This window comes from Kitasatospora sp. NBC_01539 (assembly GCF_045040525.1).
Lineage (GTDB): Bacteria > Actinomycetota > Actinomycetes > Streptomycetales > Streptomycetaceae > Kitasatospora.
The window spans coordinates 8,412,324-8,467,842 of the sequence record NZ_CP109390.1 but is presented as its reverse complement, the minus strand read 5'-3'; the positions used below and the strand labels follow the sequence as shown (position 1 = coordinate 8,467,842).

Below are 55,519 nucleotides of genomic sequence, written 5' to 3'. Positions count from 1 at the left end.
GCGCGGTACCCCGGTCAGCGCGGCATGCGGTCCGACCGCGGCTCCGGCAGCCGGAGTTCGGCGACCGCCCCGCCGTCGGGATGGTTGCGCAGCACCAGGTCGATGCCGAGGGACTCCGCGTGGCCCTGGGCGATGGTCAGGCCCAGCCCGTGCCCGCGGCCGCGTTCCCGCGCACCGGTACGGAAGCGCTGCGGGCCGTCCTGCAGGATCCCCTCCGGGTACCCCGGCCCGTGGTCGCGGACGGTGACGACCGGCCCGTCCACCCGCACCGCGACCGGCGGCAGGCCGTGCCGGTGGGCGTTGGCCACGAGGTTGGCCAGCACCCGGTCGAGGCGGCGCGGGTCGGTGGTCACCACCGCGTCCACCGTGACGTCGACCGCGACCGGCCGCGCGGCGGCCGCCGCCGTCCGGGCCACCAGCGGGGCCAGCGGAAGGTCGGCGAGGTCGGGCGGGTCCGCGCGCGCGTCCAGGCGGGAGACCTCCAGCAGGTCCTCGGTGAGGTCGCGCAGCGCGCGGACCCGGTCGCGCACCAGCTCGGTGGGACGGCCGTCCGGCAGGAGTTCGGAGGCGGTGAGGAGACCGGTCAGCGGGGTGCGCAGCTCATGGGCGACGTCCGCGGTGAAGCGCTGCTCGCCCTCCAGTCTGCGCCGTAGCGCGGCGGCCATGGAGTCGACGGCGGCGGCCAGTTCGGCGACCTCGTCGCGGGGGCGGCCGAGCGGGCCGATCCGGGCGTCGAGGTCGCCGCCCGCGATGGTGCGGGCGGTGCGGGCCGCGGTGCGCAGCCGTGCGCTGATCCGGTCGGCGGCGAGGACGCCGGCGAGCACGGTGACGGCGACGGACAGCGCGGCGGCGATCTGCACGGCGCGGTCGAGTTCGGCGACGGCCCGCTCGTCCCCGGCGAAGTCGATCCGGACGGAGACGGTGTGGCCGTCCGCGCGGGCCGCGGCCCACAGGGCGGTGCCGTCCGGGCCGGGGCCGAGGGTGGATCCCTGTCGGCCGCGCTCCGCGAGGGCGCGCAGGTCGGCGGGGACGGCCGGGTCGTCCAGCGCCGCGTGCCAGCCTCCGACGAGTTCGCCGGTGCGGTCGTAGCCGGTGAGGGCCGCGTCGAGGGCGGCCTCGGCGGAGGTGCGGGCCTGGTCGGTGTGCTGGCGCACGGAGGCCCGGTGGACCAGGAGGGCGACGGTGAGGGCGACGAGGCACGACACGAGGGCGATGACGGCCGCGATCTGGCGGCGGAGCGTCACGGGACGCGCCGCAGGCGGTAGCCGAATCCCCGGACGGTCTCGATCCGGCCGGTGCCGATCTTGGCGCGGAGGCGCTGCACGTGGACGTCCACGACGCGGCTGTCCGCGTCCCAGGCGTAGTCCCACACGCGGGAGAGCAGGGTCTGACGCTCCATCAGGACGCCGGGTGCGGCGGTGAACTCCAGCAGGAGCCGGAGCTCCGTCGGGGTGAGCGGCACCGGCAGGCCGGCCACCCGGACCTCCATGGCGTCGGTGTCGACCTCCAGGTCGTCGATCACCCGCACCGCGGACCGGTGGGGCTGCCCGGCGGCGGACGCGGTGTCCGGGGCGGGCCCGGCGGCGGGCCCGGTGCGGCGCAGGACGGTGCGGATCCTGGCCACCAGCACGGCGATCTCGAACGGCTTGACCACGTAGTCGTCCGCGCCGGCCTCCAGCCCGGAGACGACGTCGACGGGTTCGGTGCGCGCCGACATCATGAGGACCGGCAGCGGGCTCTCCTCCCGGACGCGGCGGCACAGGCCGACCCCGTCGAGGAGGGGGAGCATGACGTCGATCAGCATCAGGTCGGGCTGCCGGGTGCGGAAGGCCTCCAGGCCCTCCAGTCCGTCGGCGGCGGTGTCGACGGGGAAGCCGTAGCGTTCGAGGGCCATCTGGGTGGCTTCGCGGATCACCTCGTCGTCCTCGACGAGCAGGATGCGCGGCATCGGCGGGGGCGCGGCGGTCATCGGCGCCCCGTCGCGGTCGGCACGACGAGGACGGAGGACTCCGCGCGGCCGGGCGGCTCCGTCGCGCCGGGGCCGGCGGCGGGCCGGGCGCTGGGTGCGGCGGTCTTCCCGGCCGGGGCGGCCGGCCGCGGCTCCGGAACGGCGGTGGGGCAGGCGGGTGCGCCGTCGTCGGGGCCGGTGGAGGTGATCCGGCGGTCGGCGAACGCCATCCGGACCGCGTTCCAGCGGTAGGTGCTGCTGGTCCGGGCGAGCGGCCCGGTCGGCTCGTGGACGACGAGGTCGCGGCCGACGGTGTCGGCGGTGAAGCCGGCGAGGGCCGTGACCGACAGCACGGGCACGATGCCGCCGCCGCGTTCGGTGTAGACGTGGAGGACGGCCTGGCCCTCGCCGGAGTCGCGGTCGGGCATGACCACGGCGGTGATGAGTTCGGGGCGGCCGTCGCCGCTGAGGTCGCGGTACTGGGCGGGCTGGACCGTGCAGCCGGTGCAACTGCCGCTCAGCGCACGGTGTTCGAGGTCGGTGAGCCCGGGGTCGTGCGCGAGGACGGCGGGCGCGCCGAGCGCGCCGAGGCCCCCGGCCGGGGCGGTGAGGGAGGGCAGCGGCTCCGGCGGCGGCCGGTCCGCCGTGGGCTGCGGGGTGGCCTGGGCGGACGTGGCGGCGGCCGGCCACAGCGCCAGCGGGCTCGGGTGCGCGGCGATCGGCCGGGCGGGGCCGGCGTCGTGCAGCGGGCCGGGGGTGCCGCAGCCGGTGAGCAGCACGGCGGTGGCGAGGGCGGCGGCGACGGCCGCGGCGGTGCGGGCCGTGTACCGCGCGAGGGCGGTGGGGCGGGTCCGTGTCCTCACGCGGAGCGGGGCCTTTCGGTCGGCCGCACCGGAGGGGCGGCAGGGGTGGCGGGTCGGCAGGGCGGCGGGGTCGGCGGTCTGGCGGGGTCGGCGGTCTGGCGGGTCGGCAGGGTGGTGGGTCAGCGGCTTGGCGGGGTCGGCTGTCAGTCTGCACCACGGGCGGCGGGCGCTCGCCCGCCGCCCGCTCACACCGTCCCGGCCAGGTCCGCCAGCACGACGATGTTGTCGCTGTAGTGCCCGTCGCCGCCCAGCGTGCCCCCGCAGGTGATCAGCCTGAGCTGCGGGTCGGGGGTGTCCCCGTACACCAGCTCGGTGGGGAACGCCGTCTTCCTGAACTGCCCGCTCGACCGCACCCGGTAGGAGACGGTGCGGCCGTCCCGGCGGACGACGTCGATGCGGTCGCCGGGGTGCAGCTCCGGGATGCGGTGGAACACCGCGGGGCCCTTGCGGGTGTCGTAGTGGCCGAGCAGGACGGCCGGGCCGCGGCTGCCCGGCGCGGCACCGTCGCGGTACCAGCCGACCAGGGCGGGCCGGTCCAGCGGTGGCACCTCGACGGTGCCGTCGGTGTTCAGGCCGACGGAGCCGACTTCCGCGTCCACGCCGATCCGGGGGATCAGCAGGCGCACCGGCGGCGAGGCCGGGAGTCCGGGCCGGGGGGTGGCGGCCGGGTCCGGCGGGGCCGCGGCGCGGGCCGGGTCCGCGCCGTTGCCGGTGCCGTTGTCGGTGCCGGTGATCCGGACCGGGGTGCGGTCCGGGGCCTCGCCGAGCGCGACCGTCCCGAGGCCGAGGACGAGGGCCAGCGCGCCGACCGACGCGGCCGGCACCCACGAGGGGCGCCGGCCGCGCCGGTTCCGGCTAGCCGCGGGCGCCGGCACGGCGGCGGACGACGGCGGTGCCGACGCCGGCCACCCCGGCCAGGGCCACCGCCCCGCCGAGCAGCACGGCCGTCGGCGACCCGCCGCGCTCCGCCTCGCCGGTCTGGGCGCCGCCGCGGGGCACGGGCCGCGCAGGCGCGGCGCCGGGCGCCGTGACGGACGGGACGGGGCTGGCCGGGATCTTCGTGGCGGGCGGGGCGCTGGTCGGGGCGGTGGGCGCGGCACTGGCCGCGGGGGTGCGGGTCACGGGGGCCGGGGAGGCCGACGGGCCGTCGGCCATCGCCGCCCCGCCGGACAGCACGACGGCTCCGGCCACTCCGGCGACGACCAGTGCGTACCGTGCGGAACGGCGCACGGACGAGGTGCGTGACATGGGACTTCCTCCGAACTGCTCACCACCCCCGTTCCGGTGAACGGGGGCTGGTGGCACCACGCTAGGAAGCCCTCCTCACGGTCCACCGCCGTCCGTGTAACGGCCGCCGCGCGGTCCTGTAACAGACCTGCGGCCGCAGGCGTTCAGTCCAGGACGGGGAGCAGTTCCGGCAGGTGGCCGTCCGACGCCAGGGCGGCGGCGCGGCGTTCGGCCGGCACCTCGCCGTAGGTCGTGGTGCGCTGCCGGGCCGGCCGCCCGGCGGCCTCCGCGATCGCCTCCAGGTCGCGGACGGACTTGTAACTTCCGTACGAGGAGCCGGCCATGCGGGAGATGGTCTCCTCCATCAGGGTGCCGCCGAGGTCGTTGGCGCCCGAGCGGAGCATGTCCGCGGCGCCGTCGGCGCCGAGCTTGACCCACGAGGTCTGGATGTTGGGGATGTGCGGGTGCAGCAGCAGCCTCGCCATCGCGACCACCGCCCGGTTGTCGCGGGCCGTGGGCCCGGGCCGGGCGACGCCCGCGAGGTAGACCGGGGCGTTGGTGTGCACGAAGGGCAGGGTCACGAACTCCGTGAAGCCGCCGGTCCGCTGCTGGATCTCCGCGAGCAGCCGCAGGTGTCCGAGCCAGTGGCGGGGGGTGTCGACGTGGCCGTACATCATGGTCGAGGAGGAGCGGATGCCCAGCTCGTGCGCGGTGGTCACGACGTCGACCCAGGCGGAGGCGGGGAGTTTGCCCTTGGTGAGCACCCAGCGGACGTCGTCGTCGAGGATCTCCGCGGCCGTGCCGGGGATGCTGTCGAGGCCGGACTCCTTGGCCCGCTGCAGCCAGTCGCGGATCGACAGGCCGGTGCGGGTGGCGCCGTTGACGACCTCCATCGGCGAGAAGGCGTGCACGTGGATCCCGGGGACCCGTTCCTTCACCGCCCGCGCGATGTCGAAGTAGGCGGTGCCGGGGAGGTCGGGGTGGATGCCGCCCTGCATGCAGACCTCGGTCGCGCCCACCTCCCAGGCCTGCGCGGCGCGTTCGGCGACCTGCTCCAGCGAGAGCGTGTAGGCGTCGGCGTCGGTGCGGCGCTGCGCGAACGCGCAGAACCGGCAGCCGGTGTAGCAGACGTTGGTGAAGTTGATGTTCCGGGTGACGCAGTAGGTCACGGTGTCGCCGACGGTGTCGCGGCGCACCGCGTCGGCGATCGCGCACAGCGCGTCGAGCGCCGGGCCCTCCGCGCCGAACAGCGCGAGTGCCTGATCGTCCGTCAGTTTCTCCGGGGCGTCCGCCGCGACGGCGAGCGCGGCCCGCACGCCCGTCGGCAGCCGTTCCGGCACCGCGTTCCCCACGCGCTCGCGGAGCACCTCCCAGTCGCCGTACACCTCCTCGAAGTCGGCCCGGCGGTCGCCGGTGCGGCCGTCGGTGTCGATGGTGCGGAAGAGCTCGGTGCGGCCCGAACCGGTCTGCGGCTCCTCGGGCTCCTGCCACGGCAGCCCGACCGGCAGCACCCCCTCGCGGGCCAGCCCGGTCTCCGGGTCGGCGAGCGCCGCGACGTGCGGCAGCAGCCGGGGGTCGAGCCACGGTTCGCCGCGGCGCACGTACTCCGGGTAGATGGTGAGGCGTTCGCGCAGCGTGAAGCCTGCGGCGGCCGTCCGGGCGGCCAGGTCGTCGATGTGCGGCCAGGGGCGTTCCGGGTTGACGTGGTCCGGCGTCAGGGGCGAGACCCCACCCCAGTCGTCGATGCCCGCGCCGATCATCAGCGCGTACTCGCCGTCCACGAGGTTGGGCGGCGCCTGGAGCCGTACCGACGGGCCGAGCACGAGCCGGGCGACCGCGATGGCCGCCGCGAGCTCCTCCAGTTCGGCGTCGGGCATGCCGCGCATCGCGGTGTCGGGCTTGGCACGGAAGTTCTGCACGATGACCTCCTGCACGCCCCTGAACTCCCGTGCCACCCGCCGGATCTCGAACAGCGCGTCGGCCCGCTCCCCGAAGGACTCGCCGATGCCGATCAGCACACCGGTGGTGAACGGCACCGACGAACGGCCCGCGTCCTCCAGCACCCGCAGCCGGACGGCGGGTTCCTTGTCGGGCGAGCCGTGGTGCGGCCCGGACGGGTCGGACCAGAGCCGCTCCGCGGTGGTCTCCAGCATCATCCCCATCGACGGCGCGACGGGCTTCAGCCGCTGCAGGTCCGTCCACGACAGCACGCCCGGGTTGAGGTGCGGCAGCAGGCCGGTCTCCTCCAACACCCGCACGGCCATGGCCCGTACGTACGAGAGGGTGTCGTCGTAGCCGTGCGCGTCCAGCCACTCGCGGGCCTCCGGCCAGCGGTCCTCGGGCCGGTCGCCGAGCGTGAACAACGCCTCCTTGCAGCCCTGCGCCGCACCGGCGCGGGCGATGTCCAGCACCTCGTCCGGCGACAGGAACATGCCCTCCCCGGCCCGCCGCAGCTTGCCCGGCACGGTGACGAACGTGCAGTAGTGGCAGCGGTCCCGGCACAGACGTGTCAGCGGGATGAACACCTTGCGGGAGTACGTGACCACACCCGGCCGTCCGGCCTCGGCCAGTCCCGCGTCCCGTACCCGCGCCGCCGAGCCGCACAGGTCGCTCAGATCGTCACCGCGCGCCTGCAGCAGCACCGCCGCCTCGGCGCGGTCGAGCGCGACCCCGTCACGGGCCCGGCGCAACGCGCGACGCATGGAAGAGGTGGTGGGGACGGGCGCGTTCGCGAATGGTTCGACGGCATTCATGTCCAGACGATATCCGCCGCCGTCCGCGGCCCGGCGCGCGGCGTGCGTCACGTCCGCGGTAGTCCTACGAGCGTGTTTCGGGGGTGCTGCGGGCGTACTGCGGCAGATGGCGGGCGTGTTGCGGCAGCGGGGGCGGACCGGGCCGGTGCGGCGGCCGCGCCGGGCACGGGGACGAACGCGGGGACGAACGCGGGGTGCGGGTCACGGGGGCGGACACGGACGCGGGGACGAACGCGGGGTGCGGGTCACGGGGGCGGACACGGACGCGGGTACGGACGCGGGGTGCGGGTCACGGGGGCCGGTGAGGTCCTGCCCTAGCATCCTGGACATGGCAGGAGCATGGAGGGGACGTCGCACCGGTCCGGTGCCCGGCCGGGCGTGCACCGGTGCGTACGGCGGCACCACCGCCGGGGCCCGGCAGCCGACCGGGACGCGGCGGCCCGCGCGGCCCGGGCGGGCCGGGATGCCGACGCCGTGAGCGGGATGCTGATCCGCGGGGCGGAGGTCGACGGCCTGCCCGTGGACGTGCGGATCCGGCACGGGCTGGTCACCGCGATCGCACCGGCGCTGCCGCGGGAGGGGACCGAGGCGGTCGTCGCCGCCGGGGGCGGCGCGCTGCTGCCGGGCCTGACCGACCATCACCTGCACCTGTTCGCGACCGCGGCCGAGTCGGGTGCGGTGCTGTGCGCGCCGTCCGCCGTACCCGACGCGGCCGCGCTGTCCGCGGCTCTGCACCGGGCGGCGCCCGACGCGCACGGCTGGGTGCGGGGCGTGCGCTACGACGTGTCGGTGGCGGGCGACCTCGACGCGGCCGGGCTGGACCGGCTGCGCGGCGACGTTCCGGTGCGGGTCCGGCACCGCAGCGGCGCCCTGTGGGTGCTGAACGGCCCGGCCGTGGCGGCCGTCGGCCTCGACACGGCGGACCGCCCCGGGGTCGAGCGCGACGCGGCGGGCCGCCCGACCGGCCGGCTGCGGCAGGCCGACGCCTGGCTGGCCGACCGGCTGCCCGCCGCCGGGCCGCTCCTGCCGGCGGCCCTGGGACGGCAGCTCGCCGACCACGGCATCACCGCCGTCACCGACGCCGGTCCGGCGCTCGACCCCGCGGCGGTGGACGCCGTCGCCGCGGCGACGGCCCGGGGCGACCTGCCGCAGCGGGTGCTGCTGCTCGGCGCCCCGCTCGGGGTGCCGCTGCCGGACCCGGGCCCGGTGGCGGGCCCGTGGCGCATCGGGCTCCCCGGCGGCGGACTGCCGGGGCACGCCGCGCTGACCGCGCGGATCGCGGCGGCGCACCGGGTGGGACGGCCGGTGGCGGCGCACTGCGCGACCGGGGAGGCCGTGCTGTCGTTCCTCGCGGCGGTCGAGGAGGCCGGGGTGCTGCCCGGCGACCGGATCGACCACCCCCTGCTGGTGCCCGCGGCGGCGGTGCCGGAGATCGGCAGGCTCGGCCTCCGGGTCGTCGGCCGGCCCGGGCTGATCGCCGACCTCGGTGACGACTACCTGCGGTCGGTCCCCCCGGCCCGGCTGCCGGACGTGCACCGCGGCGCCTCGCTCGTCGCGGCGGGGGTGTCGCTCGGTCTCTCCAGCGACGCCCCGTACGGTCCGCTCGACCCGTGGGCGGTGATGCGGGCGGCGGTGCTGCGGCGCACCCGCTCGGGCGGGACGGTCGCGGCCGGGGAGCGCCTGGCGGTCGGACGGGCCCTGGCGGGCTACCTCTCCCCCGCCGCGTTCCCGGGCGGGCCGGTGCGGCGGGTGCGGGTGGGGGTCGCCGCCGACCTCGTCCTGCTGGGCGCGCCGCTCGGCGAGGTGCTGCGGCGGCTGGACACGGCGCTCGTACGCCTGACCCTGATCGGGGGACGGCCGGTCGGCGGCTCCCTGCTCACCCGGGAGGCGGCACCCGGCTGACGCCACCCGGCCGGCGGATCCCGGGTCCGGCCCGGTTGTCGGCCCGGTTGTCGGCGCCCCGGTCTATCGTGCGGGGGGACACGGAGATCCACCACGGGCAGGGGAAGACCATGACCACACTCGGCAACAGGCCGCGCACCGCCCTGCTCGTCGTCGACGTGCAGAACGGCGTGGTCGAGGGCGCCCACGCGCGCGACGCGGTCGTCGCGAACGTCGGCAGCCTGGTCGCCCGGGCCCGGCGTGAACACGTGCCGGTCGTGTGGGTGCAGCACTCCGACGAGGGGCTCGTGCGGGGCAGCGAGGAGTGGCGGATCGTGCCCGAACTCGTGCCGGGCGACACCGAACCCCTCGTCGAGAAGAACTACGGCGACTCCTTCGAGGCCACCTCGCTGGAGCAGGTGCTCGCGGACCTGGAGGTCGGGCGGCTCGTCGTCGTCGGCGCGCAGACCGACGTGTGCATCCGCTCGACGCTGCACGGCGCACTCGTCCGGGGGTACGACGCGACGCTCGTCCGCGACGCGCACACCACCGAGGACCAGACGGCCTGGGGCGCACCGCCGCCGGAGCAGGTCGTCGCGCACACGAACCTGTACTGGTCCTACCAGACGGCCCCGGGACGGACGGCCGGGACGGTCGCCACCGCGGACGTCGACTTCGCAGGGCCGTCCTGAACCCGGCGCCGGCGGCCGGGCGCCTCCCCGCCCGCCCGTGCCCCGGCACGGACGTGCCGCGCACCCCGGCGCCGCCCTCGCCCTCGCCCTGCATCGGTTTCGGGGCCGCCCCGCTGGACGGCCTGCCCACCCGGTCACCGGGCGGCACCGGTCCTGGCACCAGCACCAGCACCGGGACGACCGGACGGAACGACGGCCCACGACCCGCACGCCTGCCCCGCGGACGGCTGATCGGGCGCGTGGTGTTCCTCCTCGCAACCACCCGATACGGAACACAGCGGTAGATTCTGGACATCGACCCGTTCTCCCGGGAGGTCCGAATGGCTGGTGGGTGCACACGCACGACCGGGCCCGGCCTCGCCGTGGCGGCCACGCGCGGGGCCGCGGCCACGCGCCGCGCCGGGAGCCGGCCGCGTTGAGCCGGGACACGGCTCCCCCGGGCGGCGCCGCCGCCCGGGTCGAGCAGGCCGAGGCCCTGGCGGCCAACGGCATCGGCTGCTTCGAGTGGGAGCCCGCCAGCGGCCGCTTCACCCTCGACGACAACGGCCTGGCCGTCTTCGACCTGCTGCCGGAGGAGTACAACGGCCAGGCGGACGACCTCGGCCAGCGCATCCCGGAGGACGAGTCGGCGCGCCTGACCGCGCTGGTCGCGGACATCGTGGCCGGCCGCGCCGACTCCTACAGCACGTACTTCCGCATCAGGCTGCGCGGCGGCGGCACCCGCTGGACCCACACCCAGGGGCAGGTCGTGCGGCACCCCGCGTACGGGGCGGTCCGGGTGGTCGGAGTGCTCCGGGACGCCACCCAGGAGCTCTCCCACTCGGCGCTGCGGCTGCTCGCGGAGAGCGACCGGCGCCGCCAGGAGGACGCCATGCGCGAGGTCGCGCACGCGCTCGCGGAGGCGATGAGCGTCGCCGACGTCGTCGACGTCCTCACCGGCGACCAGAGCATGCGCCGCCTCGGCACGCAGGGCGTCTCGCTCGGCGTCGTCGAGCAGGGCCGCATCCGCCTGGTCGCGGCGGTCGGCACCACCAACGCCCAGGTCAAGGAGCTCCAGCGGGCCCGCCTCGCCGAGCCGTGGCCCCTGAACGACGCCGTGCGGTCCGGCGAGCCGCTGTTCTTCACCTCCCTGGAGACGTTCATCGACCGCTACCCGCGGCTGGCCCGGTACGTCGCGGGCACCCGCGCGACCGCCGCCGCGTTCCTGCCGCTGATCGCGCAGGGCCGGGCGATCGGCGCCATGTCGATGGTCTACGAGGGCAAGCGCTCGTTCTCCGCTGAGGACCGCACCCTGCTGACCGCCTGGTCGAGCGCCATCGCGCAGTCCCTGCAGCGGGCCATGCTGCTGGACAGGTCCCGGGAGATCGCCACGGGGCTGCAGAACGTGATGCTGCCGCGCCGCATCCCGGACGTCCCCGGCGGACGGATCGCCGTGCGCTACCGCACCGCCCGCGAGGGCATCTGGATCGGCGGGGACTGGTACGACGCCGTCCTGCTCGCCGACCGCAGCGTGGGCCTGGCCATCGGCGACGTCCAGGGCCACGACACCGAGGCCGCCGCCATCATGGGCCAGCTGCGCATCGCGATGACGGCGTACGCCCGCGAGGGCCATCCCTGCGAGAGCGTGCTCGCGAAGGCCTCCGCCTTCCTCGCCGAGATGGACGCCGAACGCTTCGCGACCTGCCTGTACGTGCACGTCGCGCCCGCCACCGGTACGGTCCGGGCCGCGAACGCGGGCCATCTGCCGCCGCTGGTCCGGCACGCCGACGGCACGGTCACCTGGTGGGAGGTCGCCGGGGGCCCGCCGCTCGGCCTGCCCGTCGAGTGGGGCGCCGCGGTCTACCCGCACAGCCGCTTCCGCCTCCGGCCCGGCGACACACTCGTCCTCTACAGCGACGGTCTCGTGGAACGCCCCGGCGAGGACCTCGACCAGGGACTCGCCCGGCTCGCGGCGGTCCTCTCGGCCGGCCCCGCCGACCTGGACGCCCTGGCCGACCACCTCCGTGACAGCCTCACCGAACGGATCGACGCCGAGGACGACGCGGCCCTGCTGATGCTCCAGCTCGACGGTTCCCCGGACGCCTGAGCGGCTCCCGGCGCCCCTTCCCCGGCCCGCCGGGCACGGCCGCGCCCGGAGCCGCCGGGGGCCGTCCGGAGGGCCGCGGGGCCCGTCCGAACGGCGGCGGGCCCGTCCGGGTCACGATCCCGGCACGAACCGTCCGGCCTCGGTGATCCGCCGCAGGAACCGGCGGGTGCGGTCGTGCCGGGGGTCGCCGAAGACCTGCTCGGGGGTGCCCCGTTCGACGATCGCACCGGCGTCGAGGAAGCACACCTGGTCGGCGACCTCGCGGGCGAAGCCCATCTCGTGGGTCGAGACCACCATGGTCAGGCCCTGCTCCTTGAGGTCGCGGACGACCGCGAGCACCTCGCCGACGAGTTCCGGGTCGAGGGCCGCGGTGATCTCGTCGAGCAGCAGCAGCCTCGGCCCGGTGGCCAGCGCGCGGACGATCGCGACCCGCTGCTGCTGGCCGCCGGACAGCCGGTCGGGGTACTCACGGGCCTTGTCCGCGAGCCCGAGCCGGCCGAGCAGGTCCAGCGCACGCGTCTCCGCCTCGGCCCGGGCGACCCGGTGCACCCGGCGGGGGGCAAGGGTGACGTTCTCCAGGACCGTCATGTGGGGGAAGAGGTTGTACTGCTGGAACACCACGCCGATGCGCCGCCGGACGGCGTCCTGGTCGGCCGCCGGGTCGGTGATCTCCTCGCCGTCCAGCAGGACGGCGCCGTCGTCGATCTCCTCCAGCAGGTTGACGCAGCGCATCAGCGTCGACTTGCCGGAGCCGGAGGCGCCGATGAGCACGGTCACGGAGTGCGCGGGCACGGCCAGGTCGACGCTCCGCAGCACGACGTGGTCGCCGAAGGCCTTGCGGACCTCCTGCAGGGCCAGCACGGGCACGGTCGGATCCACCGCCGTCACACCGCACCTCCTTGGTGGCGCCGCCCGTCGGCGCGGGCCGTCACCCAGTCCGTGAAGCGCGTGAGCGGCACGGTCAGCAGGATGAAGACGAGCGCCGAGACGAGGTAGGGCGTGTAGTTGAAGGTCTGGGCCGTGATGATCTTCGCCGCGAAGACGGCGTCGATGACGCCGCCGATCGACACCAGGCCGGTGTCCTTCTGCAGCGAGACCAGGTTGTTGAGCAGCGGTGGCACGACCCGCCGCACCGCCTGCGGCAGGACGACGTACCGCATGGCCTGGGCGTTGGTCAGGCCCAGGGACCGGGCGGCGGCCCGCTGGCTCGGGTGGACGGACTGGATGCCGGCCCGGAACACCTCGGACACGTACGCCGAGTACGTCAGGACGAGCGCGGCACCGCCGAGCAGCAGCGGGTCGGTGGTGACGCCGGTCAGCCGCAGCGCGGGCACACCGGTGATCATGACGAGCAGGCAGATGATCATCGGCAGGCCGAGGAAGAAGTCCACGTACGCCGTCACCAGGAGCCGCACCGGCAGGAACACCGGCCCCCGCAGGGTGCGCAGCAGGGCCAGCACCAGGCCGAGCACCAGGATCAGCACGCCGCAGACGGCCATCAGCTCCAGGTTGACCCGCAGGCCGCGGAGCACCTCCGGCAGGGCCTGCCGCGCGTAGGAGGCGTCGAAGAACGTCTCCCGGGTGCGCTGCCAGCCGGGCGAGCCGACGACGACGAGGTACAGCACGACCGCCGTCACCGCCGTGCTGACGGCGGCGATCAGCGCCGAGCGGCGGGCCTGCCGCCGGCGGTACGCCTCACGGGCGAGCCGCCGGGCGGACGGCCGGTACGGGGCCTCCGCACCGGCCGCCGGCGGCACGCCCCCGGCCGTGGCGGCGCTCACCCGAGGACCGGCGCGGAGACCGCGTCGGACAGCCACTGCTTCTCCAGGCGGGCCAGGGTGCCGTCGGCGCGCAACGCGTCCACCGCGGCGGTGACGCAGCCGGTCAGCGCACTGCCCTTGTCCAGCACGAGGCCGAACTGCTCGGTGCCGCCGCCGGCGTTCGGCAACTGGCCGACCACCCGGGCGTCGGTGACCTCCGCGCCGGTGACGTAGAAGGCGGTCGGCAGGTCGAGCACCAGCGCGTCGATCTGACCGTTCTTCAGCGCGGTCTTGGCGAGGTCGTTGCTGTCGAAGACGGCCGGCTGCGTGGTGGGGGCGATCTGGCCGGTGACGGCGGTCAGGCTGGTGGAGCCCACCTGCGCGCCCAGCTTGACGCCCTTGAGGTCGGCGAGGCTCTTCGCCGAGGCGGCCTTGGTGCCCTTGAGCGCGACGACGGCCTGGCGGACGTCGTAGTAGCCGGAGGAGAAGTCGACCGACTTCTTGCGGTCGTCGTTGATCGACACCTGGTTGATGTCGAAGTCGAAGTCCTTGGCACCGGGGGCGAACGCCTTGTCGAACGGGCTGACCGTCCAGGTGACCTTGTCCTGCGGGTAGCCGAGCCGGTCGGCGACCGCGTACGCGACGGCGGACTCGAAGCCCTTGCCGTTCGCCGGGGCGTCGTCGGCGAACCAGGGTGCGTAGGCGGGCTTGTCGGTGCCGACCGTCAGGGTGCCGGCCTTGTGGGTGGCCAGCGCGCCCTTCGCGCAGGTGGCGGCCGACCCCTGACCGGCCCCGCTCGCGGCGGCCGGGCCGGAGGTGGCCGCGTCCTGCGGCGCGCAGGCGGCGAGCACCGAGGCGGCGAGCAGGAGAGCGGCCAGCGACGCGGGGCCGGTCGGGCGGCTCGTGGGGCCGGTCGGGCGGCTCGCGAAAGCGGAAGTCATGTCGGGACTCCAGAGGGAGGGGAGGGAGGGCCGCGCGCACCGGTCCGCAGGTCGGGACACTGGTGGGCGCGGTGAGGGCGGCGCGCGGGGCCGGCCCGGCGGCCGGATGCCGCCGCCGGGGGCGGGGCGGGGCGGGGGCAGCGCGTCCGCGGTGCCCCCGATGCAGCGTCAGAAGCCCGGACAGCGGCCGGTGCGACGACAGGAGGGCACCCGGATCGGTTCGGCGCGGCGGATCGCCGCCCGCTGAAGGGCCGGGAGCATGGCGGGAGGTTCGCACCCCGAGCGCACGCCTGTCCAGAAGCGTCCGGATTCTGTCCACATTCCGGACAGCCTGTCGCAGCCGCCGCAGCGTTCCCCCCGCCGTCGGGCCGGGCGCCCTCGGACCCTCGGACCTCACCGGGGCGGCATCGGCACGGTGTCGACGATCTGCACGTTCGCATCGGCGGTCTGCACGTTGCCGCAGAGCACCGTGGCGGTGCCGTTGACGATGAGGCCCTCATCGGAGCCGGTCACCGTGCCCCTGCCGCCCTCCAGGCCGGCGTGGTCCCCGGGCAGGGCGGCGGGGGCGAGTCGCTCCGGCACCACGCGGCACGTCAGCACCTCGGTGGGCTCGGCCGCGTCGGCGAGCAGGGCGTCCGGGTCGACCTTCGGGATCTTCGCGAAGGCCGCGTCGGTCGGCGCGAACACGGTGACGTCCCCCGCCGAGTTCAGGGTGTCGGGCCGGGATGTCGTCGGCGCTCCAGCGGCCGGCCACGGACGGGTCCGGGGACCACCGTCACCAGCGGCGGGTGCGGCCGGGGAGCGGCGGGGCCGCGGGCCGGGCGGGGGCCGCGGGTACGAGGTGGGCGGTCACGGTCTTGCCGGTGCCGGTGTCGAGGGTGATGGTCACCGTGTCGCAGAGGGCGGCGACCAGCGTCAGGCCCCGGCCGTCCGTGGCGGTGCGGGCGTCGGCGTGGCGGCGCACCGGCAGCTCGCGGCCGCCGTCGCTGACGGACACGTCGAGGCCGTGGGGGCCGCCGGCCAGCCGGAGGCTGCCCGGACCGTGGGTGTGGCGGATCGAGTTGGTGACGAGTTCGCTGATGACGAGCAGGGCGTCGTCGCGCAGCGGGCGGGGCAGGTGGGCCCGGGTGAGGTAGGCGCGGGCATGGTCCCGCAGACCGCGCACGCACTGGGGCCGGTCGGTGAAGTGCTCGCTCCAGCCGGTGGTCTCGGGGTCGGCCGTCGGCCGCGCCGGTGCAGGTGCAGGTGCCGGTGCCGCAGCGAGGGCGGGGGCGGGCGAGCGGGCTGGTGGTCGGGGCTGTGCGGTGGTCATGGCCGGACGCCTCCGTGACGTCGGGGCGGGGTCATCCGCCCCGGTGCGGCGCCGGACGGGTCGGGCGCCCGTCCGGCGGGGGAGGGCCCGGCGCCTCGGGGCGCCGGGCCGTCGTGCTTCCGTCGGTGACGGTGGTCAGCGGCAGTACCAGCCGGCCGCGACCCACGTCTTCTCCCAGTGCGCCGGGATCCACTTGTGCTCCCACCCGGCCTTGTGCCACACCTTGTGCCAGTACCCGTGGTGGAAGTGGTGGTGGGAGTCCCACCAGCCCGGGTGCCACTGGTTCTGCCAGTAGCCCGCGTGCCAGACCTTCTGCCAGTGGCCGGCCACGTGCTGGTTCTCCCAGTGGGCCGGGTACCAGCGGCACTCCTTGTCGTGCGAGACCGCGGACACGGTCGGCGCCGACGCCGTGGTCGTCGCCGAGGCCGACGCCGCGGACGTCGCCACTGCGGCACCGCCTCCGAGCATCACGCAGGTCGCCGCGACCGCCAACGACCGCTTCGTTCGCATGGCATGCATCGTCCTGCCCATCCTTCCTGACCGTCCGTCACCCGACCCGGTGGGTCCGGCGCGGAGTGCGCCGGTCGTCACGCTGTGGGCCGAGGTGCGTTCCATGACCTTGATTCGCACGCGGGCCCGGCGCGGACGGGGCGATCGGCGGGAAAGTACGGTCAATTCTTCAACCGTCGGACGTCCTACGGTCACCGCTCACGATCCTGCTCACGGGCGCAGTTCCAGGACCGGCCGCGCGGCTTCGGCCGCGCCTGCGGCGCGAGCGGGACCGGCGGTACCGCTCCGCGCGCCGGGGCCCCGGCCTGCGGCGACCAGGGCCGTGGCGGTCGCACGGTAGAGGTCGGCGGCCCGGCGCCGGTCCGGGGCGGCGGCGAACCGGCGGGCCGCCGCGCGGCGCAGCCCGTCGAGGATCGCGCCGATGCTGCTGCCGTCCTGCGGGATGTCCACCAGGTGCTCGCCGAGCGCCGTCATGGCGAACACCGAGGGGCTCGCGAACCGGCGGTCGCGCCGGCAGGCCGTGGTGATGACGAACCAGTCGTCCCAGCCGCACACGAGACCGCATTCGCCCAGCGCCGCGGCGGCCGCGGTCAGCGCGTGGTGCCGGCGGGTCCGGGCGTCCGCCCGGCGGGCGGCGGGACCGTGGCGGGGCCGCCGTACCCGCCGGGCCGTCAGGCCGCGTCCGTGCCAGGCGCGGAACCATCGCCGGACACCCGGCGGCAGGAGGCTGCCGCGGCCCTGCGGTACGGCGAGGCTCACAGCGTCTCCTTCTCCTGCCGGTGGGGCCCGCGGGGCGGCTCGCGGGCCCCACCGGGCCGTCCGGTCGTCAGCCGAGGTTGGCGCAGGCGTTGCCGAAGGCCGGGCTGAGCAGGCCGACGACGCCGACGGTGTTGCCGCAGGCGTTCACGGGCACGTGGACGGGCACCTGGACCAGGTTGCCCGACAGCACGCCGGGCGAGCCCGCGGCGAGCCCGGAGGCTCCCGCGCTCGCCGACGCGGCGCCCGCGGCGAGCAGGACGGCACCGGCGGCGAACCCGGCGACGGCACACGAGGTACGGACGAAGGCCATGGTGGAACTCCCTTGTGCGAGACGGATCGGACGGATCGTCAGCCGTTCCGCTGACACGGGTGGTTCGCGGCCTGCCGGTCCGCGGTTCGGTGCCCGCCCCCGGATCCACCCGATCGGCCCAGGCGGGGAGCCCGCCGGCCGGGGGTGGAGCCGTGAGCGCGGCCCCCGCGGCCCCCGCGGCCCGCGCGCCGCGGGGGTCGGTGCGGGCCGCCGCGGCCGGGTCAGCTCTCGGTGGACCTCGCCCAGAGGTTGAGGCCGGCGTCGGTGGCGTAGCGGTCGATCTCCGTGAGTTCCTCCGTGGTGAGCGGTTCGGCGCGGACCGCCGCGACGTTGTTCTCCAGCTGGCCCACCGACGAGGCGCCGATCAGGGCGGACGTCATCCGCGGGTCGCGCAGCAGCCAGGTCAGGGCGAGCTGGGCGAGGGACTGGCCGCGGCCGGACGCGATCCCGTTCAGCCCGCGGAGTTTGCCCAGGGTCTCCTCCGTGATGCTCGACGGGTCGAGCGAGGTGCCGCGGGAGGCGCGTGATCCGGCCGGGACGCCGTCCAGGTAGCGGTCCGTCAGGATGCCCTGCGCCAGCGGGGCGAAGCCGATGCAGCCGGCCCCCTCGGCCGCCAGCACGTCGAGCAGCCCGTCGTCCTCGATCCAGCGGTTGAGCATCGAGTACGACGGCTGGTGGATGAGCAGCGGCACCCCGAGGCCGCGGAGGACCTCCGCCGCCCGGCGCGTCCGGTCGGCGCTGTACGAGGAGATGCCCGCGTAGAGGGCCTTGCCCTGCTGCACCGCCGCGGCGAGGGCGCCCATCGTCTCCTCGACGGGGGTGTCGGGGTCGAAGCGGTGGGAGTAGAAGATGTCCACGTACTCCAGGCCCATCCGCCGGAGCGACTGGTCGAGGCTGGCGGTGAGGTACTTGCGCGAGCCCCACTCGCCGTACGGGCCGGGCCACATGTCGTAGCCGGCCTTGGTCGAGATGACGAGCTCGTCGCGGTACGGGCGGAAGTCCGCCGCGAGGTGGCGGCCGAAGTTGGCCTCGGCTGCGCCGTACGGCGGGCCGTAGTTGTTGGCGAGGTCGAAGTGGGTCACGCCGAGGTCGAAGGCGCGGCGCAGGATGGCGCGCTGCGACGCGAAGCTGCGGTCGTCACCGAAGTTGTGCCACAGACCGAGCGAGATCTCCGGGAGGCGGAGTCCGCTCCGGCCGGTGCGGCGGTAGCGCATGGAGCCGTCGTAGCGGCTCTCGGCGGCCCGGTACGGCGAGCTGGTCATCTGGTGACCTCCTGGGAGGGTCCGCGGCCGGGTGCGCCCGGACGCGTGGGATCTGCGGCGCGGGGGCCATGCCACCGGGGCGGACCCACCGTGCCGTGCGCCCCCTCGACCGGGCGGGTGCCCCCGAGGCAGTCATCCGAAGGGGTGAGGCGGCGCCGAACGGGAATACCTTCCTACCGTCCGGCACTGTGGCGGGTATGGCTACTCTCGGATTGATCGGAAGCGGCAACATCGGCGGCACCCTGGCCCGGCTCGCCGTCGCGGCCGGGCTCGACGTCGTCCTCAGCAACTCACGCGGTCCGGAGACCCTCGCCGGCCTGGTCGCGGAGCTCGGCCCGCGGGCCCGCGCCGCGACACCGGCCGAGGCGGCCGCCGCCGGTGACTGGGTGGTGGTGACGGTGCCGCTGAAGAACTACCTCCAGGTGCCGGTCGAACCGCTGGCCGGCCGCACCGTGCTCGACACCAACAACTACTACCCGCAGCGTGACGGCCGGATCGCACGGCTCGACGCGGGCGAGACCACCAGCAGCGGGCTCCTGCAGGAGCACCTGGTCGGCGCGCACGTGGTCAAGGCGTTCAACAACATCTACTTCGGGCACCTGGCCTCGCTCGCACGGCCGGCCGGCGCGCCGGACCGTACCGCGCTGCCCGTCGCCGGCGACGACGCCGGGGCCAAGGCGCGCGCGGCTGCGCTGCTGGACGCCCTCGGCTTCGACACCGTCGACGCGGGGCCGCTCCCGGAGGGCCGGCGTTTCCAGCCCGGCACACCGGCCTACGGCCTGCCGTACCTGAAGGACCCGGCCGGTGACCTGTCCACCGACCCGGGCAGCCCCGCAGCCGCTTCGACCGTCCGGGAGGCGCTCGCGGCGGCCACCGCCTGACACCGCCGACACCGCCCGCGCGTCCTGGCGGCACCGCGTACCGGGGCGCGGTGCCGGCCGGGCGCCGCGACAGGGGCTGACGGCCGCGTCCCGTGCGCGCCCGGCGGCAGCAGACGCCGGGCGTACCGGTTCACAGGTCGGTCATCTCCCCCAGACCCAGGGTGCGCAGCGTGTGGTCGGCCATCTGGAGGTGACCGACGGCGTTGGGGTGGGCGGGGTCGTCCAGCCAGGAGATCGGGTCGGCGTCGCCGAAACGGGCGCGCCAGTGGGCCTCGTGGTCGACCAGCAGGGCTCCGGTGTCGCGGGCGATCTCGCGGACGGCCTCGCAGTAGGCGGGCAGTTCCGACCGGGCCGGCCGCCCGGCGAGGCTGGTCAGGACGGGGGTGTGCAGAACGATCCGGGCGCCGGCCGTCCGGTCGACGATCGCGCGCATGGCGTCGTGGAACTCGGGCAGCCCGGCCAGGCCTGCGCGGGCGTCGTTGGTGCCGAGCGAGACGGACAGCACGTCGGGGGCGAACCGGCCGACCAGGTGGTCGTACGAGCCGAGGACGTCGACGGCGCGCCAGCCCGAGACGCCGGTGTTCACGACGATGTCGGTCAGCCGGTCGAGCTGCCAGCGGATGCGCTCGTGGACGTGCTCGACCCACCCTCGCGCACCGTACGTGTGCAGGACGGCCTGGGTGATGCTGTCCCCGGTCGCCACCCAGGTCATCGGCCGGTCCGGCAGCTCGATCATGTGGTCTCCCCGTGTTCCGCTGAGTTCCGCTGGTTCCGTAGTCCGGTCGGTCCTCGACCGGGGTGCATATTCGATCATGGCCCGCGGTCCGCTCCGCAGCGGGGCCCGGCCCAGCGCGCGGGGCCCGGGCGGCACCCAGCCTCCGCACCCGCACCCGCACCCGCGGTATCCGGCGCCGGCGGCCTACTGCGGGTGCGGTACACCGAGTGTCTGCGGACGGCTGACGACAACGGACCTGCCGGACGGCAGGGTTGAGTACACCGGGGAGAGGGCCCGCGGCCCTCACGGGCCGGGACGGAACACCTCCGTCAGCACCCGACCCCGGCATTCGACCGTGCCCGTCGTACCGGGACCGGCCCGCACCGCCCGTCCCGGTGGCGCGCGCCGCGTCCGCCGGACGGGCATGCGGCCGGCCCGGCAGCGGGCCCGAGAACCTGGAGTCCCGATGTCCGCGCTTGCCCGCTGGTGCCACCGGCACCGGCTCGTCACCGTCCTCCTGTGGGTGGGCCTGCTCGTGGGCCTGGGCGCAGCCTCGGGCGCGGTGGGCACCAAGTACAGCGACAGCATGTCGATGCCGGCCACCGAGTCGAGCAAGGCCCTGGAACTCCTCAGGGCCGACATGCCCGCCGCCGCGGGCGACACCGACACGGTCGTCTGGCACACGGACCACGGGTCGGTGAAGGACCCGGCGACCGAGGAGCGGATGACGAAGACGCTGGAGGCGATCGCCACCAGTCCGTCCGTCGCCTCCGTCGTCGGCCCGTACGACCCGCAGGGCGCCCGGCAGATCAGCGCGGACGGGTCGACCGCGTACGCCCAGATCACCTTCACGAAGGACGCCCGGGACATCCCGGTGGCCGACGTCGACCACGTGGTCGACCTCGCGAAGGACGCCCGGACGGACGGCCTGGACGTCCAGCTCGGCGGGCAGGCGATCCAGAACACCGAGAGCGAGATGGGCGGGGCCAGCGAGCTCATCGGCATCGTCGCCGCCCTGATCGTGATGACGCTGGTGTTCCGTTCGCTCTGGGCGGCCGCGCTGCCGATCCTCACGGCGGTGGCCGGGGTCGGCACCGGTGTCATCGGCACCGGGCTTCTGAGCCACGGCATGAGCGTCGCCTCGGTCGCGCCGACGCTGGGCGTCCTGGTGGGGCTGGGCGTCGGCATCGACTACGCGCTGTTCATCGTCAACCGCCACCGCAAGGGCCTGATGGCGGGCCTGAGCGTGCAGGAGTCGGTGGTCAAGGCGCTGAACACCTCCGGCCGGGCGGTGCTGTTCGCCGGCCTGACCGTGGTGATCGCACTGCTGGGCATGCTGATCCTGGGCATCGGTTTCCTCAACGGCATGGCGATCTCCGCCGCGCTCACCGTCGCGATGACCGTCCTCGCCGCGGTCACCCTGCTGCCGGCCATGCTCGGTCTGCTGAAGCTGCGCGTGCTGAGCCGGGCCCAGCGCCGCCGGCTGGCCGAGGAGGGGCCGTCCGCGCTGCCGACCTCCGGCTTCTGGGCCCGCTGGGCACTGCGGGTGCAGGCGCGCCCGGTCGGCAAGGCGTTGGTGGCGCTGCTCGTGATGGTGGCGGTGTCGCTGCCGGTGTTCTCGCTGCGCCTCGGCACCTCCGACGCGGGCAACAACCCGCGGTCCACGACCAGCCGGCAGGCGTACGACCTGATGGCCGACGGCTTCGGTCCCGGTTCGAACGGCCCGCTGCTGCTGGTCGCCGAGACACCCGGACCGCAGGAGCGCGCGGCCCTGGACGGGCTCGTCGCCGAGCTGAAGGGCGTGGACGGGGTGGCCCAGGTCGCCGCGGCCCCGGTGCCGGACGGCAAGCAGATCGCGACCGTCAGCGTGGTGCCGACCACCTCGCCGCAGTCCGCGGAGACCTCCGAGCTGATCACCGACCTGCGGGACCGGGTGATCCCGCAGGCCGAGGCGGGCACCGGCCTCAAGGTGTACGTCGGCGGTGCGACCGCGACCGCGGCCGACTTCGCGGACGTCCTGATCGGCAAGCTGCCGCTGTTCATCGGCATCATCGTGGGGCTGGGCTGCCTGCTGATGATGATCGCCTTCCGCAGCGTGCTGGTGCCGCTGATCGGCGTGGCGATGAACCTGCTCACCATGGGCGTGGCGTTCGGCGCGATCGTCGCGGTGTTCCAGTGGGGCTGGGGCTCCGAGGCGCTCGGTGTCGGCGCGGCCGGCCCGGTGGAGGCCTTCGCCCCGGTGATGATCATCGCGATCCTGTTCGGTCTCTCGATGGACTACCAGGTCTTCCTGATCAGCCGGATGCACGAGGAGTGGACCCACACCCGGGACAACCGGCGGGCCGTCCGCGTCGGCCACGGCGAGACCGGGCAGGTCATCACGGCGGCCGCGGTCATCATGGCGTGCGTCTTCGCCGCCTTCGTCTTCGCCGGGCAGCGCATGATCGCGGAGTTCGGCATGGGCCTGGCGCTGGCCGTCCTGCTCGACGTCCTCGTGCTGCGCATGGTGCTCGTCCCCGCGCTGATGCACCGCTTCGGCCGGGCCAACTGGTGGCTGCCCCGCTGGCTCGACCGGCTGCTGCCCCACGTGTCGGTGGAGGGTGAGCCCGACCCGGCGCCCGTCCCCGACCCGGAGCGCGAGCCGATACCGGCCGTCACCCGCTGACCACGTCCCGACGTCCCCGTCGCACGCCGGGGCCCGGACCGGCACACCGCCGGTCCGGGCCCCGACTGCGTACGGTGAAGGAGTGCAGATGGCCGACACGATCAGAGGGTGGCTCCACGCGCGGCCGCTGATGAACGGCCTGGCCCTGGCGCTGGGATGCTTCGTGCTGGTCGCGCCGGTCACCGCCGCCACGGCCTACCACCAGGACGCCTCGATCACGCTGTACCTGGTGCTGCTCGCGGTGTCCTGCGTCCCGCTCCTCGTCCTCCACCGGTGGCCGGTGGGCGTCGTGGCCACGACGGTGGTCATCGGTGTGGTCGAGTACGCCGTGATCCCGGTGGCCGGTCCACCGCCCGTGGCGGTCGGCGTCGCCCTGTACGCGGTGGCGAGCCGCACCGACCGGCGGACCGCCTGGCGGACCGGCATCTGGGCGGCCGTCGCCCTCACCACCGCCTCGGTGATCACCAGCCCCGGCGTCGAGGACCTGCCGCAGAACCTCGGCCTGATCGCCTGGACGTTCCTGTCGGTCGCCATCGGCGACGCCGTCCGCAGCCGCCGCGAGCTGCTGGCCTCCGTGATGGAACGCGCGGAGCGGGCCGAGCGCACCCGGGAGGAGGAGGCCCGCCGTCGGGTCACCGAGGAGCGGATGCGGATCGCCCGCGAGCTGCACGACGTGGTCGCCCACCACATCACCCTCGTCAACGCCCAGGCCGGTGTCGCCCACCACCTGATGCGCACCGACCCGGAACACGCCTACCAGGCCCTGGAACGGATCCGCGACACCAGCCGGGCCGCCCTGGACGAGCTGCGCGCCACCGTCGGCCTGCTCCGGTACAGCGGCGACCAGGCCGCACCGCGCGAGCCCGCCCCCGGGCTGGCCGGCCTCGACGACCTGCTCGACTCCTTCCGGCACTCCGGCCTGTCGGTGGCGCTGGAGCGCACCGGCACTCCCGTGGAACTTCCGCAGATCACCGACCTGACGGCCTACCGGATCATCCAGGAGGCCCTCACCAACACCCACAAGCACGCGGGTGCCGTCACCGCGCACGTCCGTCTCGACTTCGGCACCGACACGCTGCGGCTCACGATCGAGGACGACGGGCGCAAGCCCGCCGACGGCACGCGCGGCCGCCCGGGCGGGCCCGCCGGCCAGGGTGCCGTCACCGGTACCACCGGTACCGCCGGTGGCGCGGGTATCGGCACCGGCACCGGCACCGGGCACGGCATGATCGGGATGCACGAACGCGCCCGCGCGGTCGGCGGCACCCTCGCCGCCGGCCACCGCCCAGGCGGGGGCTTCCGGGTCGACGCCGAACTCCCGCTGCCCACCGACACCGGCCGGAAGGTCTGCCGCCCATGACGATCCGCGTCCTGCTCGCCGACGACCAGGCCCTGCTGCGGGGCACCTTCCGGCTGCTCATCGACTCGGCACCCGACCTGGAGGTGGTCGCCGAGGCCGGAACCGGCCGGGAGGCCGTCGACCTGGCCCGCAGTGCCCGTGCCGACCTCGTCCTGATGGACATCCGGATGCCCGAACTGGACGGCCTGGCCGCCACCCGGCTGATCACCGAGGACGACGACCTCGCCGGGGTCAAGGTGCTGGTGCTGACCACCTTCGAGAGTGACGAGTACGTCGCCGAGGCCCTGCGGGCCGGGGCGAGCGGCTTCCTCGGCAAGGGCATCAACCCGGAGGAGCTGCTGGAGGCGATCCGGGTGGTCGCCGCGGGCGACGCCCTGCTCTCACCGGCGGCGACGAAGGCCCTGATCGGCCGCTTCCTCTCCCAGCCCGCACCGCGGGACCGCAGCGCCCTCCCCCGCCTCGACGTGCTCACCGCCCGCGAACAGGAGGTCGTCGCCCTGGTCGCCGCCGGGCTCTCCAACGACGACATCGCCGAGCGGCTCTTCGTGACACCGCTGACCGCGAAGACCCACGTGAACCGGGCGATGGCCAAGCTCGGCGCCCGCGACCGCGCCCAGGTCGTGGTGATCGCATACGAGAGCGGTCTGGTCCGTCCGGGCAACGGCAGGCAGGCCGAGACCGGCTGACGCAGCGCCTGCCCGGACGCCGACTCGGGCGGCCGCCCGGCGCGGCCGCCCGCCGAGCCCACCCCTCGTCAACCGTTCTTGACGGTACGTCATCAATGCAGGTGAGGGCGGCAGGTGTCGATCCGTCACCGATGTGGCCCACCGCCCCCGCGCGGCGGCGGCTGTGTGGTGCAATGCCGGAACGTCAGGGGTCGGGGCAACGATCCGAGGGAGAACGCCGTGCGGCAGGGGCAGGTTCTGGCCGGGCGCTACCGGCTGGAAGCAATGCTGGGCCAGGGCGGAATGGGGCACGTCTGGGGCGGGCGGGATCTGGACCTGGACCGGCCGGTCGCCGTGAAAGTCGTGCCGGACGCGTCGCGGGAGGATCTGACGGCCCGCCTCCGCAGGGAGGGCCGGATCATCACCTGGCTGAACGAGCACCGGCACCCGTCGATCGCGACGGTGTTCGACGTCGGCGACCACGACGGGTGCCTGTACCTCGTCATGGAGTTGCTGCCCGGCAGCGATCTCCAGACCGTCAGCGGACGCCACCCGCTGGGCCTGGAGGTCCGGACGGTGATCGGCTACGGCATCCGGATCTCCGAGAGCCTGGCGGCGGCCCACGAGGCCGGCATCGTGCACCGGGACGTCAAACCCGCCAACATCATCGTCACCGAGGACGGCGGAGTGAAGATCTGCGACTTCGGCACCGCCCAGATGGCCGGCTCGACCGCGGGGCTCGCCGACCACTTCGGCTTGATGGGCACACCGCGCTTCATGGCGCCAGAGCAGTTCGCCGACCGGCGGACCGACCCCCGCACCGACCTGTACGCGCTGGGCTGCACCCTCTACGCCCTGCTCACGGGCGCGCCACCGTTCAACGGCACGTTCACCGAACTCCGCCGACGGCACCTGGAGGAGCGGCCCCGGTCGGTCCGCAGCCACCGCGACGACGTCCCGCAGGAGCTGTCCGCCCTGATCGGCGACCTGCTGGCCAAGGAGCCCGCCGAGCGGCCCAGCGACGGGCGAGTGGTGGCGCAGCGCCTCCGCGCCGTCCGGGCCTCGGGCCGGTGACCGGTCGCTGGTCACCGGTCGCCGGTCGCCGGTCGCCGGTCACCGGCCCCTCCGCCCAGCACTGCACCGCCCCGACGAGCGGCCGCCCGGCGACGGTCCCCGAGGGGATCGCCGCCGGGCGGTACGGACCGGTGCACCGGCCGCGGCTGCGTCTGCTCGTGACGGCGGGCGGCCGGGCGACGGTCAGGTGCCGTTCGGCGCCGCCGTACGGGCGGGTCCGCCCGCGAGGCCGTACCGGCGGTGGAACCGTTCGACCCGGCCTGCCGTGTCCAGCACGCGGGCCTCACCGGTGTAGAAGGGGTGTCCGGCCGACGAGACCTCGACGTCGACGACGGGGTAGGTGCGACCGTCCTCCCACAGCACGGTCCGGGCGGCCGTATCCGCGTCGCGGCCCGCGGCCGTCGAGCGGGTCAGGAAGGCGTAGCCGCTCGCCTTGTCGCGGAAGACGACGGGGCGGTACGCGGGGTGGATGCCGGTCTTCATGGTGCGCTCCTCGGGTCGTCGGAGGGGACGGGGGCGGGGACGGGGACGGTTGCCGGGTTCAGCGCTCCTCGCGGAACTCGACGTGCCGCCGGACGGTCGGGTCGTACTTGCGCAGCACGAGCCGGTCTGGGTCCTGCCGGCGGTTCTTGCGGGTGGCGTAGGTGTAGCCGGTCCCCGCGGTGGAGCGGAGCTTCACGATCGGACGCAGGTCGCTGCGGGCCACGGTGACTCCTTCTGTTGCCGTCGTGTCGTTCGTCATACACGGGCATCAACAGAACGGTTTTCGTTTTCATTCCGGCGCGGACGCCGCGGACCTCGTGGACCCGCGGACTCCGTGCCGACCGCCACCTCGACGGCGAGAGCTGCAGCCACGCCGGCCTATCGCCAACTTCGCTCAGGCAGGGATCCCGCGCCCGAGCGCCGCTGCTATGGCACGTTCGTGAACGAGGCCGGTCCGGATGAGGCGGGCATGGGCTGTCGAGCAGTCGATGATCGTCAGGTGGTTGGCTGCCGGGCAGACCCCGCCGTCCAAGATCACGGTGGCCTTCACGCCCGTGAGGCCCAGGAAGTCGGCGACCTCCTCCGGCGAGATCGCCGGCCCGCGCGCGTCGATGCCCGCGTCTCCGGAGATGTTGACGGTGGTCGCGGCGACTGGCGTACGGGTCAACGATGCCAGTGCCCCCAGTGCACCGCGGGCGTTGGTGACGAGGGCGGGAGACCCGACAGCGGAGTACCGGGCGCCCTCGTCGAGGTCACGCCAGGGCAGAAGGAGCGCCAGATCGCCGGGCCAGAAGGCGTCGGCAAGCCCGCGGGCTTCGTCGGAGAGCACGAAGCATTGCTCGCAGTCCGCCAGGGACGGGGTGACGAGGACGAGGGACTTTCCAGGGGACCTCTGCTTGCCCTCGAAGATGGTTCTGCAGGCGCGGGTGTTTGTCGCGTCGGCACAGATCATGTACCAGCGCGAGGTGGGGACGATGACCAGCTCGCCGGCTTCAAGCGCGCGGGCCGCTCGGTTGAGCTGGTCAGGTGGAATCGGCTGCATGGACACTCCGGTTTCGAGATCGGTGAGTTGGACCGCCGACTTGAACGAGGAGCCTTGTCGCAGGGCCGGCCAGGAGGACGAGGCGAGGTGTTCTTACAAGGGCGCCTTGGCCGGGTACAGATCGGCAAGACCGGGGTAGTCCAGCCACGGATCCTGCAGAGCTTGGAGTCGGCGATCGGCGTGGGAGACATTCGATACGCGGAAGTACGCCATGACGCGGGGCTCCTGAGTGCGGTTGCGACCCACAGCGTGCGGCACGAGGTGGTGCATGAGGAGGACATCTCCGGGCGCCCCGAGGAACGGCGTGCCCGTCCGTCCGTCGACCTCCGGAGGGACCTGGTCGGTGATGCCGAGGAACCACTGGTCGCGGAACCACTCGGACATGGTCAGGTGTCCGCCGGGCTGGTAGCGCAGCGCGCCGCCGTCCGGGTCCGTGATGTCGGAGAGCACCACTCCCACGAGCAGCGAGAAGGTCCGTAGTTCGTCGGGATCGAGGTGCGGGCAGGCGACGCCGTCGACGTGCATCGCCTTCTCGGGCTGCGCGTTGGGGAGCTGTGACTCGGGGATGCGGATCTGGATCTGTATGGTTGAGACGGGCTCAAACTCTCCTACCAGCTCACTGGCGAGGGTGGCCGCCCCGGAGTGGGCGAAGAGGCCCAACAGATCGGGGTGGCTGCCGAGCTCGGGGGCGAAACTGCGCTGTGTGTAGGAGTTGATGAGGGAGGGGTCCATCGACTTTCGGCACCAGTCATCGACGAGCGCGCGAGCGCGGGCGACGAGCCCGGAGGCGACGGCGCCGCGCCTGATGACCAGGCCGTGGCGTACGAAGTCGCTCTTTTCAGCAGTGGTGAGGGCCATGGGATCCCCTGACGAAGGCGGGCGTCTGCGGACGGTGGAGGGGGAGCCGGATGAGAACGTCGGCAGCTGCGTCCAGAGCGCTCTCGATGATCGAGCGGCCGACGTCGGCGGAGGCTGCCCGCGGATCGCCGCCGATCACCCCGGAGGACGCGATGGTGGTGTCGCCGGAGTTCCACGGCCAGGTCGCCCCACGGTCGAGCACCAACCGGTTGATCTCCTGGAGGCGCTCGCGGTCGGCGCCGAAGTCTGCTGGGAGCCGGTCGAGATGGACGTCCTCGGGAGTGAGGGCGAGCATGAGAGAGGTCTCGTGAAGGCCGGCGTGGATCTCCGGCAGCCCGCTCTCGGTTCGGAAGGCCGACAGCGAACCCGGGTGGACCACGCAGGCGGCGAGAGCGTACCGCTCCTGCAGCTCGTAGAGCGCGGCCTCCAGAATGCCGCGGTTGCCGCCGTGGCCGTTGACGATCAGAAGGGATCGGGCGGGGGTGGCTCGGACGTAGTCGCCGACGACCGTGTCGAGCAGCGACATGAAGCTCGCCACGCGCAGTGAGACCGTTCCGGGCGCCCAGGCGTGCTCAGGCGACAGGCCGTACGGGATCGACGGCAACGCCCAGAGGTCGTGGCCGTCGCCGTAGCGCTCGACCAGCCGGGCGGTGAACTGCTCCGCGATCACCGTGTCCGTGTTCAACGGCAGATGGGGGCCGTGCTGCTCGAAGGAACCGATCGGCAGACACAGGACCGACCCGGGACCGAGCTCGGCGGCGACGTCCGGAGCGGTCAGCCGGCCGTACTGCCGAGCATCCGCCCCGACGGCGGTCATGTCCTGCTCCGTCGGCCGATCCGGATGAGGAACTCGTTGTCCTCGGGGAAGGTGTCGTCGTTGGTGTGCTCGGCGAGGACGGCCTTCACCGCCGACTCGAACTCGGCGAGACGGTCGCCGAAGAGGTGGGGTGCGGCGAAGCTGGTCGAGTAGAGGTAGCCGAGGATGCCCTCGGTGGTCCAGGTGCGCTGGACCGGCACCCGGACCTCTTCGACGTGGTTGAACGGGGACTCCTCCATGATCTCGCTGTAGGGCCGGTTGTGGTGTTTGAAGGTACTGTTGCCGGCCCGGCGCTCTTCTCCGAGAAAGTCCTGGACGACCGAGCGCACGGACTGCTTCCAGGGACTCTCCGCCGCCCAGAAGCTGTTGTCCCCGAAGATCGCGACCGCGCCGCCAGGAGCGACCTGGTCGTCGAGGAGCGCGAGGACCGTGGCCTGGTCGAGCCAGTGGAAGGCCCGGCAGATCGTGACGAGATCGGCGCGCCAGCCCGCCGGCGGCGTGAAGTCCTCAGCCGTGGACTCGACGAGTGCCAGGGAGGTCCCGTCCGGTAGTGCAGGGCGGAGGGCCGACTCCGCCGCAGCGAGCATCTCGGCGTCGTTGTCGATCGCGATGATCTCGTCGAACCGGCCCAGCAGGGCCTCGGCGACCAGCCCGGTGCCGGTGCCGACGTCCAGGAGCCGGCGGGGGCTGCCCGTCGGAGCCGCCTGGTCGAGGACGGCCGCGACCTCCTCCGGGATGCCCGGACGGTACTGGCGGTAGTAGCCGACGGTGCCGGTGAACAAACTCATGGAAGCCTCCGCGCGAGTAGTTGCCGTGCGTGCTGCACGGCATCGGCGAGATCGCCGGCCACCAGCACGCCATGTTCAACGAGTGACTGTTCGTCAGGGACCGTACGCCCATGGGACACCCAGACGGCGCGCAGTCCCGCCGTAGTGGCCCCTTGGATGTCGCACTCCCAGTCGTCGCCGACGTGGACGATCTGCGACGGCGGCACCTTGTACGAGTCGGCGACTGTCCAGAAGGCCCGGTAGTCCGGTTTGGCGTAGCCCGTCCGGCACGAGGGGAAGTGGCTGCTGACCCAGGGGGAGAGGAGTTTGAGGAGCCGCTCGGGGTCGGCTTCTGTACAGGTGACGTTCGACAGCGTCACGACGGTCGCTTCCCGGCTGAGTTCCTGCAGCGCCTCGACCGTCCCCGGGAACAGCACGAGCGGGGCCACCGGAAGATTGCGCGGGAACACCGATGGCTCGACGCCCAGGGCACGGCACACGCGTTCGATCAGCGCATCGGTGATCTCGGGCGCGGTGTGCAGGACGTTGCGCATGACCCTTCGGGCCTGCTTCGGGCCGAGCGGTGAGGCAGCAGCCAGGCGGGCAGCGAGACCTGGTCCCTGCGCGTTCCCCAGCGTGCCTCCGATGTCGAGACTGACCAGCGGTCGGACGGGCTCCATCAGGCGGCCTCGATTCCGGCGAGGGGGAGGGCGGACACGATCGCCTCGAGGCGCGCCGCACGGATCGGCTCCGTTGTGGCCTCGCCGAGGAAGGTCAGCGCGTACCGCGTCTCCGCCTGGTCGAGGGCGCCCAGGTCGCGCCCGTGCATCTGGGCCGCCTCTGCGAGATCCACCGGGATGGTGCGCGGGCGCAGTCCGTGCGGCAGGTGAAGGGTGCCAGCCCATGTGGGTGCCGGCGCCGGCAGACGGTGCATCGGTCGCAGGACCGTGACGTCGTCGAGGCTGATGATGCGAACGGGCACCCGCCCCTCGCCGAGGTCGAGTTCGCCGGACAGGAACGTGTCGTGGCCGTCGAGGCGGTGTTCGAGCACGAGGAGGGAGCCGTGCTCGTCATACCGGGTCGTACCGCGGACGGGGATGCTCTCGCTGCTCCGGGTCATTGGGGTCTCCGTGGTTGGGTTCCGAGGCCGGGAGTCCGGGGCGACGGGAGGTGGCCGTGTTCGGGTATCCAGGGTTCGGCGTAGATGGTCTGGCGGCGGGGTTCCCACTGACGGCGGTACTCGACGGCGGGGACGGCGTCGGGGAAGGCCGCCGCCAGGTGGATCCCAGGCACCATCGAGCGGCCATGCGGGTACACGGGGACGCCGGCCTTGCGCGCGGCTGCGGTGATCTCGACGGCCCGGGTGAGCCCGCCACACCCGACGACGTCGATGGTGAGAGCCTTCGGCCTGACCTGGTCGAACAGCATGGGCAGGTCCTCGGTCGACCTCAGCCGCTCACCGACGGCCACGGGCAGGCCGGCAGTGGCAAGGCGGTGGTAGATCCGCAGGTGGTGCTCGGGCAAGGGGTCTTCCAGCCAGGTCAGCGCCGAGTGCTCGAACCGTTCGGCGAATGCCGTGGCGAGCTGAGGGCTCCACGTCCCTACCGCGTCGACGGCGAAGCCGTTGTGGAGAACCTCGGCCGCCTGCTCCACGGCCCGGACGAGACGCCGCGCCTCGGAGGCCGTCGTGGGACCCGGTCGGCGCCGAAGACCCCACTTGGTGAAGGCCCAACCCTCGACGGCGACCCGGGAGAGAACCCCCGGAGCCGGAGGACCGCTGAGATCCAGACGGAGCCATGAGGAGTACGCCGGAACCGGCGAACGGTTCACCCCGGGAGCCAGCAGATCGGCCACCGGTCGATCGGCCAGACGTCCGTGGAGATCCCACAGAGCACAGTCCACCGCTCCGAGAGCCCATTCGGCCACCTCGCGGGCCAGTCCGACGGCCGCGCCCTGCAGTCTTGCCCGGCGGCCCTCGTGGTCCGTCACGAGGTGGCCGATCGCAGCGTAGGACAGCACGTCGACGGCACGGCCGACAGGTTCACTGACGGGGCCGTACCAACCGATCCGACCGCCACCGTGCACGGCGACGAAGACGGTGTCGTCCCCGGGAGCGAGATCTGCTTCGACCAGTACCGTCTCCACCTTGTCCACGGTCGCTTCCGTCAGCACGCGCCCTCCCGGGAGACGGTCAACTTGCGGGCGGCCCGGAGCAGACCCTCCGGGTCGAGGCCGAGCTCATCGGTGAGCTTTGCCTGGGCCATCGGCCCGGAGGGTTCGCGCCAGCCGATGACTGCGATGGAACTGCGGAGCCGCCCGGCGAGCAGTCCCCACACGGCAGCAGGGTGGCCCAACGTGGCCACGAGCACCGCGGCGTTCTCGCCGAGGTAGGTTGCCGCCTCGGCCTCCGGCAGCCCCCTCGGCCAGATCTGCGGATCCCCGAGGACCGTCAAGTCCAGTACGCCCACGACTCGGACGCGGCAGCCCAACTGCTCACGGATCTCGGGCACCGCTGTTGTCGCGACCTCCGCCGGCAGATCACCTGCGACCAGGATGGTGAGGTCGGGCTCGCCCTCATCGCTCAGGTGAGGCCAGATGGCCAGTCCCCGAGCCAGTTCCTGCTCGACGGTCTCGTCCGGCTGCCGTACGGCCGCGTGCTTGCCGGCGATCACCACGTTGACGCGGCCGGTCGACCCCAGGGCCTCGTCCAGGGCAAGGGCCGCCCGCTTCGGGTCCGCCGGTGTCAGCACCCGCACAGCCGGATCGCACGTCGCCAGCAGGGCGGTGGCCAGCGAGGGATCGCCGTGCGTGTAGACGTTGCGCCATCCGTACGAGGTCAGCAACAGGTTGAGGCTCGGCGCCGGGGTCCCGACGGTGAGTCGTCGGTGCTTGAGGTGGCCGACGAGTCCGGAAGTGAGGAGCGGCGCGAACGCCTCATAGGACACCAGGGCTCCGCGCCGGCCACTGGCGAGCCAGCCGGTCAGCCACCCCAGCAGAACCTCCTCCGCCAGGACCTCGGACACCCACGGCTCGTCCTGCAGCGCACCGAGGCGGTTCGAGGCGAGCTCGTCGGGGCTGAAGACGCGGAAGTCCCCTGCGGCGGCATGGCTCCGCAGCACCTGGCCCACGGCCTGTCCGAAGGCGCTGCCGTCCTGGGGCTCCGCGGAGACCGGCGGGGGCAGGGTCGGTGCGCAGACCGGGCGCTGTCCTGCCGCTTCGAGCGCGTCGGCAAGCTCTCCGGTCGGGCCCCCGTCGGTGTCGAACAACTCCTCCGGCCGGTACGAGGCGAGCCAGCGCGTCAGAAGCTCCCGCTGGCCGGCGTCCTCATGTGCCAGACCGAGCGGTGTCTTGTGGGTGTCGGCCGTACCGAGCAGAGCCAGTCCCCCGACCCGCTCGGGTCCGCTCCAGCCTTTCACGCACCGCAGGAAGACGGTGGTGCGCACACCGTCCACGACCTGTCGCACGGACTCCAGGAGCGCCTGCGCGAAGGTTTCGTGCTCCTCGCGGGAGGCGGAGGACACGTGCACCACTCGGCTCTGCCAGCCCAGCCCGGCCGCGTATCCGGTGAGTTCCCCGTCCGTCATCGCTCCCAGCAGGGACTGGTCGCCCATCCGGAAGCCGTTGACGTGAACGATCGGGACGACCGTGCTCCCGTGCAACGCTCGCGCGGCAAGCCAGGAGGCCGCCGTGGTGGGCGTCTCGCACTCGCCGTCGCCGATGATCGGGAGAACGACCCGATCAGGTGAGTCCAGTGCGAACCCGTGGCTGAACGCCAAGGCGCCGCCGAGACAGCCCCCAGGAGCCGCCCCCGCCGCGAGCAGGGGGTGAACCTCCGACCCGAGACCGTCCACCTCCGGGAAGTCGCGGGCCAGACGCGCCAGCCCCACAGCGTCGCGGGAGTACTGCGGACGCACGGAGGCGAGCTCTCCCGACAGCCACCCGAAAGCCAGCTGCACCACACCCGCATGGCCGGCACCGAGCACGGGGACCAGCGTCCGGGCAGGTGCCGCCTTCCCTGCCGCGAGCAGCGTATGGGCAAGGGCCCACGCGGTCCCGGGCACCGTTCCCCAGTGGCCCGCCGGTCGGCGCTTGATGTGGCCGGCGAGCAGCGGCTCCGCCAGGAGCACGTTCCCGTCGAGGTGCAGCAGCACCACCGACACGTAGACGGCAGCCCGCCAGAGCACGTCGGCTCGGTTCAGCACGGGGCCACCAGGCTCTCACCGTCGAACGTGAAGTACCACAGCGGCCGGTAACACTCCCAGGCCGCCGGACGAAGCCCGGCCGGGCCCACGATCCGTTCGATCTCCCGACGCGCCCGGAGGTAGAACTCCAGGGTTTCCGATCCGCCGGCCCTCAGACCGGCCATGATCGAGTTGTGCGCCTGGTAGACCTGGAAGTTCGGGAACTCGGTGACGAACGGCATCAACTCGGATACCCCGTCGCGAAGTTCCGCGAGGCTGTCCAAGCCGACTATGTAGGTGAACGACGTGGCGTGGCCGGCCGCCATCGCCCGCCGGAGAACCTCGGGCATCTCCTCGGTCGTCAGCACCGCCTTGCTGGCCTTGAGTAGCAGGTCCCGTCGGCCGAAGCACTCGGCGGTCAGCCGGAGCACGAAAGGCGCGACGTGCTGGGCCAGTTCCTCGAAAGCAGTGGCGCTCCGGATCACGGAGGTGAGGAAGCCGATCCGGGCGCCGATGTCGTGCGCACTGAGCACCTGACGCAGTCCGATCAGGTGGTCGACGGCGGCCCGCTCGCGCTCGAAGCAGCCGGTCGACACGGTGACCTCGCGCAGCTCGGTCAGATCGCGGTGGGGCTGCTGCTCGACCATGGCGGCGAGCAGCTCGCTCAGCTCCCGCTCCTCGGCGAGCCGGGGGTCTGCCGCTGCCTCCAGGGTGTTCGGGCAGAAGGCGCACCCCACGCAGCGGCTGCGAGCGTTGGGGTTGAGCGTGGCGGCGCGACCGCCGTCCCGGAAGTACCCGCCGACCGCCTCGTCGGCGGTGACCCGCTCGACGGTGGCGACGGGGTGCGCGGCCAGTATGAGCTCGTCTCCCTCCAGCCGGAACGGCGACGCCTCGGCGTTCAGCGGGACGATCACCATCCAGGAGACCTCGGGCCGAGTTGCCAGACGCACCGAGACGCGGCCCCGGTGGCGGGCGTGGACGGAGGAGATGCCGTACAGGTTGATCGCCATGAGCAGTGCGTCCTCAACCGGCACGCCGTGGCGATCGGCCATGCGTTCGACGTACGGGAGGGTGAGTGCCGCTGTTGATGAGTCTCCGAGGACTGCCGTCATGATCTGCTCTCCGTCGGTGTCTGGATCCGGCCTGGGATGAGTCGTCCGTCTGTACGCCGCGCTGGATGCGCCGTCCTCCCGGCCGCCGTCCAGGAGGATCGGCCCGTGCGGGCCTGCCGGGTTTCGTCCGACAGGCCCGCACGGTCTCTCGTCCGACTACCGGCCCGGGTAGGACGGCTGCGGAGTCGGCGGGGGAGGTAACGGCAGTGGCCGCGGCGCCTCCAGGCGATGCTGGTGGACGTCATGGCTGTGCCCCCTTCGGATCGGTGGTGCGCGATGGCGCCGGGACCAGGCGTTGCTGTCAGGTCCCGGTTTCGACCGCGGAGTCACGCAGTGCTTCGCGGTCGGGTTCGTGGTCGGCCGCCAGAGTGGGGCCGAGGTGATCAGCACAGAGCTGGTGCTGTGCCGTGACGCCGAGGAGCGTCAGTACGAGCAGGTGGCCGAGTGCCCACAGCCAGGCGAGCGCGGCACCGAACGGGTCGTGGCGCGCGCCGCGGTGTCGAGCAGGCGGCAACTGGTAGGCGTTCAAGCCGCATCAGCTCCGACCTCGGCCCACACGACCTTGCCGGAGTCCCTCTCCTCGACACCCCAGCGCCGGCACACCGCCTCGACGAGGAAGAGCCCGCGACCGCGCTCGGAGGTCGGCCTGGACTGTTCCAGGCAAGGCAGTTCCGGGCTTCCGTCCGAGACCTCGATCCGCAGCCCGCGGATGCAAGGAGCGAGGCGGACATCGAAGCAGGCGGAGGCCGCCGAGCCGCTGTGCAACACGACGTTGGCCGAGAGTTCGGAGGCCACCAGCTCGACATCGTCGATCAGCAAGGCGTCGAATCCCCACGCGTCCGCGATCCACCTGACCGACGTCCGAACCAGGGGCACCGAACTGGCAGACAGGACGAAACGCATCTGCACTGACACACAGCGGACTTCTTCGACCTGGGCGCTCCGTGTCATCACGTTGCCGCCATTCTGGACAGGGCCGCCCGGTGCCTGCCGGATGCGAGGTCGCTCAGAACCCTGGTAACGCGCCAGTGCCGCCTCCGCAGTGGATGCACTGGCCCGACGGCCGCGACGTTCCATCGCCATTCGTCCCCCATCTTCTTGCAACAGGCAGCCCATAGGCAGTGTTTGATGACAAGTCAGAAAGCTAGGAGGATGGGCGAGGCGGAACCCGGAAAATTCTTCCGGGGTGAGGAAACCGAGCAGCGCCAGGCTGGAGGCATGCGAGGAATGATCGAGACGCTGAGCATCGGGGAACGCGTGGCCTGGTACCGCCGCCGACGAGGCATCCCGCAGGAGGTACTGGCCGGCCTCGTCGGGCGGACCGCCGACTGGCTGAGCAAGGTGGAGAACGGCCGCATCGAACTGGACCGGCTCTCAGTGATCAAAGCGCTGGCCGCCGCCCTCGACGTGCAACTCGGCGATCTGCTGGTCGAGCCGTCCCTCATCGACTGGAGTACCGACGGCCGGGGTGGCGCGGTGCCGAAGTTGCGGGAAGCCCTCACGAACTACAAGCACATGTCGTCGCTACTGGCGTCCGAGAGCACCGGTCCGCCGCCGGACCTGGAAATCCTTCGAGCCGAGGTCGGTTCCGCGTGGTCGGCCTACCAGGATGCCCGATACGCGCGGGCCACCCGGCTCATCCCGGAGATCCTGGCGGACGCCCAGCGCGCTGTCCGTGCCCACGAGGGCGACGACCGGTCGAAGGCCAGAGCCCTGCTCGCGATGGCCTACCAGGGCGCGGCCATGGTGCTGACGAAGACAGGGGAGACCGATCTCGCGTGGATGGCCGCCGACCGGGGTCTGGCTGCCGCGCAGGAGTCGGGGGACCTGGTGGTCATCGGTTCCCTTTTCCGATCGGTCTCCCACTGCCTCCTGGCCGGTGGCCGCCTCACCGCAGCGCGGGACCTGGTGGCAGACTCGGCGGGATACCTGGAGAGCGGCCTCCCCGACGCCTCACCGACCTACCTGTCGATCTACGGGTCGCTCTTCCTCGTCGGCGCGGTGGCCGCGGCTCGGCTCGAAGACCGAGCCACAGTGAGCGCGTTCCTCGCCGAGGCGGACCAGGCCGCACAGCGCCTCGGTCACGACGCCAACCACATGTGGACGGCCTTCGGGTCGACCAACGTCGCCATCCACCGCATCTCAGCGGCCATGGAACTGGGAGACATTCAGGTGGCCGCAGACCAGGGACCTCGCGTGGACTCCTCCACCCTGCCGCTTGAGCGGCGGGTCCGGCACACTCTCGAAGTCGCCCGCGCCTACAGTGCACAGAACCGCATGGACGAAGCACTCGCGCTTGTCCTGGATGCCGAGGAACTCGCCCCCGAACAGGTCCATTACCACTTCATCCCACGGCATCTGGTGACCGTGTGGGTCCGGCAGCAACGCGGCAAGCCGAGCCATCTCCTCGCCGGCGTGGCCCAGCGGCTGCGCATCGTCGGGTAGCCCGGCGCAGACGACTACAGTCATTGCCATGAGCGACTCCGACGCCCCCGAGGCCGTTGCCCAGCCGCGCACCGCCGCCGGCGTGCTGTTCTTCGACGAAGCCGACCGCGTGCTTCTGGTCAAGCCCACATACAAGCCGGGCTGGGAGATCCCGGGCGGATACCTCCACCCCAGCGAGACCCCCAGCGAAGGCGCGGCCCGCGAGGTCAAGGAGGAACTCGGCATCACCCCGCCCATCGGCCAGCTCCTCGTCGCGGACTGGGCACCCCACCCGACCGAGGGCGACAAGCTGCTCTTCGTCTTCGACGGGGGCATCCTCCCTGCAGAGGGGCGAACTCAGATCAACCCGGACGGGGTGGAGATCGGCGAGTACGCCTTCCATGCCGCCGACCAGATCGACACGCTCCTCATCCCTCGCTTGGCTCGCCGAGTTCACGCTGCTCTTGGCGCCCGAGCGGGTTCGGCGACCGTCTACCTGGAACACGGGACACCCCGTCTCTCACCTTCGGGGTCGGCTCGCCGCGCCTCGGTACAGGGCTTGACTCACCACACGTGATGCCCAGCGCGGGTCGTCCGGGCTCCCACCGCTCCGGACCGTTCAGCCGGACTCCGTGCCGACCGCCACCTCGACGGCGAGGTGCCGGAGCCTGGAGGCGAGGAGCTCCATCTCGACGAACGTGCCCACGAGGCCGGCCGTCCTCAGCTCGGTCGCCAGGACGCGCGCTCGGGGCAGCGTCAGGCCGTACACCTCCCGCAGGGCCCGGAGAACGGGCACCATCCGTGCCTCCGGGTCCGTCAAGCGGAGGCGGGCGGGTCCGTGTTCCGCCAGGAGGGCCCGACGGATCTCCTCCGGCGTCTCGTCGCCGCTGTCCTGATCGCACCAGGCGACGGAACAGGACAGGCAGTACCCCTCGGTGCCCCAGCACAGCCGGCCGCGTTCGACGAACTGGCCGATGTCGAGCATCAGCACACCGCCGCACTCCGTGCATCGGGTGGTGACCGTCACGCCCTGGGTGATCACGGTGCTCCTCGTCGCTCGGCCTGCCCGTCCGTCGGCCGGCGCGTCGCCCGGCCCGCTCCGATGAGGCCGCACCGGCGCCTGCACGTCAACCGCATATCGCCGACGCCTCCCCGTGCCGTCCGGACGGGGCCGGCCGACGCGGGACGTCACGGGCCGGGGCTCTGGAGTGTCTCGACGGTTTCTTCTTGGACGCCTCACGGTCCCTCGTCGTCGGCTTCCTCGCCGTAGTGGCAGTGCCATCGCCCCCAGGGGACGTCCCAGGTGGGTGCGTCGGGGCCGGGACGGGGGATGACGGGCAAGGGCCCGGTGGCTGTTTCGATGAGGTGGATCAGTGTCCAGCCGACGCCGTAGCAGTCGTCGGGGCCGAAGCAGCCGGCGAGGGCGTGGGCTTCCTCAGTGGTGACGGGTTTGGTGATCGCATCCAGCTGCCGCCCGCGTCTGTCGATCTCTTCTTCGGCGGAGTCCCAGTCGGGCAGCGGTCCGTCGGCGACAAAGATCCGGACTTCGGTTCTCATGATGCGCCGCAGTCTTCCACGAAGGCCTGACAGGGCCCCCCTCAGGGCCGCTTGAAGGGAGTGCGCCCACGGGCGGCAGCGGGGATCCGCTCACACCCTGATCGACGCGCAGGTGCCGTGGAATCGCGGGACGCGACGAACGGTCAGGACGAGAGGTCAGGACGAGCGGCGTGGCTTGCCCCGCTTGGTGCCCTTGGGTGCGCCGGAGCCACCGCGGACGGGCCGGCCGGCCGTCCTGCCACCGGCCGACTTCCCTGCGGCCGACCGGCCGGAAGCGGACTTCCCGCCGGCGGACTTCCCGCCGACAGCCTTGCCTCCGGCAGACTTCCCGGCGGCAGGCTTGCCCCCGGCGGCCTTGCCTGCGGCGGGCTTGCGCTGGGCGCCGGTCGCGTCGGGGCGGCGCCGGTCGGACTGCTCCGGTGCCTGCGCCGCGGCAGGGGTGCGCGAGCTGTTCACGGTGCGCCCGCGGACGATCCCGATGAACTGCTCCACCAGGTCCGTGGTGGCGTCCTGGGGCCACGACAGGGCGACGCGCGACTCGGGGGCGCCCGGCACCGGCCGGTAGGTGAGGTCCCTGCGGTGGTGCAGGCGGGCGAGCGACTGCGGGACGAGGAGCACGCCGATGCCGGCGGCGACGAGTTCGACGGCGTCCCCGGTGGTCTCGGGGCGTTCGATCGCGGGGCGGCCCGGCAGGCCCTCCCAGGCGAGGGTGTCGTCGAGCGGGTGCAGCACGATCTCGTCGGCGAGGTCGTCCTCGGACACCTCGTCGACGGCGGTCAGGAGGTGGTCCTTCGGGACCACGACCACGGTCGTCTCGGTGTAGAGCGGGATCGCGCTGAGGTCCGCGCCGTCGACCGGCAGCCGGACGAGCCCCGCGTCGGCGTCGGCGCCGCGCAGCGCTCCGGACGCGTCGGCGGCGGTCACCGGGACGAGGGTGAGGGGGACGTCGGGCAGCCGCTCGTTCCAGATCCGCACCCACTTCGTGGGCGTCACTCCCGGGACATACGCCAGCCGGAACGAAGGGGATGCTTCCGAGCCTGTCACCCCGCCAGGTTACCGGTCGTGGTCGGAGGTGGTGCACACGCTCGATACCCTTGGACCCATGACGTCGCACAAGACACCCCAGACGATGAAGCCCGCGACCGCGGCGAAGAAGCTCGGCGTGTACCTCGAAGCCACGCCCGCCGAGTTCCAGGAGGGTGTCGTCTCGCGCACCGAGCTGAACACGCTGCAGTCCGACCCGCCGGAGTGGCTGCAGGAGCTGCGCCGCACCGGCCCGCACCCCCGCCCGGTGGTCGCGGCGAAGCTCGGCATCTCCATCGCCGGTCTCGCGCGCGGCGGGGTCTCCGAGGCCCTCACGACCGAGCAGATCGACGCACTGAAGGAGAACTGCCCCGAGTGGCTGCGGCGTGAGCGCGCCACCCAGGCGGAGGTCCGCAAGGAGACCGTGCGCATCAAGGAGAAGGCCGCGGAGCGCACCGACCAGCCCCGCCGCCCGCGTTCCTGAGCCCTCCCGAACCGCTCCCGGGCTCTCCCCAACCGCTCCCGAGTTCTCCTGACCGCTCCGCCCGGCGTACGAGCCCGGCGGTGCGGGCCGGCACGGGAGCGCGCGGCGGTGCGGTGCCCCCGCGCAGGGCTCCGCACCCGGGGCCGGTACACTGGAGCTGCGAAGGGGAGTAGTCCCGAAACACCGGCAGGTCGACATACTGGACGTCCGCACACCAGCGGGCGGCCCGGCCGCCGGGCCGCACAGGCCTCCGGGTAGGCGCGGTGGACGAGACCTTCGGCCAAGGCATGACCGGTGCCCGCATCCTGCGGGTGCCGACTTCGTCGTGCCGGGCCGAGAGTCCTCCCGCAGCCCTCGTCGAGGGTGTTCCGCGCAGGGTTCCGGGCCCGGCCCCAGCAGAAAGCCTCCCGGATGTCCCTCGACCCCCTGGCGATCGTCACCGCCTTCGGGCTGATCTTCCTCGCCGAACTCCCCGACAAGACGATGTTCGCATCGCTGGCCATGGGCACCCGCATGCGGCCGCTGTACGTGTGGCTCGGCACCTCCGCCGCCTTCATCGTGCACGTGGCGATCGCCGTCGGTGCCGGCAGCCTGATCGGGCTGCTGCCCGGCATGCTCGTCAAGCTCGTCTCCGCGGCGCTCTTCGCCTTCGGTGCGTTCGTCCTCCTGCGCAGCGGGGACGACGAGGACGGAGCGGACGGCGCCGGGAAGACCGTCACCGGCTTCTGGCCGGTCTGGACGACCGCGTTCACGGCCGTCTTCATCAGCGAGTGGGGCGACCTCACGCAGATCACCACCGCGAACCTCGCCGCGACCAACGGCGTGCTGTCCACCGCGATCGGTTCGGCCGCCGCGCTGATGTCCGTCTCCGCGCTGGCCCTCGTCGTGGGCCGGTTCATCGCGAAGCGCGTCCCGCTGCGCCTCGTGCAGCGCATCGGCGCGGGGTGCATGGCCGTCCTCGCGCTGTGGTCGCTGATCGAGGCGTTCGCCGGCTGACCGCGGCACCACGCCGCCCCTCGCGCGGGGCGGCCGGCCCCGGGGGTCCTCCGCTCACGCGGCGGGCCCCCGGGGCTTTCGTGTCTCCGGCCGCGGTCGGCGGGAGCGCCGGGGAGCGCCGGGAGGCGACGGTCCACCGTCGTCGGCCGTCTACACTTGCGTAGTCGCCGGGGTGGCGGATCGGCCGCTCCGGAGGGACTGCCGTCGACGGGCCGGAGCGAATGACACCCGCCCGGCGGGGCGGCGGCGGAACGGGGAGAGATGACCGACGCGAAGGACGCCAGGCGCCCGCAGGGCGAACTCGTCGCCGATGTACTCGCCGTGCTGTGGGCCGCCCGGGAACCGCTCACCGTCGGCCAGGTCAACGAGGCCCTCGACGGCGACCTGGCCAGGACCACCGTGACGACGATCCTCACCCGCCTCCACGAGCGGGGCACCCTGGCCCGGCACCGCGTCGGCCGCGGGTTCGTGTACGCGCCCGTGCACGACGCCCCCGGGCTGGCGGCCGGCAGGATGCACCGCGAGCTGCGCAGCGAACCCCACCGCGACCTCGTGCTGGAGCGGTTCGTCTCGACGCTGTCCGAGGACGACGAGGTGGTGCTGCGCCGGCTGCTGCTCGCCACGGAGGCCCCGGACGGCGACGCGCGGTGAACCTCCTCGTCGCCCTCGTCGTGCTCACGCTCGTCGGCCCGTGGCCGGCCGTGGCCGCCGCCCGGCGGCTGGCCGACCTGCTGCCGCCGAAGGCCGCGGGGTTCGTGCTGGCCGGCGCCGCGGTGGCACTCGCGGGCGCGACCGCGCTGGCCCTGGCCGTCCTGGTGGGCGGCGGGCTGCTCCACCTGCCGCCGATGGCCGCCGCCGGCCGGATGTCGCTGCCCTGGCTCGTGTCGACGTCGCCCGCCGCCGTGCCCGCCGCCCTCGCCGCGGGTACCGCGCTGGCCGCCGCGGGCCGGCTGGCGGCCCGCCGCTGGCGCGGTCAGCAGGCGCTGCTGCGCCGGACCTGGGAGGCCGTGGACGCACACCCGGTGGGCGGCGACCTGACGGTCCTCCCCGACGCCGCGGCGGACGCCTACGCGCTCCCCGGCCACCGCGGACGCCGCGGCCGGGTCGTGGTGACCGCGCCGATGCTGCAGGCGCTCGGGCGGCGCGAGCGGGACGTCCTGCTCGCTCACGAGCGGGCCCACCTCGCCGGGCGGCACCATCTCCTCTCACGGGCGGCCCGGATCGCGAGCGCCGCGCACCCGGCGCTGCGCGGGCTGCGGGCTCCGCTGGCCTTCCATCTGGAGCGGTGGGCGGACGAGGACGCCGCCGCGGCGGTCGGCGACCGCCGGCTGGCCGCTGCCGCCGTGGCCCGGGCGGCGCTGGCCGCCTCGGACACCGGCCGACGGGAGGGGCTGCTGCTCGCGGCAGCCACCGGGCCGGTGCCGCGCCGGGTCCGGGCCCTGCTGTGCCCCGCGCCGCGGGTACCGCGTGGCCGGGCGCTGCGGGTCGCGGCCGCCGGGCTGCTGGCCCTGGTCGCGCTCTCGGTGATGCTCAGCGTCGGTTCGGCGTACGAGCTGCACGAGTACGTGGAGCAGGCCCGGTCGGTGGTGCGGGGCCGCTGAGCCGCCCGAGCAGCGGCGGCCACAGGCCCAGCCAGGCCGCCGCGAGAAGCCAGCCGCCCACGACGTCGAGCGGCCAGTGCACGCCGAGGTACACGCGGCTCACGCCGACGGCCGCCGCCGCGAGGAGCAGCACGGCGCTCACGGGCACCGCCCGTGAGCGCGGCACCGTACGGCCGATCGCGTGCGCGAGGAGGCCCGCGGCGACCGCCGCGGTGAAGGCGTGCCCGGAGGGGTAGGCGTGCGCGCCGGGTGGCGGGCCTGCCCAGTCGGCCGCGGGGGGACGGGGCCGGGCGAGCGCGAGCATCAGCCCGGTGCGCAGCAGTTGGCCGGCGGCGAGCACGGCGACGGGCGCGCACAGGGCCGCGAGGCGGTATCCGGTGGTGCGGGCGGCCCGGGCCGCGAGCGTTCCGGCGGCGGCCGCCGCCAGGTAGGGCGGCAGCCCGGTGCCCAGCCGGGTGAGGGTGCCGACGGCGTGCGCCGCCGCGTCCGGCCGGTGGGCGAGCACCCAGGCGTGCACCGAGCTTTCCGCGGCCCAGGGGGCGCCGCCGTGCGCGGTGGCGGCCGCCGTCACGACGGCGAACAGGAGCAGCGGGAGCACCGCCGGAGCGGCGGCACGAGCGGCGCGGGCGGCACCGGCGGAGCGGACGGGCGCGGGGGCGGGCGCAAGGGCAGGCGGGGTCGGGTCGTCCGCGGGCGGCCCGGCCTGCGGCGGGATCACCCGTCCACCGGTGGTCCGGGGCATCGGCGGGAGCGCCTCTCTCTGGAGGTGCGCACGCCGCACCCTGGACCGTCTACATCACTGTCGACAGACTACAGCGATGTAGACGGACGAGGCCGCCCGGTGGTTCCGCACCCCGCCGCGCGACCGGAAGGCGCCGCGACTCCCCCGCCGCCGGAGCTCAGGCCGTACCGCCGGCGCGCGTCAGCCCGAGGTCGTACGCGAAGATCACCGCCTGGACGCGGTCCCGGGCGCCGATCTTCGCCATCACCCGGCTGACGTGGGTCTTCACCGTCGACTCGGCCAGCACCAGCCGCTCGGCGATCTCGCCGTTCGTCCAGCCCCTGGCCATGGTCACGAGGATCTCGCGTTCGCGTTCCGTGAGCGCCCGGTAGCGCGGGTCGTCGCTCTCGGTGCCGGCCACGCGGACCGGCAGGTGGTGCGCGTACGCGTCCAGCAGTCGGCGGGTGAGCCTCGGGGCGATCACCGCGTCGCCGGAGGCGACCGCCCGGATCCCGGCCAGCAGCTCCTCCGGCAGGGCGTCCTTCAGCAGGAATCCGCTGGCCCCGGCGCGCAGCGCGGCGTGGGCGTACTCGTCCATGTCGAAGGTGGTCAGCACCAGGACCCGGGAGCGCCCGCCGTCGGCGACGATCCTCCGGGTGGCCTCGATGCCGTCCATTCCCGGCATCCGCACGTCCATCAGCACGACGTCCGGGCGCAGCTCGGCGGCGCGGCGCACCGCCTCCGCGCCGTGCGCGGCCTCGCCCGCCACGGCGGTGCCGGGTGAGCTTTCGAGCAGCATGCGGAAGCCGAGCCGCTGGAGCGGCTGGTCGTCCACGATGAGGACGGTGGTCACGGGGTGCTGCCTCCGGGGTCGGCGGGCGGGTCGAGGATCAGGCGGGCTTCGACGGTCCAGCCGCCGCCGGGTCGGGGCCCGGCGGCGACCGTGCCGCCGTAGAGGGCGGCGCGCTCCCGCATGCCGACGAGGCCGTGGCCGCCGCCGGGCGGCGGTGCGGCGCCGCGGGGCGGGTCGGTGAGCTGCGGGTCGGTGAGCTGCGGGCCGACGGGCCCGCGGTCGTCGACGCGAATGCCGACCGTCGGGCCGTCGACGGTGACCCGGACCTGCGCGGAGGTCGTGCTGCCGGCGTGCTGGAGGGTGTTGGTCAGCGCTTCCTGGGCGATCCGGTACACCGTGAGCTGGGCACCCAGGTCGAGGGTGTCGAGCGGGCCGCTCGTGCGGTAGGTGACGGTCGGGCCGGCGGCCCGGATGCGTTCGCAGAGGTCGTCGAGGTCCGCGACGCCGGGCTGCGGCCGGAGCACGGCGCCGTCCTCGCGATCGGCCCGCAGCACGCCGAGCATCCGGCGGATCTCCCCCAGCGCCTCGCGGCCGGTGCCGGCGATCAGGCGCAGGGCCTCCCGGCCGCGTCCGGGGTCGGCCTCGGCCGCGTACGCGCCGCCGTCCGCCAGGCCGATGATCACCGACAGGTTGTGGCCGATGATGTCGTGCATCTCCCGCGCCACCCGGGCCCGCTCGTCCGCGGCGGCGAGCGCGGCGCGCTGGTCGCGTTCGACCTCCAGCTGCACGGCGCGCTCGCGCAGCGCCGCCATGTGGGCGTGCCGGATCCGCAGCGCCAGCCCCAGGGCGACCGACGCGGTCGCCGCGCTGAGCAGGAAGAAGAGGGCGTCGCCGACGGTCACCACACCGGACACCCGCAGGGCGACGAGACCCAGCGCCCCGGCCATCACCGCGCACGCCCACGGCAGGTGCCGGAGCCGGCCGTGCAGGGCGAGACCGTAGAGGGCGATCAGCAGGGCGACGTCCGCGCGGACCATCACGAGCAGGGCCCACTGCAGTGTGAAGACGGCGGCGATCACCGCGAACGCCCCGGTGGGCGCCCGGCGTCGCCACCACAGCGGCAGCACCAGGGCGAGCTGGAACGCCAGCGTGCCGGCCACGGGCAGCCGGGTGAACCTGAGTTTCGCTTCGTGGCGCCCGGCCCCGTCGTGCACGAGGTCGGGCAGGCAGAACATCGCGAACACCGCGACCACGACGAGGGTGTCCAGGACCCACGGGCGCTCCCGGTCGAGGCTGCGCAGCCGCCGCCCCGCCGCCACCAGCCGGACGATCACGGGGTTGGCGGAGAACGCCTCCAGCCCCGGCGGGGAGAGCGCGGGGAGGGCCACCACGGGGTCGGCGGGCAGGTCGGTACGCACAGGGGTCACCCGTCCATGATGGGCGGACGCCGGCGGCCGGCCGACCACGAGGGTCGTCCGGACGCCGGCGTCGCACGGTGGCGCCCTCCCGGGCAGGACGTCGGCAGCGCACCGGCCGGGGCAGGAGTGGGCCCGGCCGGGCGGTGGCACCGGGGACCCGTCAGGCGTCGGTGCGGACCAGGCGCCAGGCGGCACCGGCCAGCGCCAGCGCCGTCCAGCCGACGAGGACCGCCAGGCCGGCCGCCGGCGTCAGGGTGCCCGCCGAGTGGTGCAGGGCGAACGCCGCCTGGCCCGCGGCGCTGGGCAGGTACGGGCTGATGTCGTCCTGCCAGGAGCTCGGCAGCAGGCCGATCAGGCCGGGGATCAGCATCAGCACGGCGACCAGCACCGAGATGCCGCCCGCCACCGACCGCAGCAGCGCGCCGAGGGCGGCGCCGATCACGCCTACCAGGCCGAGGTAGAGCCCGGCGCCGAGCAGGCTGCGGACGACGCCCGGGTCGGAGATCGTCAGCGCGGCGGGTGTGCCGGAGACGATTCCGCTGCCGACGAGGAAGGCGGCGAACGCGCCGACCGTCCCGGTCAGCAGGGCGACCACGCCGTAGACGGCGGCCTTCGACCAGAGCACCGGCAGGCGGCGCGGCACCGCCGCCAGGGTGGAGCGGATCATGCCGGTCGAGTACTCGCCGGCCGTCACCAGCACGCCGAGGACACCGAGGGCCAGCTGCCCGAAGTTCGTGCCGAACAGCGACAGCTGCACGGCGGTGGCGTCGGCGAAGTCCCGGTCGAGGCGCTCGCCAGAGGTGATCCGCGACTTGTAGTGCGCGGAGGCGATGATGCCGAACGCCACCACGAACAGCAGGGCCAGGCCCAGCGTGATCCAGGTGGAGCGCAGCGACCACAGCTTCGCCCACTCGGCGCGCAGCACACGCCGGCCGGTGACCCGGTAGACGGGCCGGGGGCCGGCCGCCGCCGCGTGGTCGGCGGTGTGGATCGGGGCAATCGTGCTCATGCCGCCCTCCCGGGGGTGTCGACGCCGGTGGTGCCGTGGTACTCGACGGCATCCCTGGTCAGCTCCATGAACGCCTCCTCCAGGGACACCGCCCGGGCCGTCAGTTCGAACAGGGCGATGCCGTGCGCGGCTGCCGCCAGCCCGATCTCACGGGCGGACAGCCCCGCCACCTCCAACTCCTCCGACCCGGCCCGGCCGGTGATCTCCACGCCGGGCGCGGACAGCACCTCCCGCAGACGCGCCGGGTCGGCGCTCGCCACCCTCACCGTGTCGCCGCCCGCCCGGCGGACGAGCTCGGAGACCGTGGTGTCGGCCAGCAGACGGCCGCGGCCCACGACGATCAGGTGGTCGGCGACCAGGGCCACCTCGCTCATCAGGTGCGAGGAGACGAAGACCGTACGGCCCTCGGCCGCGAGCGTGGTGAGCAGGTTGCGGATCCACAGGACGCCCTCGGGGTCGAGGCCGTTGACGGGCTCGTCGAGCATCACCGTGGCCGGGTCGCCCAGCAGCGCCGCCGCGATGCCGAGCCGCTGCCCCATGCCGAGCGAGAACGCCCCGGCGCGCTTCTTCGCGACGCTCTGCAGACCCGTCAGCCCGATCACCTCGTCGACCCGGCGGCGCGGGATCCCGTGCGTGTGGGCCTGCGCCATCAGGTGGTCGAAGGCCGACCGGCCGGGGTGGATCGACCGTGCCTCCAGCAGTGCGCCCACCTCCTGCAGCGGGGAGGTGTGCTCGGCGTACCGCCGCCCGTTGACGGTGACCGATCCGGCGGTCGGGGCGTCCAGGCCGACGATCATCCGCATCGTGGTGGACTTCCCCGCGCCGTTCGGCCCGAGGAAGCCGGTCACCGAACCCGGCCGGACGGTGAAGTCCAGACCGTCGACGGCCGTCTTCTCGCCGTACCGCTTCGTCAGCTGCTGCGCCTCGATCATCGGTGCTCCCTCGCGCTCGCCACCCGGCGCTCCGGCCGGCCCACCGCCCACGCTAGGGCCGGTACCGGCCGCACACCGCGGTACCGGGGGTGCGACCCACGCCGATCGGGTGGTACCGCGGTACCACGCCGCCCCGGACGGTCCACCGCGGAGCCGCGTCGAGGGCCACCGCCAGCTCCGTTGTCAGCGCCGTTGTCAGGGCCGCCGTCGGGATCGCGGTCACGGTTCGAAGCGGTAGCCCATGCCGGCCTCGGTGAGGAAGTGGCGGGGGTGCGAGGGGTCGTCCTCCAGCTTGCGGCGCAGCTGGGCCATGTAGACGCGCAGGTAGTTGGTCTCGGTGCGGTAGGCGGGCCCCCAGACCTCGTGGAGCAGCTGCTTCTGCCCGACGAGGCGTCCGGCGTTGCGGACGAGGACCTCCAGCAGGTGCCACTCGGTGGGGGTGAGCCGGACGTCGGCGCCCCGGCGGTGGACCTTCTTCGCGGCCAGGTCGACGGTGAACGACGCGGTGGTGAGCACGGCCTCGACCGCGTCCGCGGGCAGCGGTTCGGCGCGGCGGACGGCGGCGCGCAGGCGGGCGAGGAGCTCGTCCATGCCGAACGGCTTGGTGACGTAGTCGTCGGCCCCGGCGTCGAGGGCTTCGACCTTCTCGCCGGACGCGTGCCGGGCGGAGAGCACGATGATCGGCACCCGGGTCCAGCCGCGCAGGCCGCGGATGACGTCGGTGCCGTCCATGTCGGGCAGGCCGAGGTCGAGGACGACGACGTCGGGCGGGTGCGCGGCTGCCGCGGCGAGCGCCCCGGCACCGTCGTGGGCCGCGTCCACCTCGTACTTGCGCGCCTTGAGGTTGATCACCAGGGCGCGGACGAGCTGGGGTTCGTCGTCGACCACGAGGACGCGGGTCACGAGGGGAGACCGCCTTTCTGCCGGTGCGGTGCGGGGCCGGGTCCTTCGGAGCCGGGCCGCGCGGAGTCGGCCGGTGAGGAGTCGGCCGGGATCAGGGGGAGGGTCACCACCATGGTGAGGCCGCCGCCGGGGGTGTCCTCGGCGGTGAGTTCACCGCCCATCGCCTCGGTGAAGCCGCGTGCGACGGCCAGCCCGAGGCCGACGCCGTTGCCGCGGGGCGCGTCGCCGTGGCGCTGGAACGGCTGGAAGATCCGTTCCCTGGCATCCTCCGGGACGCCGGGGCCGCGGTCGACCACCCGCAGTTCGAGGCGCCCGGCGCCGGGCAGGTCGAGCACCTCGGCGCGGACGGTGACGGGGACGCCGGGCGGGGTGTACTTGACGGCGTTCTCGACCAGGTTGGCGACGACGCGCTCCAGCAGGCCCGCGTCGGCGGGGACGAGCGGCAGGTCCTCCGGCACGTCCAGGCGCACGGTGTCGGCGGGGACGGCGGCGAGCGCGAGCGGCACGACCTCGTCGAGGTCGATGTCGCGGGTGAGCGCGGTGACGCTGCCGGTCTGCAGCCTGCTCATGTCGAGCAGGTTGTTGACGAGGTGGTTGAGCCGGTCGGCGCCGTCCTCGATGCCGGCGAGGAGTTCGGCCTCGTCCTCGGGGGCCCACGCGACCTCGTCGGAGCGCAGCGAACTGACGGCGGCCTTGATGGCGGCCAGCGGGGTGCGCAGGTCGTGGGAGACGGCGGCGAGCAGGGCGGTGCGGATGCGGTTGGCGTCGGCGAGGCGGCGGGAGGCCGCGGCCTCCTCGGTGAGACGGCGGTGCTCCAGGCGGGCGGCGGCCTGGGCGGCGAAGGCCGCGAGGATCCGGCGGTCCTCGGCGGGCAGCACCCGGCCGGTGAGGACGAGGGAGAAGCGCTCCCCCGCGGGCACGTCGACCGCGGCCTCCTCGGGGGATGCCGCCGGGTGCGGCCCGGCTGCGGCGAGGCAGTGCCAGGAGCCGTGGTCTCCGGTGTGTTCGAGCAGCGCGGCGGACTCCGCCTGGAAGGTGTCGCGCACCCGGGCGAGCAGTGCCGCGACGGTGTCCTTGTCCGGCTCGGCCCCGCCGGCGAGGAAGGCGAGCACCTCGGCCTCGGCCCGGCTGCGGGCGGCGAGCTGGGCCCGGCGGGCCGCGAGGTCGACGACGGAGGCGACCGAGATGCCGACACCGACGAAGACCGCCAGCCCCAGGATGTTCTCCGGGTCGGAGATGGTGAAGGTGTGGGTGGGCGGGGCGAAGTAGTAGTTGAGCAGCAGGGAGGCGGCCAGCGCGGAGGCGATCGCCGGGAAGACCCCGCCGAGCAGGGCGGCGCCGACCGTCAGGCTGAGGAAGAGCAGCATGGCGGTGGGCAGCCCGAGACCGGCGCCGGTGCCGACCAGCAGCAGGGTGAGCAGCACCGCGCCGCCGCAGCCGAGCAGCCAGCCCGCCAGGGTGCGCACCCGGCCCAGCCGGACGGGCAGCCTCCCGGGCAGGGCGGGCCGGCCCGCGGCGGCGTGCTCGTGGGTGACGACGTGCACGTCGATGTCGCCGCACTCGCGGGCGACCGTGGCGCCGACCCCGGGGTCGAGGAGGTAGCGCCAGGCCTTGCGGCGGCTGGTGCCGAGGACGATCTGCGTCGCGTCGGCCCCGCGGGCGAAGTCGAGGATCGCGGTGGGCACGGTGTCGCCGAGCACCGGGTGGTAGGTGCCGCCGAGGTCCTCCACGAGCCTGCGCTGCTCGGTGAGTTCGGGCAGGGGGGCGGCGGGCGCGGCGTCGGGGCGGACGACGTGGACGGCCAGCAGTTCGCCGCCGGCCCCGCGGGCGGCGATCCTGGCCGCGCGCCGGATGAGCGTGCGGCCCTCGGGCCCGCCGGTGAGGCCCACGACGATGCGCTCCCGGGTGGGCCAGGTGGCGTGGATGGCGTGCTCGGTGCGGTAGTGCCTGAGGTACTCCTCGGCACGGTCGGCCGTCCAGAGGAGGGCGAGCTCGCGCAGCGCGGCGAGGTTGCCGGGGCGGAAGTAGTGGGAGAGGGCGGCGTCGACGCGGTCGGGCGGGTAGACGTTGCCGTGGGCGAGGCGGCGGCGCAGGGCCTCCGGTGTCATGTCGACGAGTTCGACCTGGTGGGCCCGGCGCACCACCTCGTCGGGCACGGTCTCCCGCTGCCGCACACCCGTGATGGTCTCGACGACGTCGCCGAGCGACTCCAGGTGCTGGATGTTGACGGTGGAGAGCACGTCGATGCCGGCGGCGAGCAGTTCCTCGACGTCCTCCCAGCGCTTGGCGTTCCTCGAACCCGGCACGTTGGTGTGGGCGAGCTCGTCGACGAGGGCCAGGGCTGGGCGCCGGGCGAGCACGGCGTCGACGTCCATCTCGGTGAAGGTCGCGCCGCGGTGCTCCAGCCGCCTGCGCGGCACCGTCTCCAGGCCGTCGAGCAGTCCGGCGGTGCGCGGCCTGCCGTGGTCCTCCACCAGGGCGACGACGACGTCGGTGCCGCGCTCCGCCCGCCGGTGGGCCTCGCCGAGCATGGCGTACGTCTTGCCGACCCCGGGCGCCGCACCGAGGTGGATCCGCAGCCTGCCGCGCCCCATGTGCACCAGTCTCGATAGAGCCGTCGCGCCCGACCCGGTCGGACACGTGTTCACCGGGTACGAGCGTAGGTGCACGGACGGCCGCAACGCCCCTTCCGCCCCACTTGCGGCTTTCGTCCTAGCGTCTTCTTGACGCTGCGCGGCACGCCCCGGGCCGCCGCGTCCGGCCCGGCGGGGTGCGTCAGTGGGCGCGGACCTGGACGACGGCGTGGCGGCCGACGGTGCGCCACGCCTCCCCGTCGGCGTCCAGGCGGGCCACCACCGCCGCGTCCAGGCCGACGGCGACGTCCGACTTGAGCGTGCGCAGCGCGGCGACCGGGGACGGGAAGCCGGCGGCCGCGTCGGCGAAAGCCGTGGTCGGCGGCCACGACCGGTCGCCGACCAGGCGCCGGTAGTTGAGGTCGCCCTTGACGATCGTCATCGCCGCGCCGGAGAGGTCCGCCCGCAGGTCGTCCGGCATCGCGTCGAACGGCAGCGGCGCGCAGAGGAACGGGTGGGTGCGGACCTCCAGCAGGCCGTCCGTCATCGCCTGCCACAGCCGTGCGCCGACGGCCTTCGCCTCCGCGCCCGGGGCGCTGCGCAGCCGTCCGAGCGCCGCCACCACGTCGGCGGTGGTCGCGTCGGAGACGAAGTAGGGCTGCGGCTTCACGAGGAGGACCACCCCGGAGGCCCACCCGGCGCCCAGGAGGTGGTCGATCAGCGCCAGGTCGGGCAGCAGCTCCGGACCGGCGTTGTCGGCGAGCAGGCAGACGCGCCCGCCGTCGGCCCGCCGCAGGGCGGACCAGAGCAACGGCCCGTCGTCGGCGAGCATCCCGCCGGCGGCCCCGGACGGCCCCGCGGTGATGCGGAAGCTCAGGTCGGCACGGTTCCCCCAGAGCGCCGAGGCGAGGAGGGTCTCCGCGCGGGCCTCGTCGGGCAGCGCCGACAGGTCGTCCAGCGCGGCGAGTTCCCCGTCGACGGCCGCGCCGGCCAGCTCCGCGTCCTTGAACGGCGCGAACGGGTCGACGCCCTGCCACGTACCCGGACGGAAGTAGCCGGTGGCGTCGAGCAGCCGGCGGTAGAACCAGCTCTCCGCCCACAGGAACGGCGCCTCGCCCCACGGCCGGCCCCACAGTCCGCTCCCCCACGCCAGCCACTCCGCGTGGTCGTGCAGGTCGGCCGCCGGCGGTTCCAGGACGCCCTCCGTGCTCTCCGCGAGCAGCCGCTCCACCGCCGCCCGCTCGGCGGGGCCGTACGGCAGCGCGTCGAGCACCTGCCGGACGAGCACCGGATGGCGCTCGTGGAACACGCCCCAGGCGAAGGAGCCCGTCACGTCGGCCCGGATCACGGGTGCGGTCGGCATGGGACGCGTCCTCCTTCGTGGGCGGCCGCAGCCGCGGCCGCGGGCCGTACGGCACGGCTGCTCCGACCCTAGGGCCTGACCGTCGCCGCCGGGATTCGCCGTGCGCTGGGGTGCGCCGGGGTGCGGACCCGCATGTCCGCCGAATCGGTGTGCGAAACGGGGTTTGGTGGTGGGCCGGGCCGGTCAGGCGCGGGGAGGGGGTGCCCGCAGAACCGGACGAAGGGAAGCGGCGACGTGAAGACGAGTGTGAACGGCGGTCGGCCCGCGACGGCGGCCCGACCGAACGGCACGGTCGGCGGCACCGGACCGAGTGCCACCACCGGTGCCGGCCCGGCCACCGGCGCATCCCGGCCGGTGAACGAGCTGGTGCACGAGGCGACCGAGCTGGCCTCCCGGCTGGTGCGGCAGGAGGTGCAGCTCGCCAAGGCGGAACTCACCGAGAAGGGCAAGCGGGCCGGCCTCGGCGGCGGGCTCTTCAGCGGCGCAGGGCTGCTCGCGATCATCGGCCTCCAGGCCTTCGTCGCGGCCGCCATCGCCGGCCTGGCCCTGGTCATGCCGCTGTGGGCGGCCGCCCTGGTCGCGGGCGGTGCCCTGATGCTGATCGCCGCCGTCCTCGCCCTGGTCGGCCGGGGACAGCTGAGAAAGGCGGGTTCCCCCGTTCCCGAGCAGGCGATCGCGACCACCAGGACCGACATCGACGTGATCAAGGAGCGTGCACACCGATGACCTCCAAGCACAACACCGGCGGGGCCGCCCCCACCGCGGCGGAGCTCACCTCGCAGATCGCGGACACCCGCGACAGGCTCGCCGACACCGTCGAGCAGCTCGCGGCCAAGGCCGACGTCGGCGCCCGGGTGCGCGACGCCGCCGACCACGCCAAGGAACGCGTCAGCCGCACGGCCGACCAGGCCAAGGAGCGGTTCGGCCGCACCGCCGACCACGCCAAGGAGCGGGTCGGCCACACGGCCGACCACGCGAAAGAACGCGTCAGCCACACGGCCGACCAGGCCAAGGAACGCGTCGGCCGCACCACCGACCAGGCCAAGGAACGCGTCAGCCACACGGCCGACCACGCCCGGCACGTCGTCGAGGACCGGGTCGGCGGCGCCGCGCACAGCGTGCGTGCCGGCGGATCCCGGGTGAAGGAGCACGCCGCCGGCTTCGCCGACACGGCCGGTGCCGCCGTCGGGGAGCACTCGGAGGGCTCGGCCCGCGAGATGGCTCTGGAGGTCGCCCGGTACGGCGGGCCGGTGCTCGCCGCGGTCGGCGGCGTCATGCTCGGCACCGCCGTCGTGCTGGCCCTGACCCGCCACCGGAGGTGACCGGCCGGCTCTCCCCCGCGGGACCCGCCGCGCTCACGTGCCCCGACAGCGCGTCCCCGCCGAAATCCGGGTGACGAACGTCCTGCCGACGGCGACGATGCCTGGTGGCCGACCGGACGAGTCGGCCACCGGGCGGCACGGGACGGCCTGACGCCGCACCCGACGGGTGATGCAGCCGGGTACCACAACAAACTTCGCCACCAACCACGTCGGAGGACGCGGGGCGGGTTTCGCTACAGTCCGTGCCATGAGCGATCACGTGCACGCACCGTTCGGCGGTTTCCCGTCCGTCCACCTGGCGCTGGAGGTCTGCGACCTGCTCGCACCCCCGGTGGCGGACGCCCTCAAGAACTGGGACGACCGCGCGGCGGCGGAGTCCGTGCTGTACGTCGACACCGATCCCGACAAGGCCGACACGGCGGTGTTCTGCGAGACCTACGGCGTGCAGCCGGAGGTGTCGGCGAACTGCGTGGTCGTGGCCGCCAAGCGCGGGGGCGAGGTGACCCTCGCCGCGGGCCTCGTGCTGGCGCACACCCGGCTGGACGTCAACCGGGCGGTGCGTACGCACCTGGGCGCGCGCAAGGCGTCGTTCGCGCCGATGGACACCGCTGTCGAGGAGACCGCCATGGAGTACGGCGGCATCACCCCCGTCGGCCTCCCGGCCGCCTGGCCGCTGCTGGTCGACGCGGCGGTGGCCGCGGCCCCGCACGTGCTGGTCGGCAGCGGACGGCGGCGCGGCAAGCTCATCCTCCCCGGCTGGGCGGTGGCCGCCCTCCCGCGCGCCGAGGTCATCCCGGGTCTGGCCGGCTGACCCGCCCGCTGGCGGGCCCCGCCGGGGTCAGCCGGCCGGGAGGACGGCAACCGAGGCCGATTCCGTGCGCAGCCGCACCTGGTGGGCGGCGCCGGGACGATCGGGCAGGGCGATCCTGACGTCCGCGGAGACCGCGTCGGAGGTGAAGGCGTAGGCGTCGTCGGCGGCCGCGGCGGGCAGGCGCAGGGCCACGGAGGCGGACACCGATTCGAGGGAGAGCGCCCGGGGCGGGGTGGTGAAGGCGAGGTCCGCGCTGCCGGAGCGGACGGCGACGGCAGCCCGCTCCGGGTGCAGGCCGACGGCGGTGAAGCGGACGGACGCGAGGGAGAGGTCGAGGTCGCCGTCGAGTCCGGACAGCGAGATCTCCCCGGAGGACTGGCGGACCGTCAGCGGGGTGCCGGCCGGCAGCGACAGCTGCAGCAGGCCGTGGCAGGGGCCGAGCGGGACGCCGTCGTCGGTGGCGCACCGCACCGGGAGGACGCCGTCCGACAGGGCGGGGCCGAACTCGACGTGCCCGAAGGTGTCCCGGCCCTCCGGCACGTACGTGGCGGTGGCCTCGGTGCCGGGGCCTGCGGCGATCTCCAGGCGGCCCGACACGCCGTCCAGGAGGATCGGCCCGGGGTGTGCCCCGGAGACGGCGGGCGGCGGCCCGGCCGGCCCGTCGG

At 74.1% G+C, this 55,519-nt stretch carries 58 protein-coding genes (1 of these 58 running past the window's edge); 17 read left to right on the top strand and 41 right to left on the bottom strand.

The window, feature by feature from the left end; genetic code table 11:
- Positions 1-14 precede the first annotated feature (14 nt).
- From OG335_RS36700 to OG335_RS36675, 6 genes are all read right to left on the bottom strand, one after another.
- Entirely contained in the window at positions 15-1,244 is a 1,230-nt protein-coding gene (locus tag OG335_RS36700; RefSeq protein ID WP_405009549.1) for a sensor histidine kinase, read from the bottom strand.
- Positions 1,241-1,969, bottom strand: coding sequence for a two-component system response regulator CseB (gene cseB / locus OG335_RS36695; RefSeq protein WP_405009550.1), 729 nt, complete (start codon positions 1,967-1,969; stop codon positions 1,241-1,243). Before cseB ends, OG335_RS36700 begins: the two co-directional genes overlap by 4 nt.
- A complete protein-coding gene (locus OG335_RS36690; protein ID WP_405009551.1) occupies positions 1,966-2,811 on the bottom strand; it encodes a hypothetical protein in 846 nt (281 codons plus the stop codon). Before OG335_RS36690 ends, cseB begins: the two co-directional genes overlap by 4 nt.
- Positions 2,812-2,996: 185 nt before the next feature.
- The gene (locus OG335_RS36685) at positions 2,997-3,635 is read right to left on the bottom strand and encodes a class F sortase (RefSeq protein WP_405009552.1); all 639 of its coding nucleotides are present in this window, start codon (positions 3,633-3,635) and stop codon (positions 2,997-2,999) included.
- A gap of 31 nt (positions 3,636-3,666) precedes the next feature.
- Complete coding sequence (locus tag OG335_RS36680; RefSeq protein WP_405009553.1) at positions 3,667-4,059, bottom strand: hypothetical protein; 393 nt, start codon at positions 4,057-4,059, stop codon at positions 3,667-3,669.
- Positions 4,060-4,202: 143 nt separating this feature from the next.
- Positions 4,203-6,791, bottom strand: a complete 2,589-nt coding sequence (locus OG335_RS36675; protein ID WP_405009554.1) for a bifunctional FO biosynthesis protein CofGH — start codon at positions 6,789-6,791, stop codon at positions 4,203-4,205.
- Between the two features lie 483 nt (positions 6,792-7,274).
- Between OG335_RS36675 and OG335_RS36670 the strand changes: the two genes are divergently transcribed.
- The 3 genes from OG335_RS36670 (at position 7,275) to OG335_RS36660 (ending at position 11,450) form a co-directional block, all read left to right on the top strand.
- Positions 7,275-8,693 (top strand): amidohydrolase family protein, encoded by a 1,419-nt coding sequence (locus OG335_RS36670; RefSeq protein WP_405015302.1) that lies wholly within the window; start codon positions 7,275-7,277, stop codon positions 8,691-8,693.
- A 110-nt stretch (positions 8,694-8,803) separates the two neighbouring features.
- Entirely contained in the window at positions 8,804-9,364 is a 561-nt protein-coding gene (locus tag OG335_RS36665) for a cysteine hydrolase family protein (protein ID WP_405009555.1), read from the top strand.
- 415 nt (positions 9,365-9,779) lie between these two features.
- Positions 9,780-11,450 (top strand): SpoIIE family protein phosphatase, encoded by a 1,671-nt coding sequence (locus tag OG335_RS36660; RefSeq protein ID WP_405009556.1) that lies wholly within the window; start codon positions 9,780-9,782, stop codon positions 11,448-11,450.
- A 111-nt stretch (positions 11,451-11,561) separates the two neighbouring features.
- Here OG335_RS36660 and OG335_RS36655 read toward each other — a convergent pair whose 3' ends face one another.
- The 9 genes from OG335_RS36655 to mgrA form a co-directional block, all read right to left on the bottom strand.
- Positions 11,562-12,338, bottom strand: coding sequence for an amino acid ABC transporter ATP-binding protein (locus tag OG335_RS36655; RefSeq protein ID WP_405009557.1), 777 nt, complete (start codon positions 12,336-12,338; stop codon positions 11,562-11,564).
- On the bottom strand, positions 12,335-13,231 hold the full coding sequence (locus OG335_RS36650; protein ID WP_405009558.1) for an amino acid ABC transporter permease: 897 nt from the start codon (positions 13,229-13,231) through the stop codon (positions 12,335-12,337). Before OG335_RS36650 ends, OG335_RS36655 begins: the two co-directional genes overlap by 4 nt.
- Positions 13,228-14,151 carry an ABC transporter substrate-binding protein gene (locus tag OG335_RS36645; RefSeq protein WP_405009559.1) on the bottom strand — a complete coding sequence of 308 codons (924 nt, stop codon included), beginning with the start codon at positions 14,149-14,151 and terminating at the stop codon, positions 13,228-13,230. Before OG335_RS36645 ends, OG335_RS36650 begins: the two co-directional genes overlap by 4 nt.
- A 393-nt stretch (positions 14,152-14,544) precedes the next feature.
- A complete protein-coding gene (locus tag OG335_RS36640) occupies positions 14,545-14,838 on the bottom strand; it encodes a fasciclin domain-containing protein (protein WP_405009560.1) in 294 nt (97 codons plus the stop codon).
- Between the two features lie 88 nt (positions 14,839-14,926).
- Entirely contained in the window at positions 14,927-15,463 is a 537-nt protein-coding gene (locus OG335_RS36635) for an ATP-binding protein (protein WP_405009561.1), read from the bottom strand.
- A 135-nt stretch (positions 15,464-15,598) separates the two neighbouring features.
- Positions 15,599-15,973 carry a hypothetical protein gene (locus OG335_RS36630; protein WP_405009562.1) on the bottom strand — a complete coding sequence of 125 codons (375 nt, stop codon included), beginning with the start codon at positions 15,971-15,973 and terminating at the stop codon, positions 15,599-15,601.
- Positions 15,974-16,183: 210 nt separating this feature from the next.
- On the bottom strand, positions 16,184-16,732 hold the full coding sequence (locus OG335_RS36625) for a hypothetical protein (RefSeq protein WP_405009563.1): 549 nt from the start codon (positions 16,730-16,732) through the stop codon (positions 16,184-16,186).
- A gap of 67 nt (positions 16,733-16,799) precedes the next feature.
- The gene (locus OG335_RS36620) at positions 16,800-17,042 is read right to left on the bottom strand and encodes a chaplin (protein ID WP_405009564.1); all 243 of its coding nucleotides are present in this window, start codon (positions 17,040-17,042) and stop codon (positions 16,800-16,802) included.
- 221 nt (positions 17,043-17,263) lie between these two features.
- Entirely contained in the window at positions 17,264-18,304 is a 1,041-nt protein-coding gene (gene mgrA / locus OG335_RS36615; RefSeq protein WP_405009565.1) for an L-glyceraldehyde 3-phosphate reductase, read from the bottom strand.
- Positions 18,305-18,501: 197 nt separating this feature from the next.
- Between mgrA and OG335_RS36610 the strand changes: the two genes are divergently transcribed.
- The gene (locus OG335_RS36610; protein ID WP_405009566.1) at positions 18,502-19,185 is read left to right on the top strand and encodes an NADPH-dependent F420 reductase; all 684 of its coding nucleotides are present in this window, start codon (positions 18,502-18,504) and stop codon (positions 19,183-19,185) included.
- 130 nt (positions 19,186-19,315) lie between these two features.
- Here the strand turns inward: OG335_RS36610 and OG335_RS36605 are convergent, their stop codons facing one another.
- Positions 19,316-19,921, bottom strand: coding sequence for an SGNH/GDSL hydrolase family protein (locus OG335_RS36605; RefSeq protein ID WP_405009567.1), 606 nt, complete (start codon positions 19,919-19,921; stop codon positions 19,316-19,318).
- A 445-nt stretch (positions 19,922-20,366) separates the two neighbouring features.
- Between OG335_RS36605 and OG335_RS36600 the strand changes: the two genes are divergently transcribed.
- The 4 genes from OG335_RS36600 (at position 20,367) to OG335_RS36585 (ending at position 25,664) form a co-directional block, all read left to right on the top strand.
- The gene (locus OG335_RS36600) at positions 20,367-22,565 is read left to right on the top strand and encodes an MMPL family transporter (protein WP_405009568.1); all 2,199 of its coding nucleotides are present in this window, start codon (positions 20,367-20,369) and stop codon (positions 22,563-22,565) included.
- Positions 22,566-22,653: 88 nt separating this feature from the next.
- Complete coding sequence (locus OG335_RS36595; protein ID WP_405009569.1) at positions 22,654-23,925, top strand: sensor histidine kinase; 1,272 nt, start codon at positions 22,654-22,656, stop codon at positions 23,923-23,925.
- Positions 23,922-24,611: a response regulator gene (locus tag OG335_RS36590; protein ID WP_405009570.1), complete on the top strand. Its 690-nt coding sequence runs from the start codon at positions 23,922-23,924 to the stop codon at positions 24,609-24,611. The genes OG335_RS36595 and OG335_RS36590 overlap by 4 nt, the downstream gene beginning before the upstream one ends.
- A gap of 219 nt (positions 24,612-24,830) precedes the next feature.
- Positions 24,831-25,664 carry a serine/threonine-protein kinase gene (locus tag OG335_RS36585; protein ID WP_405009571.1) on the top strand — a complete coding sequence of 278 codons (834 nt, stop codon included), beginning with the start codon at positions 24,831-24,833 and terminating at the stop codon, positions 25,662-25,664.
- A 183-nt stretch (positions 25,665-25,847) separates the two neighbouring features.
- Here the strand turns inward: OG335_RS36585 and OG335_RS36580 are convergent, their stop codons facing one another.
- The 13 genes from OG335_RS36580 to OG335_RS36520 form a co-directional block, all read right to left on the bottom strand.
- Positions 25,848-26,147, bottom strand: a complete 300-nt coding sequence (locus OG335_RS36580) for a type B 50S ribosomal protein L31 (protein WP_405009572.1) — start codon at positions 26,145-26,147, stop codon at positions 25,848-25,850.
- A 58-nt stretch (positions 26,148-26,205) separates the two neighbouring features.
- Positions 26,206-26,370 (bottom strand): 50S ribosomal protein L33, encoded by a 165-nt coding sequence (rpmG, locus tag OG335_RS36575; RefSeq protein WP_405009573.1) that lies wholly within the window; start codon positions 26,368-26,370, stop codon positions 26,206-26,208.
- 171 nt (positions 26,371-26,541) lie between these two features.
- Entirely contained in the window at positions 26,542-27,189 is a 648-nt protein-coding gene (locus tag OG335_RS36570; protein ID WP_405009574.1) for an L-threonylcarbamoyladenylate synthase, read from the bottom strand.
- Positions 27,190-27,282: 93 nt separating this feature from the next.
- Positions 27,283-28,047, bottom strand: coding sequence for a phytanoyl-CoA dioxygenase family protein (locus OG335_RS36565; RefSeq protein ID WP_405009575.1), 765 nt, complete (start codon positions 28,045-28,047; stop codon positions 27,283-27,285).
- Positions 28,028-28,864: a creatininase family protein gene (locus OG335_RS36560; protein WP_405009576.1), complete on the bottom strand. Its 837-nt coding sequence runs from the start codon at positions 28,862-28,864 to the stop codon at positions 28,028-28,030. The genes OG335_RS36565 and OG335_RS36560 overlap by 20 nt, the downstream gene beginning before the upstream one ends.
- Complete coding sequence (locus tag OG335_RS36555) at positions 28,861-29,652, bottom strand: class I SAM-dependent methyltransferase (protein WP_405009577.1); 792 nt, start codon at positions 29,650-29,652, stop codon at positions 28,861-28,863. Before OG335_RS36555 ends, OG335_RS36560 begins: the two co-directional genes overlap by 4 nt.
- The gene (locus OG335_RS36550) at positions 29,649-30,185 is read right to left on the bottom strand and encodes an HAD family hydrolase (RefSeq protein WP_405009578.1); all 537 of its coding nucleotides are present in this window, start codon (positions 30,183-30,185) and stop codon (positions 29,649-29,651) included. Before OG335_RS36550 ends, OG335_RS36555 begins: the two co-directional genes overlap by 4 nt.
- Positions 30,186-30,310: 125 nt before the next feature.
- Complete coding sequence (locus OG335_RS36545) at positions 30,311-30,751, bottom strand: hypothetical protein (RefSeq protein ID WP_405009579.1); 441 nt, start codon at positions 30,749-30,751, stop codon at positions 30,311-30,313.
- Positions 30,748-31,803, bottom strand: a complete 1,056-nt coding sequence (locus tag OG335_RS36540) for an enolase C-terminal domain-like protein (protein ID WP_405009580.1) — start codon at positions 31,801-31,803, stop codon at positions 30,748-30,750. The genes OG335_RS36545 and OG335_RS36540 overlap by 4 nt, the downstream gene beginning before the upstream one ends.
- A complete protein-coding gene (locus OG335_RS36535; protein WP_405009581.1) occupies positions 31,797-33,833 on the bottom strand; it encodes a hypothetical protein in 2,037 nt (678 codons plus the stop codon). Before OG335_RS36535 ends, OG335_RS36540 begins: the two co-directional genes overlap by 7 nt.
- Positions 33,827-34,864: a hypothetical protein gene (locus tag OG335_RS36530; RefSeq protein WP_405009582.1), complete on the bottom strand. Its 1,038-nt coding sequence runs from the start codon at positions 34,862-34,864 to the stop codon at positions 33,827-33,829. Before OG335_RS36530 ends, OG335_RS36535 begins: the two co-directional genes overlap by 7 nt.
- Before the next feature lie 361 nt (positions 34,865-35,225).
- Positions 35,226-35,453, bottom strand: a complete 228-nt coding sequence (locus tag OG335_RS36525; protein ID WP_405009583.1) for a hypothetical protein — start codon at positions 35,451-35,453, stop codon at positions 35,226-35,228.
- Positions 35,450-36,007, bottom strand: coding sequence for an ATP-binding protein (locus OG335_RS36520; protein ID WP_405009584.1), 558 nt, complete (start codon positions 36,005-36,007; stop codon positions 35,450-35,452). The genes OG335_RS36525 and OG335_RS36520 overlap by 4 nt, the downstream gene beginning before the upstream one ends.
- Positions 36,008-36,076: 69 nt before the next feature.
- Between OG335_RS36520 and OG335_RS36515 the strand changes: the two genes are divergently transcribed.
- Both OG335_RS36515 and OG335_RS36510 read left to right on the top strand, forming a co-directional pair.
- Positions 36,077-37,369: a helix-turn-helix domain-containing protein gene (locus tag OG335_RS36515; RefSeq protein WP_405009585.1), complete on the top strand. Its 1,293-nt coding sequence runs from the start codon at positions 36,077-36,079 to the stop codon at positions 37,367-37,369.
- Positions 37,370-37,397: 28 nt separating this feature from the next.
- Positions 37,398-37,925, top strand: a complete 528-nt coding sequence (locus OG335_RS36510; RefSeq protein ID WP_405009586.1) for an NUDIX domain-containing protein — start codon at positions 37,398-37,400, stop codon at positions 37,923-37,925.
- Between the two features lie 42 nt (positions 37,926-37,967).
- Here the strand turns inward: OG335_RS36510 and OG335_RS36505 are convergent, their stop codons facing one another.
- The 3 genes from OG335_RS36505 to OG335_RS36495 all read right to left on the bottom strand — a co-directional run bounded on the left by OG335_RS36505 (position 37,968) and on the right by OG335_RS36495 (position 39,949).
- Positions 37,968-38,390, bottom strand: coding sequence for a hypothetical protein (locus OG335_RS36505; protein ID WP_405009587.1), 423 nt, complete (start codon positions 38,388-38,390; stop codon positions 37,968-37,970).
- 194 nt (positions 38,391-38,584) lie between these two features.
- Positions 38,585-38,905, bottom strand: a complete 321-nt coding sequence (locus OG335_RS36500) for a hypothetical protein (protein ID WP_405009588.1) — start codon at positions 38,903-38,905, stop codon at positions 38,585-38,587.
- Between the two features lie 156 nt (positions 38,906-39,061).
- Positions 39,062-39,949, bottom strand: a complete 888-nt coding sequence (locus tag OG335_RS36495) for a LysR substrate-binding domain-containing protein (protein WP_405009589.1) — start codon at positions 39,947-39,949, stop codon at positions 39,062-39,064.
- A 58-nt stretch (positions 39,950-40,007) separates the two neighbouring features.
- Between OG335_RS36495 and OG335_RS36490 the strand changes: the two genes are divergently transcribed.
- From OG335_RS36490 to OG335_RS36475, 4 genes are all read left to right on the top strand, one after another.
- A complete protein-coding gene (locus OG335_RS36490; protein WP_405009590.1) occupies positions 40,008-40,412 on the top strand; it encodes a DUF5997 family protein in 405 nt (134 codons plus the stop codon).
- 411 nt (positions 40,413-40,823) lie between these two features.
- Complete coding sequence (locus OG335_RS36485; RefSeq protein ID WP_405009591.1) at positions 40,824-41,408, top strand: TMEM165/GDT1 family protein; 585 nt, start codon at positions 40,824-40,826, stop codon at positions 41,406-41,408.
- Between the two features lie 261 nt (positions 41,409-41,669).
- A complete protein-coding gene (locus tag OG335_RS36480; RefSeq protein WP_405009592.1) occupies positions 41,670-42,059 on the top strand; it encodes a BlaI/MecI/CopY family transcriptional regulator in 390 nt (129 codons plus the stop codon).
- A complete protein-coding gene (locus OG335_RS36475; RefSeq protein WP_405009593.1) occupies positions 42,056-43,009 on the top strand; it encodes a M48 family metalloprotease in 954 nt (317 codons plus the stop codon). Before OG335_RS36480 ends, OG335_RS36475 begins: the two co-directional genes overlap by 4 nt.
- Here the strand turns inward: OG335_RS36475 and OG335_RS36470 are convergent.
- The 8 genes from OG335_RS36470 to OG335_RS36435 form a co-directional block, all read right to left on the bottom strand.
- On the bottom strand, positions 42,939-43,751 hold the full coding sequence (locus OG335_RS36470; RefSeq protein WP_405009594.1) for a phosphatase PAP2 family protein: 813 nt from the start codon (positions 43,749-43,751) through the stop codon (positions 42,939-42,941). The two genes, OG335_RS36475 and OG335_RS36470, sit on opposite strands and share 71 nt — an antisense overlap.
- Positions 43,752-43,908: 157 nt before the next feature.
- Positions 43,909-44,583: a response regulator gene (locus OG335_RS36465; RefSeq protein WP_405009595.1), complete on the bottom strand. Its 675-nt coding sequence runs from the start codon at positions 44,581-44,583 to the stop codon at positions 43,909-43,911.
- Positions 44,580-45,881 carry a sensor histidine kinase gene (locus tag OG335_RS36460; RefSeq protein WP_405015303.1) on the bottom strand — a complete coding sequence of 434 codons (1,302 nt, stop codon included), beginning with the start codon at positions 45,879-45,881 and terminating at the stop codon, positions 44,580-44,582. Before OG335_RS36460 ends, OG335_RS36465 begins: the two co-directional genes overlap by 4 nt.
- A gap of 220 nt (positions 45,882-46,101) precedes the next feature.
- Entirely contained in the window at positions 46,102-46,950 is an 849-nt protein-coding gene (locus OG335_RS36455; protein ID WP_405009596.1) for an ABC transporter permease, read from the bottom strand.
- A complete protein-coding gene (locus tag OG335_RS36450; RefSeq protein ID WP_405009597.1) occupies positions 46,947-47,882 on the bottom strand; it encodes an ATP-binding cassette domain-containing protein in 936 nt (311 codons plus the stop codon). Before OG335_RS36450 ends, OG335_RS36455 begins: the two co-directional genes overlap by 4 nt.
- Positions 47,883-48,101: 219 nt before the next feature.
- Positions 48,102-48,785, bottom strand: a complete 684-nt coding sequence (locus OG335_RS36445) for a response regulator (protein ID WP_405009598.1) — start codon at positions 48,783-48,785, stop codon at positions 48,102-48,104.
- Entirely contained in the window at positions 48,782-51,379 is a 2,598-nt protein-coding gene (locus OG335_RS36440; RefSeq protein ID WP_405009599.1) for an ATP-binding protein, read from the bottom strand. The genes OG335_RS36445 and OG335_RS36440 overlap by 4 nt, the downstream gene beginning before the upstream one ends.
- A 181-nt stretch (positions 51,380-51,560) precedes the next feature.
- Entirely contained in the window at positions 51,561-52,721 is a 1,161-nt protein-coding gene (locus OG335_RS36435) for a damage-control phosphatase ARMT1 family protein (protein WP_405009600.1), read from the bottom strand.
- Positions 52,722-52,955: 234 nt separating this feature from the next.
- Between OG335_RS36435 and OG335_RS36430 the strand changes: the two genes are divergently transcribed.
- The 3 genes from OG335_RS36430 to OG335_RS36420 all read left to right on the top strand — a co-directional run bounded on the left by OG335_RS36430 (position 52,956) and on the right by OG335_RS36420 (position 54,854).
- A complete protein-coding gene (locus OG335_RS36430) occupies positions 52,956-53,447 on the top strand; it encodes a phage holin family protein (RefSeq protein WP_405009601.1) in 492 nt (163 codons plus the stop codon).
- Positions 53,444-54,043, top strand: coding sequence for a DUF3618 domain-containing protein (locus OG335_RS36425; RefSeq protein WP_405009602.1), 600 nt, complete (start codon positions 53,444-53,446; stop codon positions 54,041-54,043). Before OG335_RS36430 ends, OG335_RS36425 begins: the two co-directional genes overlap by 4 nt.
- A 247-nt stretch (positions 54,044-54,290) precedes the next feature.
- A complete protein-coding gene (locus OG335_RS36420) occupies positions 54,291-54,854 on the top strand; it encodes a YbaK/EbsC family protein (RefSeq protein WP_405009603.1) in 564 nt (187 codons plus the stop codon).
- A 27-nt stretch (positions 54,855-54,881) separates the two neighbouring features.
- Here the strand turns inward: OG335_RS36420 and OG335_RS36415 are convergent, their stop codons facing one another.
- Positions 54,882-55,519, bottom strand: the 3' portion of a protein-coding gene (locus OG335_RS36415; RefSeq protein ID WP_405009604.1) for a hypothetical protein. The gene runs 217 nt beyond the window's last position; 638 of the gene's 855 nt are visible here — the last part of the coding sequence; the start codon falls outside the window, past its right edge; the stop codon is at positions 54,882-54,884.

What these genes read in the sequence shown, in the direction of transcription:
- cseB (WP_405009550.1), bottom strand. Translation starts at nt 1,969, where the DNA reads ATGACCGCCGCGCCCCCGCCGATGCCGCGCATCCTGCTCGTCGAGGAC.
- OG335_RS36680 (WP_405009553.1), bottom strand. Translation starts at nt 4,059, where the DNA reads ATGTCACGCACCTCGTCCGTGCGCCGTTCCGCACGGTACGCACTGGTC.
- OG335_RS36675 (WP_405009554.1), bottom strand. Translation starts at nt 6,791, where the DNA reads ATGAATGCCGTCGAACCATTCGCGAACGCGCCCGTCCCCACCACCTCT.
- OG335_RS36670 (WP_405015302.1), top strand. Translation starts at nt 7,275, where the DNA reads ATGCTGATCCGCGGGGCGGAGGTCGACGGCCTGCCCGTGGACGTGCGG.
- OG335_RS36665 (WP_405009555.1), top strand. Translation starts at nt 8,804, where the DNA reads ATGACCACACTCGGCAACAGGCCGCGCACCGCCCTGCTCGTCGTCGAC.
- OG335_RS36645 (WP_405009559.1), bottom strand. Translation starts at nt 14,151, where the DNA reads ATGACTTCCGCTTTCGCGAGCCGCCCGACCGGCCCCACGAGCCGCCCG.
- OG335_RS36635 (WP_405009561.1), bottom strand. Translation starts at nt 15,463, where the DNA reads ATGACCACCGCACAGCCCCGACCACCAGCCCGCTCGCCCGCCCCCGCC.
- OG335_RS36630 (WP_405009562.1), bottom strand. Translation starts at nt 15,973, where the DNA reads ATGCGAACGAAGCGGTCGTTGGCGGTCGCGGCGACCTGCGTGATGCTC.
- OG335_RS36620 (WP_405009564.1), bottom strand. Translation starts at nt 17,042, where the DNA reads ATGGCCTTCGTCCGTACCTCGTGTGCCGTCGCCGGGTTCGCCGCCGGT.
- mgrA (WP_405009565.1), bottom strand. Translation starts at nt 18,304, where the DNA reads ATGACCAGCTCGCCGTACCGGGCCGCCGAGAGCCGCTACGACGGCTCC.
- OG335_RS36610 (WP_405009566.1), top strand. Translation starts at nt 18,502, where the DNA reads ATGGCTACTCTCGGATTGATCGGAAGCGGCAACATCGGCGGCACCCTG.
- OG335_RS36605 (WP_405009567.1), bottom strand. Translation starts at nt 19,921, where the DNA reads ATGATCGAGCTGCCGGACCGGCCGATGACCTGGGTGGCGACCGGGGAC.
- OG335_RS36600 (WP_405009568.1), top strand. Translation starts at nt 20,367, where the DNA reads ATGTCCGCGCTTGCCCGCTGGTGCCACCGGCACCGGCTCGTCACCGTC.
- OG335_RS36595 (WP_405009569.1), top strand. Translation starts at nt 22,654, where the DNA reads ATGGCCGACACGATCAGAGGGTGGCTCCACGCGCGGCCGCTGATGAAC.
- OG335_RS36590 (WP_405009570.1), top strand. Translation starts at nt 23,922, where the DNA reads ATGACGATCCGCGTCCTGCTCGCCGACGACCAGGCCCTGCTGCGGGGC.
- OG335_RS36580 (WP_405009572.1), bottom strand. Translation starts at nt 26,147, where the DNA reads ATGAAGACCGGCATCCACCCCGCGTACCGCCCCGTCGTCTTCCGCGAC.
- OG335_RS36570 (WP_405009574.1), bottom strand. Translation starts at nt 27,189, where the DNA reads ATGCAGCCGATTCCACCTGACCAGCTCAACCGAGCGGCCCGCGCGCTT.
- OG335_RS36565 (WP_405009575.1), bottom strand. Translation starts at nt 28,047, where the DNA reads ATGGCCCTCACCACTGCTGAAAAGAGCGACTTCGTACGCCACGGCCTG.
- OG335_RS36560 (WP_405009576.1), bottom strand. Translation starts at nt 28,864, where the DNA reads ATGACCGCCGTCGGGGCGGATGCTCGGCAGTACGGCCGGCTGACCGCT.
- OG335_RS36555 (WP_405009577.1), bottom strand. Translation starts at nt 29,652, where the DNA reads ATGAGTTTGTTCACCGGCACCGTCGGCTACTACCGCCAGTACCGTCCG.
- OG335_RS36550 (WP_405009578.1), bottom strand. Translation starts at nt 30,185, where the DNA reads ATGCGCAACGTCCTGCACACCGCGCCCGAGATCACCGATGCGCTGATC.
- OG335_RS36545 (WP_405009579.1), bottom strand. Translation starts at nt 30,751, where the DNA reads ATGACCCGGAGCAGCGAGAGCATCCCCGTCCGCGGTACGACCCGGTAT.
- OG335_RS36530 (WP_405009582.1), bottom strand. Translation starts at nt 34,864, where the DNA reads ATGGCCGATCGCCACGGCGTGCCGGTTGAGGACGCACTGCTCATGGCG.
- OG335_RS36520 (WP_405009584.1), bottom strand. Translation starts at nt 36,007, where the DNA reads ATGGCGATGGAACGTCGCGGCCGTCGGGCCAGTGCATCCACTGCGGAG.
- OG335_RS36515 (WP_405009585.1), top strand. Translation starts at nt 36,077, where the DNA reads ATGGGCGAGGCGGAACCCGGAAAATTCTTCCGGGGTGAGGAAACCGAG.
- OG335_RS36510 (WP_405009586.1), top strand. Translation starts at nt 37,398, where the DNA reads ATGAGCGACTCCGACGCCCCCGAGGCCGTTGCCCAGCCGCGCACCGCC.
- OG335_RS36500 (WP_405009588.1), bottom strand. Translation starts at nt 38,905, where the DNA reads ATGAGAACCGAAGTCCGGATCTTTGTCGCCGACGGACCGCTGCCCGAC.
- OG335_RS36490 (WP_405009590.1), top strand. Translation starts at nt 40,008, where the DNA reads ATGACGTCGCACAAGACACCCCAGACGATGAAGCCCGCGACCGCGGCG.
- OG335_RS36485 (WP_405009591.1), top strand. Translation starts at nt 40,824, where the DNA reads ATGTCCCTCGACCCCCTGGCGATCGTCACCGCCTTCGGGCTGATCTTC.
- OG335_RS36480 (WP_405009592.1), top strand. Translation starts at nt 41,670, where the DNA reads ATGACCGACGCGAAGGACGCCAGGCGCCCGCAGGGCGAACTCGTCGCC.
- OG335_RS36470 (WP_405009594.1), bottom strand. Translation starts at nt 43,751, where the DNA reads ATGCCCCGGACCACCGGTGGACGGGTGATCCCGCCGCAGGCCGGGCCG.
- OG335_RS36455 (WP_405009596.1), bottom strand. Translation starts at nt 46,950, where the DNA reads ATGAGCACGATTGCCCCGATCCACACCGCCGACCACGCGGCGGCGGCC.
- OG335_RS36450 (WP_405009597.1), bottom strand. Translation starts at nt 47,882, where the DNA reads ATGATCGAGGCGCAGCAGCTGACGAAGCGGTACGGCGAGAAGACGGCC.
- OG335_RS36440 (WP_405009599.1), bottom strand. Translation starts at nt 51,379, where the DNA reads ATGGGGCGCGGCAGGCTGCGGATCCACCTCGGTGCGGCGCCCGGGGTC.
- OG335_RS36435 (WP_405009600.1), bottom strand. Translation starts at nt 52,721, where the DNA reads ATGCCGACCGCACCCGTGATCCGGGCCGACGTGACGGGCTCCTTCGCC.
- OG335_RS36425 (WP_405009602.1), top strand. Translation starts at nt 53,444, where the DNA reads ATGACCTCCAAGCACAACACCGGCGGGGCCGCCCCCACCGCGGCGGAG.
- OG335_RS36420 (WP_405009603.1), top strand. Translation starts at nt 54,291, where the DNA reads ATGAGCGATCACGTGCACGCACCGTTCGGCGGTTTCCCGTCCGTCCAC.